Genomic DNA, 57,671 nt, shown 5'->3' with positions numbered 1-57,671 from the left:
GTTTTTCATCAGCGCCAGCATTGGCACCAGCCTCTATCCCAAGGATGGCTGTGACGTTGCCACGCTGATCAAGAACGCCGACGCGGCGATGTACCGCTCCAAGGCCAAGGGCCGCAACCGCGTCGAAAGCTACACCCGCGACCTCACCGCCCAGGCCAGCGAACGCGTGGCGCTGGAGCACGAACTGCGCCGCGCCATCGAACGCAACGAATTGCACCTGTGCTACCAACCGAAAATCAGCCTCGACGACTACAGCCTGGTCGGCGCCGAAGCCCTGATCCGCTGGCGCCACCCGACCTTTGGCGACGTGCCGCGGGAACACTTCATCCCGCTGGCTGAAGAAAACGGCATGATCCTGCAAATCGGCGACTGGGTCCTGGAAACCGCCTGCCGCCAGATGGCCGAATGGCACCGCCTGTACGAAAGCCCCGGCCCACTGTCGGTCAACCTTGCCGGCGCCCAATTGCGCCAGCCCAACCTGCTGGGGCGTATCGAGCAGTTACTCAAGGACAACGGCCTCAACCCCGGATTCCTGCAACTGGAAATCACCGAAAACTTCATCATGAGCCAGGCCGAAGAAGCGCTGGCGGTATTGCATCAACTCAAACATCTGGGCGTGCAACTGGCCATCGATGACTTCGGCACCGGCTACTCGTCCCTGAGTTACCTCAAGCGTCTGCCGCTGGACATCCTCAAGATCGACCAGTCCTTTGTCCGCGGTCTGCCGGACGATCCCCACGATGCGGCGATCGTACGCGCCATCATCGCCCTCGGACGCAGCATGCAATTCACCGTGATTGCCGAAGGCGTCGAGACCCAGGCGCAACAGCAATTCCTCGCCGCCGAGGGCTGCGAACAGATCCAGGGCTACATCGTCAGCCTGCCCTTGCCCCCCGAAGAATTCGCCGCGACGTTTCTTCGTACAACCGTAATGGCTTTTTCGGATAGCACAGCCGCGAAACCGTCGCTATAATCCGCGACCTACTGAGGGCCTATAGCTCAGTTGGTTAGAGCAGAGGACTCATAATCCTTTGGTCCACGGTTCAAGTCCGTGTGGGCCCACCAAACAAGAAAGCCGCGCAATGCGCGGCTTTTGCGTTTCTGGCTGATCGGTTTTTGCAGAGACGTTTTTATCACCTCAATTGGCAAAGTTCTCGATCTTCACCTGTCCGTCGGGAAAGGTTGCGATGATTTCCAGCTCGCCGCCCATGGCGCGGATGTAATTGCGCAACGTGCTGATATACATGTCGGTTCGTCGCTCCATCCTGGAAATTGCCGCCTGATTGACATGTAGCGCCTTGGCCAAGGTCTCCTGGCTCAGCTCCTGGGCCTTACGCAACTCGTGCAGAGGCATTTCTTTAAGATGCTGTTGGAACTGCCGCTCTGCGTCAGCGCGAGATTCCGGCGTCATTCGAGCTTGGAGCTCAGCAAATTTCTTAGCCATCGTTGCGGCCCTCATTACGCAGTGTTTCCAAATGTTCGTCATACAAGTTATCCGCCAGCGGGACATGCTCGTCGTACCAGCGGTCTTGACCGGTTTTGTCCCCGCCGATCAAAAGTAGAGCGCATCGACGAGGATCAAACGCATACAACACACGATAAGGCCTCCCCGCATGCTGGACCCGCAGTTCTCGCAGGTTGCCATGTCGCGAGCCTTTGATGTCGCTGCTATGGGGAAAACGCAGGCCTGGCCCAAAGAGCTCCAGCAAATCGACGCTGGCCGAGTCCGAGGCCTGCTCCTTTGCATCCAGCCCTTCCCACCAGTCTCCAAATTGGTCGGTGTACTCAACATCCCAGCCCATACAATATGCCACCCAAGGAATATGACCTCAAGGGAATAATTCTATGGGTTTGAGCGGCCGTCCGACCATCCCCTGTTTCTTGTTGAATTGTTAATGACAGTTTCCAGCCACGCCTGAACATTGAGCCCTGGACACACTTGCTTGATCGAAATATCGGATGACGCCTTAGGACCTTGTAGGCAAACTCCGAATCTTGCTTTTGGGCACTTTGCCGCCTTGTTGCGCTTTTCTTTGACGGGATAGTCTCCGGACGTCGCTGAGCATTCAGCGATCGGGCTTGGAAACCCGTCGAGCGAATCGCAACAACGTGCCCAACATGACCGCAGACGTTTTACGACTGCAATCCTGTGTCATGGCGGCTGTGCGTGGGACGTCTTTGGACGTGCCGGTTTCCTAGGCTCCCGGTTTTCCAACCTGCGCACAGCTGCCACCCATTCGCTTGGAAACGAACGTGGCAGCTCCTCAAGCTTAGGAGATTGAACATGTCCAAAACCAATGCGCCCTCACCATCAGAACTAAAAACCATTGGCTTCACCCCCTTCCTGTTTCTCTCGAATCAGCCACTGTTCCACGTCTGTCGAGACGTCCCCATCGCCGACGCCCTGGCCCAAGCCTCCGACCTGCTGTTCCTCGCAAAGTCCCTCACCGTGGACGCTGCCTACACCCAAGACTCCGACCGCCACGCCTGGGCCGCGCACTACCTAACGACGATGAGCAAAGCGGTGATTGATGATGTGGTGAAGGTGCTGACGCGCAGACCTGCTCAAACGAGAGCGCAAGCAGATCAATAAAACAAACAGAGCCTGAAAATTCCCAAAAAGGGACCGAGCGTTCCCTTTTTGGGACTGATAGGACCGGGCTCTTCAGTCCAAACACATCACGAAGGTATGGCTTACACGGCCCGCAGTCGCTCCAGCATCGGCCCGGTGAACACCACCTCATACGTATCCGCCGCCCGCCCCCATTGCTCCACAAGAACCATCCCGTCCACCAGCGCCCCAGCCAATTCGGCAATTGTCTCGGCCTGGTCCTCGATGATTTTTTGCGTCCGGACCCACACCCGATCATTCATCGCTTTAAGCTGCGCCGTTATGCGCTCGCTCGACGCCGGATCGGTATCGGGGTAGACGATGTTGCGCAGCAGATGCTGAAGCTCCCTGATTTTTGCGTAGTCCTGCTCCGCCCCCTGCTCGCCTTTGAGGATGGCGGTGGCTTTGGGTTTATCGACGCGTTTTGCGGCTGAAGGTTTTGAAGGGAGTGTCTGCGCCATGGCGCCCGCCAGGAGCACCATCATCCGGGCTTCCAGATGTTCCTTCATGGCATCTATCGACGAAATGGGCCGCACCAGCGTGATGGAGGCCCCGCCCTGGTGGCGCAAATCCCTGGTCACTGTCAGGGTCACGCCGCCCGTTTCAAAGCCCAGGGCGCGGGCCACCACGTAGTGCCCCATTTCGTGATGGGCGATCTGCAATGCACGGTCGCGTACAGCGGCAGGCAGGTTCGTCGTCATGTCCATTGCCTCGGATCCTTCGTACTCGCATTCGACTACGAGTGACGGTCGCTGTCCATCCTGTTGCCCCGCACAATGATGTAGGAGCGAGCCTGCTCGCGATGGACTTGAACGCGCCGCGGCCATTCAGACAGCACGCGTTATCGTTAACGTCCATCGCGAGCAAGCTCGCTCCTACAAGGGTCCGCAGTGTCTTAATCAGGCAAAGCGTAGGCAATCACATAATCCCCACGATCCGTCGACTGACGCGCACCGCCTACCGTCAGCAGGATGTACTGCCTGCCGGTTTTCGGTGAGACGTAGGTCATCGGCCCGGACTGGCTGCCCACCGGCAAGCGCGACTTCCAGATTTCGTTACCGTTGCCGGTGTCGAAGGCGCGCAGGTAGAAGTCCTGGGTGCCGGCGAAGAACAGCAGGCCCGACTGGGTGGCGAGCGATGCGCCGAGGGTCGGCATGCCGATCGGGATCGGCAGGTGCATGCGGATGCCCAGCGGGCCGGTGTCCTGTACGGTGCCGACCGGGACTTGCCACATCAGTTTGTGGGTCTTGAGGTCGATAGCGGACATGGTGCCGAACGGTGGCTTCTGGCACGGAATGCCAACTGCCGAGAGGAAGCGCTCGCGCATGGCGCCGAACGGCGTGCCTTCCTGCGGCACCACGCCCATTTCGATGCCGCTGGCCCCGGCTTTGATCTTGTCACGCGGGATCATGTAGTTGGCCAGGCCCAGGCGCATGTCGTTGACGAACATGTAGTTCGTGTTCGGATCAACCGAGACGCTGCCCCAGTTCATGCCGCCCAGCGAGCCCGGGAATTGCAGGGCGCGGTCCATGCCCGGCGGGGTGTAGACGCCTTCGTGGCGCATGCCTTTAAACTGGATGCGGCACATCAACTGGTCAAACGGCGTGGCGCCCCACATGTCGGACTCGGTCAGGGTCTTGTTGCCGATTGACGGCATGTCGACCGAGAACGGTTGGGTTGGCGAATAGCGCTCGCCGGGAACCTTGCCTTGCGGTACCGGGCGCTCTTCGACGCGGGCAATCGGTACGCCGGTTTCGCGGTTGAGCAGGAAGATCTCGCCCTGTTTGGTGACTTGCGCCAGAGCTGGCTGGATTCCGCCCTTGTCGTCCGGCACGTCGTACAGCAGCGGTTGCGCCGGCAGATCAAAGTCCCACAGGTCGTGGTGAGTGGTCTGGAAGTGCCAGCGCACCTGGCCGGTCTTCACATCGATGGCGACGATGGACGAACTCCACTTGTCGTCGAACTCGGTGCGTTGACCGCCGAAGAAGTCTGGCGTTGCGTTACCCGTCGGCAGGTAGACCAGACCGAGTTTGGCGTCGTAGGACATGGCCGACCACACGTTTGGCGTGCCACGGGTGTAAGTCTCACCGGCCGGCGGACGTTTGCTGGTGTTCGGATTACCCGGATCCCACGCCCACACCAGTTCGCCGCTACGCACGTCGTAGGCACGCACCACGCCCGGCGGTTCGCCGGTGGAGTAGTTGTCGGCCACGCGGCCGCCGACGATCACCACGTCCCCTGCGACCAGCGGGGTCGAGGTTTGCTGGTAGTAACCGGGCTTCACTTCGCCCATGTCGGTGGTCAGGTCGACGGTGCCCTTGTTGCCGAACTCTTCGCAGGGCTTGCCGGTGTCGGCATTGATGGCGATAAGACGGGCATCGCCGGTCGGCAGAAACAGACGTTTCGTACAGGCGGTTGGCTGATTGTCCGAAGACGCCGGGGTTTCGGAGTAGCCCAGGCCGCGGCATCGCTGCCAGTTGGGCGCGGTGCCTTGCGGGTCGAACTTCCAGCGCTGGGCGCCGGTGTCGGCATCCAGGGCGAAGACTTTGCCGTAGGCGGTGCAGGTGTAGACCGTGTCACCGATTTGCAGCGGTGTGTTCTGGTCTTCGGCGCCGGCACCGGTGCTTTGCGGGATATCGCCGGTGCGGAAGGTCCAGGCGACCTGCAACTTGTCGATGTTGCCCTTGTTGATCTGGTCCAGCGCGGCGAAGCGGTTGCCGGCGGTGGTGTTGCCCCAGTGCGCCCAGTCTTTCTGCTCGGTGCCCGGCGCGACCGGCGTCACCGCAGGTTCAACGGAGGCCTTGACCACATGGGTCGGCACGAACATGTAGGACATCGTCGCTACAACGCCCACACCCAGAATGCCGGCCAGACCGTAGGCGCCACGCCCGCCGGTCGCGCCCGAAGCGCGAACCAGGGTCGGATAGATCAACGCCACCACCAGACCGATCACGGCGAAGGTCAGCACCCGTGAGACCAGCGGCCAGTATTCGAGACCGGCATCCCATACCGCCCAGATCGCAGTAAGAACCAGCGCCACACCATACAGCCAGGCGCCCAGCGGCTTGCGACGGGCAATCAACAGGCCGGACACCAGCATCGCCAGGCCCATCAGCAGGAAATACCCACTGCCGCCCAGCGCAATCAGATAGCCGCCACCACCCGCCAGGCCGAGCCCGATCAGTGCAATCAACACACCCAGCCCCGCCAGCAACCATTTGCTGCCGGCGGCAACCCCAGAATTGTTCATGTCGGACATTTTCCCCATTTGTGACAAGGACGGAATAATGTACTAACTGGTTACTTATGGCAATTTGTCGCAGGCGCAAATGGCATGAACGGTACTGAGGCTTGATCAGGAATCCGTCGCGAGCGTCGTACAGAATCTGCCTGTAACATGCTTGCGCACTGATCCATACCGCTGGAGATAACCCTTTGCCTGACACTCGCCCGCCCGTTCTCGACGAAATCGACCGCCAGTTAATTGCAGCCCTGCAGATCAACGCCCGTGAGAGCGTGGCCATGCTCGCCCGGCAACTGGGCATCGCCCGCACCACTGTCACCTCGCGCCTGGCGCGGCTGGAAAAGGCCAAAGTGATCACTGGCTACGGCGTGCGCCTCGGGCAGCGGGTGGTGGATGGCGGGTTGCAGGCGTATGTCGGGATCACGGTGCAACCGCGTTCCGGCAAGGAGGTGTTGCGCCGCCTGAGCGCGATGGCGCAGGTACAGCAGTTGTGTGCGGTGAGTGGCGAATTTGATTATGTGGCGTGGTTGCGCACCGATTCGCCGGAGCAGCTGGATCAGTTGCTGGATCAGATTGGCAGTGTGGATGGGGTGGAGAAGACCACGACGTCGATCATCTTGAGCAGCAAGATTGATCGGGGGCAGCCGGTTTGACTTTTCAGGCCTGGGTTCATCGGTGACTGAACTGGCGCTATCGCGAGCAAGCTCGCTCCCACAGTGGACAGTGTGTACATCGATATCGTCATATCGACCAATAAAATGGCAAAACGACGACACTTTGCGTCTTATTAACGTGTTCTGTGCTCTCTAGAATGGCTGGCATCTTTTCCTATACTCAGATGCGCATTGCGCGTCGGGTCGCCAGCAAGGTCAGCCATGAACAAGAACAATCGCCATCCTGCAGACGGTAAAAAACCAATCACCATTTTCGGCCCGGACTTTCCCTTCGCCTTCGACGACTGGATCGAACACCCGGCCGGGCTGGGCAGCATTCCCGAGCACAATCACGGTGCCGAAGTGGCGATTGTCGGCGGCGGGATTGCCGGTCTGGTGGCCGCGTATGAGCTGATGAAGCTGGGGCTGAAACCGGTCGTCTACGAAGCCTCGAAAATGGGTGGCCGTCTGCGCTCCCAGGCATTCAACGGCGCCGAAGGCATCGTGGCCGAACTGGGTGGCATGCGCTTTCCGGTGTCGTCCACCGCGTTCTATCACTACGTCGACAAGCTCGGCCTGGAAACCAAACCGTTCCCCAACCCGCTGACGCCTGCGTCGGGCAGCACGGTCATCGACCTCGAAGGCCAGACCCATTACGCACAGAAGTTGTCGGACCTTCCTGCGCTGTTCCAGGAAGTGGCTGACGCGTGGGCCGACGCCCTGGAAGCCGGTTCGCAGTTCTCGGATATCCAGCAAGCCATTCGCGACCGCGACGTGCCTCGCCTGAAGGAACTGTGGAACACCCTGGTGCCGCTGTGGGACGACCGCACCTTCTATGACTTCGTCGCCACTTCCAAAGCCTTTGCCAAGCTGTCGTTCCATCACCGCGAAGTGTTCGGCCAGGTCGGTTTCGGCACCGGCGGCTGGGACTCTGACTTCCCGAATTCGATGCTGGAAATCTTCCGCGTGGTGATGACCAATTGCGACGATCATCAGCACCTGGTGGTCGGCGGTGTGGAACAGGTGCCACAAGGCATCTGGCGCCATGTTCCGGAGCGTTGTGCACACTGGCCGGCCGGCACCAGCCTCAGCTCCCTGCACAGCGGCGCACCGCGCACCGGTGTGAAGAAAATTGCCCACGCACCGGACGGTCGTTTCGCCGTCACCGACAACTGGGGCGACACCCGCGAATACGCCGCTGTGTTGACCACGTGCCAGAGCTGGCTGCTGACCACCCAGATCGAATGCGACGAAACCCTGTTCTCGCAAAAGATGTGGATGGCCCTGGACCGTACCCGCTACATGCAATCGTCGAAAACCTTCGTGATGGTCGACCGCCCGTTCTGGAAGGACAAGGATCCGGAAACCGGCCGCGACCTGATGAGCATGACCCTCACCGATCGCCTGACCCGTGGCACCTACCTGTTCGACAACGGCGACGACAAGCCAGGGGTGATTTGCCTGTCGTACTCGTGGATGAGCGACGCGCTGAAAATGCTCCCGCACCCGGTGGAAAAACGCGTGAAACTGGCGCTGGATGCACTGAAGAAGATCTACCCGAAAGTCGACATCGCCGCGCGGATCATCGGCGACCCGATCACAGTGTCCTGGGAAGCCGACCCGCATTTCCTCGGCGCGTTCAAAGGCGCCCTGCCCGGTCACTACCGCTACAACCAGCGCATGTACGCGCACTTCATGCAGGACGACATGCCGGCAGAACAGCGCGGGATCTTCATCGCTGGCGACGACGTTTCGTGGACGCCAGCCTGGGTTGAAGGCGCGGTTCAGACCTCGCTCAACGCAGTGTGGGGCATCATGAAACACTTCGGCGGTGCAACTCACGCCGAGAATCCGGGTCCAGGAGATGTGTTCAACGAGATCGGACCGATCGCCCTGCCCGAGTAAAAGGAATCCGAAATGCGCGTAGCCCTTTACCAATGTCCACCGTTGCCGCTGGATGTCGCCGGCAACCTGCAACGCCTGCAACAACTGGCGCTGGAGGCAAAAGGCGCGGACCTGCTGGTACTGCCGGAGATGTTCCTGACCGGCTACAACATCGGCGTCGATGCCGTCAGCGTGTTGGCGGAGGTGTACAACGGTGAGTCGGCGCAGCAGATCGCGCGCATTGCCAAGGCAACCGGGATTGCCATCTTGTATGGCTATCCCGAGCGCACCGAGGACGGGCAGATCTACAACGCCGTGCAGTTGATCGACGCCAATGGCGAGCGCGTGTGCAACTACCGCAAGACGCACTTGTTCGGCGACCTCGATCACTCGATGTTCAGTGCAGGTTCCGATGAGTTTCCCATCGTTGAGCTCAACGGCTGGAAACTCGGTTTCCTGATCTGCTACGACCTGGAGTTTCCGGAAAATGCCCGACGCCTGGCCCTGGGCGGCGCCGAGCTGATTCTGGTGCCGACCGCGAACATGATTCCGTTCGATTTCGTCGCCGATGTCACCGTGCGTTCCCGCGCCTTCGAAAACCAATGCTATGTGGCTTACGCCAACTACTGTGGCCATGAAGGCGACATCCACTATTGCGGCCAGAGCAGCATTGCTGCGCCGGATGGCAGCCGTATCGCTCAGGCGGGACTGGATGAGTCGCTGATTGTCGGTGAACTGGATCGACAGTTGATGGTCGATTCCCGTGCCGCCAATCGCTACCTGATCGATCGTCGTCCCGAGCTTTACGGCGAGCTGAACAAGTCCTAATCCGCTAGCATTGGCACTTCACTGTTCTGGAAGTGCCCATGCCCGCGCTGAATCACCCTCGCCCCCATACTGAAACCCTGGCCAACGGCTTGCGGGTGACGCTGCGTCATGCCCCGAATTTGAAGCGTTGCGCAGCAGCGTTGCGGGTCGCCGCGGGCAGCCATGATGTGCCGCTGGCGTGGCCCGGACTGGCGCATTTTCTTGAGCATCTGCTGTTTCTGGGGACTGAGCGTTTTCCTGCCGGGCAAGGCTTGATGGCCTACGTCCAGAGTCATGGCGGCCAGATAAACGCGCGAACCAGCGAGCGCACCACGGACTACTTTTTCGAACTGCCACCCCAGGCATTTGCCGGTGGGCTGGAGCGTTTGTCAGACATGCTCGCCCATCCGCGTATGAATCCGGACGATCAGCAGCGGGAACGGGAAGTGCTGCAGGCGGAATTTGTCGCCTGGTCGCAAGATGCGGCAGCGCAGCAACAATTTGCGCTGTTCGACGGACTGTCAGAAGCACATCCGCTTCGCGGTTTTCATGCCGGCAATCGCGCCACCCTGGCTGTAGGGCAGCCCGAGTTTCAGCAGGCATTGCAGGATTTTTATCAGCGGTTTTACCAGACCGAGCAGATGACGTTGAGCCTGGCCGGACCGCAAAGTCTCGAAGAGCTAAGGATCTTGGCTGAAGCCTTTGGTAACGTCATCGCCAAGGGAGAAAGCATTGAGCAACACGCTCCCGTGCCACTGATGTCGAGCTCAGAAAGAAGTTATCAACAGGCTGAAGAACGGCGACTGGATTGGCTGTGCGCCCTCGAATCGCTGCCAGCGTCTTGCGCCGAGGCGCTGGCATTTTTGTGCCACTGGCTGAATTCGGCAAAACCCGGTGGCTTGTCGGCGGACCTGCGCGAGCGCGGGCTGGCCGATCACCTGAAAGCCCAGCCGCTGTACCAGTTCGCCGGGCAAGCCTTGCTGCATATCGAATTCACTCTGCCGGCCAATGGGTGGCCGACAGAGATTCACGAACGCCTTGTGGACTGGCTGAGCTTTTTTGCCCGGCAGGACTGGACACAGTTGTGCGAAGAATACGCAACCCTGCACCAGCGCCAGCAACAGGTCAGCAGCGCCTTGCAATTGGCCCGGCTGGACAGCGAACAACGCGAAGTCGGGTTATCTGGCCAAGGCGTTACAGCCCTCAAGCAAATCCTCCAACAAATCGGCGCTGTGGATAACTTCAGCGGCCCATGGCAGTTGCCCGCACCCAACCCGTTCCTGCGTACCGAAGCACCCGCGTCCAACGCCGGATTGATTCGTGGCCAGACCAGCGCCCACCGCGGCCTGCGTACCTTTGCCCAGGATCGCTCGCGCAGTCGTCGTGAACGTTCGCCGATGCAGTTCAGCCAGGCCTTGCCGGGCAACAGCGCGGAGGGTGCGATTTATCTGCGCTGGCGTCTGGACTCGAGTCCCGCCAGCGCCCTTCAATCACGCCTGGAAAATAACCTGCAACCGCTGTGCGAAGACGCGCGTCAGGCCGGTGTGGATGTTTCCTTCAGTGCCTCGGGCAACGAATGGCTGCTGAAAATGACCGGACTGCAGGAGCCGCTGCCCACCGTCCTGGAGCATGCGCTGCAAGAACTGACAAAACCTGACGCTGCAATCTCACAAGCCGTGCCGCCGAGCACTGCACTGATGCCCATTCGACAGCTGCTCAAGGTATTGCCCGATCACTGCCTTGCGCACACCGCGAACACGGACGACGCGCTGCAACTCTGGTCGAGCGCACGCTGGGATGGCCTGGCAATTGGCCTGTCCGCCCAGACTCAAGCGGCCATGGGCCTGGCCTTGAGCCGTATACCCGGCACGCCGGATAATCAATTGACCCCACCGCCATCCATCCCGTCACAACACCTGTGGAGCGCCATCGATAGCGATTCCAGCGAGCACGCACTGCTGCTGTTTTGCCCTGCCGTGACCGGAGAATTGGCCGACGAAGCCGCGTGGCGTCTACTTGCGCACTTCTGTCAGACGCCGTTCTACCAGCGCCTGCGCGTGGAGTTGCAACTGGGCTATGCGGTGTTCAGCGCCCTACGCCAGATTCACGGGACAACCGGATTACTGTTCGGTGTGCAATCACCGAACGTAGCGCCGGCAGATCTGCTGCAGCACATCGAGCAGTTCCTCAGCGATGTGCCAATGCTGATCAATGCCCTCGACGACAAATCGTTCATCGCCCAGCGCCAGGCCTTGGCCGAGCAATTTTCCCAGGCTGCATTGCCCACTGCCCAGGCCGCGGAATTGCTTTGGCAGGGCAAGCTGGGCTGCCGCTCGTCGGATTTTCTGACGCAATTACCCGAGGCAATCCTGCTGATCGGGCGATCCGAACTGCTGGTTGCAGCACAACGATTGAATAAGGCCGAGGGCGGTTGGCATTGCCTGGCGAACAGCCCTGCACCGGGCACTCCATGGCAAGCGGCAAAATGATCATTACCGGGGCGGTAAGGAGCTTTTTCAAAGTTTCACGGGCAATCTCTTTGAGATTTTGAGTAACATAGCAACCTAACTATCTGGAACATCTCTGACTTGAGGTGGACTATACCTATAGCTAGCGCTGTCCCACCCCCACTAGAAGGAGTTCAATTCATGGCCTGGACCAAACCTGCCTACACCGACCTGCGTATCGGCTTTGAAGTCACCATGTACTTCGCAAGCCGCTAATCTCTGCCTTGGCAGATGTGCAGCACAACGCCTCGGTTATCCGAGGCGTTTTATTTTCAGCGTTGAAATGATGGAGCGTCCATGTTTGTCCAGATTCTAGGTTCCGCCGCCGGCGGCGGCTTCCCCCAGTGGAACTGCAACTGCGTGAACTGCGCAGGCTTTCGCGACGGCAGCCTGCGGGCCAAGGCGCGGACGCAGTCGTCCATCGCGATTTCCGATGACGGCGTGAACTGGGTGCTGTGCAACACCTCCCCGGACATCCGCGCCCAACTCCAGGGCTTCGCTCCGATGCAGCCGGGCCGCGCCCTGCGTGATACCGGGATCGGCGCGATCATCCTGATGGACAGCCAGATCGACCACACCACCGGCCTGCTCATGCTGCGCGAGGGTTGCCCGCATCAGGTCTGGTGTACAGATATGGTCCACGAAGACCTGAGCACCGGTTTTCCGCTGTTCACCATGCTCAACCACTGGAATGGCGGGCTGACCTGGAATCGCATCGAACTCGAACAGAGCTTCAGCGTACCGGCCTGCCCGAACCTGCGCTTCACCCCGCTACCTTTGCGCAGTGCCGCGCCGCCCTACTCGCCGCACCGCTTCGACCCGCATCCGGGCGACAACATCGGCCTGATCGTCGAGGACCGGGGCACGGGCGGCAAACTGTTCTACGCACCGGGCCTGGGCAAGGTGGATGCAGCGCTGCTGGAGATCATGGCCGGCAGCGATTGCCTGCTGGTCGACGGTACGCTGTGGGATGACGATGAAATGCAGCGTCGTGGCGTAGGCACCCGCACCGGTCGGGAGATGGGCCACCTGGCGCAAAACGGCCCCGGCGGCATGCTCGAAGTGCTGGAGCAACTGCCCACGCAGCGCAAGGTGCTTATCCACATCAACAACACCAACCCGATTCTCGATGAAGATTCGCCCGAGCGCGCGGAGCTGGATCGGCGCCAGGTTGAAGTGGCGTATGACGGCATGAGTATTGTGCTGTAAGCAATCGAGACCGCTGCGCGGTCTATCGCGAGCAAGCTCGCTCCCACAGTTGGCCACATTCCCCTGTGGGAGCGAGCCTGCTCGCGATGAGGCCGGCACAAGCACTACACCTCAACGGTTGTTCCCCCGGAGAACCCCGATGACCGACACCCCGATGTCCCTCGCCGAATTCGAAGCGGCCCTGCGCGCCAAGGGCGCCTACTACCACATCCATCACCCCTACCATGTGGCGATGTACGACGGCCGGGCTACCCGCGAGCAGATCCAGGGCTGGGTCGCCAACCGTTTCTACTATCAGGTGAACATTCCCCTGAAAGACGCGGCCATTCTGGCTAACTGCCCTGACCGCGAGATCCGCCGCGAGTGGATTCAGCGCCTGCTCGACCACGACGGCGCGCCCGGTGAAGACGGCGGCATCGAAGCCTGGCTGCGTTTGGGCCAAGCCGTCGGCCTCGACCCGGACCAGTTGCGCTCCCAGGAGCTGGTACTGCCCGGCGTGCGCTTCGCCGTGGACGCCTACGTCAACTTCGCCCGCCGCGCCAGCTGGCAGGAGGCCGCCAGCAGCTCGCTGACCGAACTGTTCGCCCCGCAAATCCACCAATCGCGCCTGGACAGTTGGCCGCAGCATTACCCATGGATCGACCCGGCCGGATACGAGTATTTCCGCACACGCCTGGGTCAGGCACGGCGTGATGTCGAGCACGGCCTGGCGATCACGTTGCAGCACTACACCACCCGTGAAGGCCAGGAGCGCATGCTGGAAATTCTCCAGTTCAAACTGGACATTCTTTGGAGCATGCTCGATGCCATGAGCATGGCCTACGAACTGAAACGCCCGCCGTATCACAGCGTGACCGGAGAACGGGTCTGGCACAAAGGAATCACCTTATGAGTTTCGATCGCAGCAAGACCCCGACCTGGCGTCCCGGCTACCGCTTCCAGTACGAACCGGCGCAGAAAGGCCACGTGCTGCTGTACCCGGAAGGCATGATCAAGCTCAACGAAAGTGCCGCACTGATCGGTGGCTTGATTGACGGTGAACGGGATGTCGCGGCGATCATCGCCGAACTCGACCAACAGTTCCCCGGCGTACCCGAGCTCGGTGACGACATCGAGCAATTCATGGAGGTAGCCCGTGCGCAGCACTGGATCGAACTTGCCTGATTCATCAAGGCAAGTGCCGCCCAAACCTGAAGTCGGCCTGCCGCTGTGGCTGCTTGCCGAGCTGACCTATCGCTGCCCGCTGCAATGCCCGTACTGCTCCAATCCGCTGGATTTCGCCGAGCAGGGCAAAGAGCTGAGCACTGAACAGTGGATCAAGGTGTTCCGTGAAGCGCGGGAAATGGGCGCGGCGCAACTGGGCTTTTCCGGCGGTGAACCGCTGGTGCGCCAGGACCTCGCCGAGCTGATTACCGAAGCCCGCAAACTGGGTTTCTACACCAACCTGATCACCTCCGGCATCGGCCTGACCGAGCAGAAAATCAGCGATTTCAAGAAGGCCGGCCTCGATCACATCCAGATCAGTTTCCAGGCCAGCGACGAGCAGGTGAACAACCTGCTGGCCGGCTCGAAAAAGGCCTTTGCACAGAAACTGGAAATGGCCCGGGCGGTGAAGGCCCATGGTTATCCGATGGTGCTGAATTTTGTGACCCATCGGCACAACATCGACCAGATCGACCGCATCATCGAGCTGTGCATCGCACTGGAAGCGGACTTCGTCGAGCTCGCCACTTGCCAGTTCTACGGTTGGGCGCAACTCAATCGCGTCGGGCTATTGCCGACCCGGGAGCAACTGGTGCGCGCCGAACGCATCACCAATGAATACCGCGCCAAACTGCAAGCCCAAGGGCATCCGTGCAAGCTGATTTTCGTCACTCCGGACTATTACGAGGAACGCCCGAAAGCCTGCATGAACGGGTGGGGCAGTATTTTTCTGACAGTCACGCCGGACGGAACCGCCCTGCCCTGTCACGGCGCCCGACAGCTGCCGGTGCAGTTTCCCAACGTACGCGACCACAGCATGCATCACATCTGGTACGACTCGTTCGGCTTCAATCGCTTTCGCGGTTACGACTGGATGCCCGAGCCGTGCCGCTCCTGTGACGAGAAAGAAAAAGACTTCGGCGGCTGCCGCTGCCAGGCGTTCATGCTCACCGGTGATGCCAGCAATGCCGACCCGGTGTGCAGCAAGTCGCCACAACACGGCGTGATCCTCAAGGCTCGCGAAGAAGCCGAACACGCGACCCAGACCATCGACCAACTGGCCTTTCGCAATGAACGAAACTCACGCCTCATCGCCAAAAGCTGAACCTTTCAGCGCTGCCAAAGCCGTGGCTGCCGGTATCGACTTTGCCGAACTACAGGTCGGTCCAAACGGCCTGTTCTGGAACGAGTACCGACCCGAAGACGCGGCGTGCCGGATCTGGCATTGGCGTGAGGGCACAGCGAAATGCCTGACGCCGCCGGGGTTCAGCGTGCGCAGTCGGGTGTACGAATATGGCGGTGGAGCCTTTTGTCTGACGGACGACGGCATCGTTTTCGTCAACGAGACCGACCAGCAGTTGTATCGGCAAACACTGCAAGACGAAGCGCCCGAAAAGCTGACGTCCGGTGCGTGCCGTTTTGGCGACCTGCAGTTCGCCAACGGGCAGGTGCTGGCGGTCGAGGAGCATCGCGATCAACACCGACTGGTGGCGATTGATCTGCTGGGTGGCGCACGCCACCTGCTGGCCGAAGGTGCTGATTTTTACGCAGCACCAACGCTGAGCCCTGATGCCCGGCGCCTGGCCTGGATCGAATGGAGTCGACCGGATCAGCCATGGACAGCAACCCGCTTGATGGTTGCCGAACGCCTCGCCCATGGCGGGTTTGCCGAGGCTCGTTGTGTGGCGGGCGACGGTGCTCAAGAGTCTGTGCAACAGCCACGGTTTGATGCCGACGGTCGCTTGTACTGCCTGACGGATCGCGCCGGTTACTGGCAGCCATGGGTGGAATCCGGGAAAGGCCTGAGCCCATTGCCAAGTGCCAACGCCGACCACGGCCCCGCGCCCTGGCAACTCGGCGGCAGTACCTGGTTGCCGCTGGGCGACCACAGTTATCTGGCCAGTTGGACCGAGGGCGGGTTTGGCCGATTGGGCATAGGCGGCAATTCCCACGCCGACTTCACCGGCGACTACAGCCGCTTCCGCCATCTCGCCGTGGATGGGCAGTTCATTTATTGCATTGCAGCGTCACCCGTCAGTTCAACCGCCGTCATCGCCATCGACCGTCAGAGCCGGCAAGTGAAGTTACTGGCTGGCGGCATCGCACCGCTTGCTCCCGAACGGATCAGCCGCCCGCAGACCTTGCGCTACCCCAGTGGCTCAGGCGAAGCACACGGCTTCTTCTACCCGGCAATGACCGGCGAGGCGAAACCGCCACTGGTGGTGTTCATCCATGGCGGCCCGACGTCGGCGTGCTACCCGATGCTCGATCCGCGCATCCAGTTCTGGACACAGCGGGGCTTCGCCGTGGCCGACCTCAACTATCGCGGCAGCAGCGGTTATGGCCGGGCCTATCGTCAGGCGCTTCATTTGAGCTGGGGGGATGTGGATGTCGAAGACGCTTGCGCCGTAGTCAGTTACCTCAACGAACGGGGCCTGATCGACGGCGACAAGGCCTTCATTCGCGGCGGCAGCGCCGGCGGCTATACAACGCTTTGCGCCTTGGCGTTTCACAACGTGTTCTGTGCCGGAGCCAGTCTGTATGGGGTCAGTGACCCGGTAGCGCTGGGGCGCGCGACCCACAAATTCGAAAGCGACTATCTGGACTGGTTGATCGGCGATCCTCTGCTGGACGCCGAACGCTATGCCGCCCGCACTCCGCTGCTGCATGCCGGCAACATCCGCGTGCCGATGATCTTCTTTCAGGGAGAACTGGATGCCGTGGTCGTCCCGCAACAGACCCGCGACATGGTCACGGCGCTGCGGGATAACGGTATTCCGGTCGAAGCGCATTACTACGCGGACGAACGCCATGGCTTTCGCAAGGCCGGCAATCAGGCCCATGCGCTGGAGCAGGAGTGGTTGTTTTATCGGCGGGTGATGGAATTGGCGAACTGACATAGGCGCCACATACATGAATTGGGGCGCGCCCTTTCGCGAGCAGGCTCGCTCCCACAGAGTCGACGGTTTACGCGAAACCCTGTGGGAGCGGGCTTGCTCGCGAAGGCGGCCGACCTGCCGCCGCGAAATTCAGCGCTTGGCGATGATGTACACCGCATGCACGATCCCCGGAATGTAACCGCACAACGTCAGCAGAATATTCAGCCAGAACGCTCCGCCGAATCCTACTTGCAAAAACACACCCAGCGGCGGCAACAGGATGGCGATGATGATGCGAATAAAGTCCATGGGGCAGCTCCTGATTGGGGTGGACTCGTTCGAGCCCTACAGCTAATCGACCGGTGCCGTCTGTCAGGGTTCAGTCCCTCTATTCCCAAGCTCCGCCCTTTCGTTGAATTTCGCAGACAAAAAAACGCCCCACGCTAAAAGTGTCGGGCGTGAGGCGTGCGTATTACCGCGAGACGGTTCGGGAATGTGTGCAGGGCGCGTCGGATCAGACGGCAATCCCTTTGCGGCACTGCAATTGCGCGGTGCGTACTCGGGAGAAGGCGCGCGCCAGGCGCAGGAGCATTTCATCGATGTTGGCGTTGCTGACGTTCAGCGCAGGGGTAAAGCGCAGGCAGTCGGGTTGCGGGGCGTTGAGCAACAGGCCTTCGTAGAGCGCGGCCTTGACGACTGCGTCAGCGGAATCGTCCGACAGCATCAGCCCCCACAGCAGCCCTTGTCCGCGCAACTCGCCGTGACCGTAACGATGGGCCAAACGCCCCAAGCCCTCACGCAGGTGCTGACCGGCTTCTGCGACGTGCTTGAGGAAAGCCTTGTCCTGCACCGTATCGAGCACCGAAAGTCCCGCCGCGGTCATCAGTGCATTGCCATGATGGGTACCGGTCATCTCGCCGGGTTCGAAACAGCAGGCCTTGCCCCGTGCCAGCAGCGCGGCCAATGGAACGCCGCCGCCCAAACCTTTGCCAAGCACGACGATATCCGCCGTGACCCCGCAGGACTGTTCCGCGAGCAAGGTGCCACAACGGCCGATGCCGGTTTGCACTTCGTCGAAGATCAGCAAAATGCCGAGTTCACGGCACAGGCGTTCGACGCCCTTGAGGTAATGCGCGGTGGCCGGGATCACACCGGCTTCGCTCTGGATCGGTTCGAGCATGATCGCGACGGTCCGTTCATCCACGGCCGCATGCAATGCCGGAAGGTCATTGAACGGGACATGGCTGAAGCCCGGCAGTTGCGGCTCGAATCGGTTGGCTAATGTCGAACTGTCCGACGCCGACATCGTCGCCAGGCTACGGCCATGGTTACCGTTATTGGCCACAATGATTCGCGACGCACCGCCGCGATGCTGTTGCCCCCATTTGCGCGCCAGTTTTATTGCCGCCTCACAGGCTTCGCTGCCGGTATTGAGCAGGTAGGCCTGATCACTGCCGGTGCTGGAACAAAGACGTTCGGCAAGACTGAGCATGCCGCGGTTATGCAGGCCAAAACCCGGATTGATCAGCGCTTGAGCCTGGGCAGTAATGGCGTTGACCAGTACCGAGGGGCTATGACCAAGGCTGTTGGCCCCGCCGCCCTGGGAAAAATCCAGGTACGCGCGGTCATCGCTGTCCCACAACCATGAACCCTGGCCGCGCACAAACACCTGTTTCGGCCGCTCGATACCGGGCATCAAGTACTCGCTGGTAAGACTGTTGCCTGTGGAAGGCAGGGAGGCGTCCATGGCCAGATCATCAAGACTGGGAGGACTACGGCGCAAACTGAACAGATTCATCCGAAAAAACCTCTGATGAGGTTTTTTGCCTTACCTATGTCAACACCATCCAAGCAAAGGATATTCATCGCGCTCTGTGGCCCTGTAAGCCCTGTGAATGCGGTTAGACTAGGCTCAGGCGAGGCATTCAGCCATTTCGATTTCCCAGCATTTTCGATAAGTAATACTTATGGATTTCAAGCAACTGCGTTATTTCGTCGCGGTCTATGAAGAAGGCCATGTGGGCCGGGCCGCCGAGCGCCTGTCGATCTCCCAGCCGGCGCTGTCCCAGCAAATCCGCCACCTCGAGCAAAACCTCGATGTGAGCCTGTTCGAACGCAACAGCAAACGCCTGTTGCCGACCCTCGCGGCCCATACGCTGTACAACCACGCCCTGCCTTTGCTCGATGGCCTGCAACGGGCACGGGAGGCGCTCGGCAACTTCAAGGGTCAGGCGCTGCGCACCCTGGCCATCGGCGTATTGCAGACCGTGCATACCAGCCTCGTTCCACAGATGCTCGAGCGCGTGCGCAAGGCGCAGCCGCATCTTGTCGTGCAGATCTACGAACTGACCGGACTGGAAATCGAGCGGCGACTGCTCAACGGTTCTCTGGATATCGGCATCAGCTACCTGCCGCCCCGCCAGCCGGGTTTGCATGGCGTGATGCTGTACGAAGATGAACTGACCCTGGTCATCCCGGCAGAGCACCCGCTGCGTGAATTCAAGAAAGTGTCCATGAGCCAGGCCGCCGAGCTGCCGATGTTGCTGCTGGGCGAGGAATTTCAGATCCGGCAGATCTGGCAAACCCAACTGGCGAGCCTCGGGCGCCGCCCACAGGTGCAAGCCGAACTGAACAATATGGCCGGCATCCTCGACAGCCTGCCGCACACACACCTGGCGACGGTGCTGCCCGGACGCTCGCAAAAGACCCATGGCAACCACGAACTGCTGTGGAAACCCCTGAGCGAACCACGAGTACCACTGAAAGTCGGGTTGGTGTGTCGGGATGTGCAACGGCAGCAGGCCTCGCTGGCCTTGCTGCGGACATTGCTGGAAGAAGTGATAAATGGCCCGGCTGAACGTTTGAACAACCCGCAGGCCCTGGACGGGCGGAGCTAGAAACTTTTCTTCGGGCAAAAGAAAACCCCGCCGAAGCGGGGCTTTGCAGACTGTTTCCCTGACATCCATTTCACTCCGCCATCCTGGCAGAATCCTACGTGTCCCTGTTGTTGCTTTGCGCTTCCTGCGCTACGTCCATGAGAAGTAGATTAGCTGTGGATCCAATTTGTATCTATGGGAGAACAGCAACACGTTATGTAAGAGAATGCTTACAAACCATTACGTCATCAGAATTGTCCTGCATCCAGCAGGAACAACGATTCGCTACCGGCCTTGACCGACGCGCTCAACGAGTGAATCCGCGGCAACAGACGGGCGAAATAGAACCGTGCGGTGCCCAGTTTGCTGGCGTAGAAATCGTCTTGCGCTTCCTTGCCCAAAGCGGCCTTGGCCATCAGGGCCCACATGTAGGCATACGCCACGTAACCGAACACCTGCAGATACTCGACCGATGCCGCGCCGATTTCGTGCGGATTGCTCTTCGCCCGGTCCAGCAACCACGCGGTCAGTTCATCGAGGGTGGTGACGGCATCGTTGAGCGGCTTGGTGAACTCCGCCAGGTCAGCGCTGGCCGTTGCGGTGAAGTGACGAATCTCGTCGGCGAACAGGTTGTAGAACGCCCCACCGCTGCCGACGATCTTGCGCCCGACCAGGTCCAGCGCCTGAATGCCGTTGGTGCCTTCGTAGATCTGGGTGATGCGCACGTCACGCACCAATTGCTCCTGGCCCCACTCGCGGATGTAACCGTGGCCGCCGAACACCTGCTGGCCGTGAACGGTGGTTTCCAGACCGAGATCGGTCAGGAACGCCTTCGCCACCGGGGTCAGCAAGGCCACCAGGTCTTCAGCACGCTTGCGGGTGGCGGCATCTTCGCTGAACTTGGCGGTGTCCAGTTGCATGGCTACGTAAGTGGAGAACGCACGGCCACCCTCGTTCGAGGCTTTCATGGTCAGCAGCATGCGACGCACGTCCGGGTGGACGATGATCGGGTCAGCCACTTTGTCCTTGTTCTGCGCGCCAGTCGGCGAACGGCTTTGCAGACGGTCACGGGCGTATTCCACGGCGTTCTGGTACGAGCGCTCGCCCGTGGCCAGGCCCTGGATACCGACGCCCAGGCGCTCGTAGTTCATCATGGTGAACATCGCCGCCAGGCCTTTGTTCGGCTCGCCGACCAGGTAACCCACGGCCTCATCGAAGTTCATCACGCAGGTCGCGGACGCCTGGATGCCCATCTTGTGTTCGATCGACCCGCAGTTCGCCGGGTTGCGCGCACCCAGGCTGCCATCGGCATTGACCATGAACTTCGGCACCAGGAACAGCGAAATGCCTTTCGGCCCCGCCGGTGCATCCGGCAACTTGGCCAGCACCAGGTGGATGATGTTTTCGGTGAGGTCGTGTTCGCCACCAGTGATGAAGATCTTGGTGCCGCTGACCTTGTAGGAACCGTCGGCCTGAGGCTCGGCCTTGGTGCGAATGATCCCCAGGTCAGTACCGGCGTGTGGCTCGGTCAGGCACATGGAACCGGCCCAGATGCCGGCGTACATGTTCGGCAGGTACGCGGCTTTCAGCTCTTCGCTGGCGTGGGCGTTGATCGACAGGCAGGCACCGGCGGTCAGCATCGGATACAGACCGAACGACAGGCTGGCGGAGTTGACCATTTCTTCGACCTGGGCCGAAACGGCTTTGGGCATGCCCATGCCGCCGTAGGTCGGATCGCCACCGACACCGACCCAGCCGCCTTCCGCGTAGGTCTGATAGGCCTGCGGGAAACCCGCCGGCGTGGTGACGGCACCGTCGGCCCAATGGCAACCTTCCTCGTCCGCGGCACGGCTCAGCGGAGCAATGCTTTTGCTGGTGACTTTGCCGGCTTCCTCCAGGATGGCCTCGACCGTTTGCGCATCGACGGTCTCGGCCAGCGCAGGCAGCTCGGCCCAGAGTTTGGCGACCTCGAAAACTTCATTGAGGACGAAGCGCATATCGCGCAGGGGCGCTTTGTAGTCAGCCATGGCAAACCTCGCAAGATCTATACAGATGATTCACAGGAAGAGTTGTTTTCGTTGGGTCGGAGTGTACCTCAACAACTTTTGTGACACATAGGGTCAGCTCATGACCGTTTTGTAATTTTTAGTCATTGCGATATAGAGAGGCGAAACATAAGAACTGTAGGAGCGAGCCCGCTCGCGAAAAACCCCAAGGCGCCACTGGACATCTGGTTTTACGCGTTATCGTTCACGACCATCGCGAGCAAGCTCGCTCCTACAGGGTAGGTGTCAGAGCGCAAACATCTCGGCCGGCAGTTGCATCAGACATTCGCTCCCCGCTTCGACGGCCGCCCGATGAGCGGTAGTGCGTGGCAGCAGACGCTTGAAGTAAAACTCGCTGGTCGCCAGTTTGCCCCGGCAGAAGCCAACATCACTGCTGCCAGCATCGAGCTGCGCCTGAGCCACCAGCGCCATGCGCAACCACAGGTAGCCAAGGATGATGTAACCGCTGTACATCAGATAGTCCACCGACGCGGCGCCGACCTCGTCCGGGTTTTTCATCGCCGCCATGCCGACCCTGGTGGTCAACTCACCCCATTGCTGGTTCAGTTGATCAAGCTGCGCCACATACCCGGCCAGTTGTGGATGTCCGGCGTTCGCCGCGCAGAACTTGTGGACGATTTTGGTGAACCCGCGCAACAGCTTGCCCTGGCTGCCGAGTACCTTGCGCCCGAGCAAGTCCAGCGCCTGAATGCCGTTGGTGCCCTCATAGATCGGTGCGATCCGGCAGTCGCGTACCAGTTGCTCCATACCCCACTCACGAATGAACCCGTGGCCGCCAAACACCTGCATGCCAAGGTTGGTCACTTCCAGGCCGGTGTCGGTCATGAAGGCTTTGCAGATCGGCGTGAGGAAGGCCAGCAGGTCTTCGGCATCCTGGCGCGCCGTTTCGTCCGGGCTCAGGTGTGCAATGTCGAGCAACTGTGCGGTGAAGTAGGTCAGCGCGCGGTTGCCTTCGTTGAAGGCTTTCATGGTCAATAACATCCGCCGCACATCAGGGTGCACGATGATGGGGTCGGCGGCTTTTTCCGGGGCTTTCGGTCCAGTCAGCGAGCGCATCTGCAAACGGTCGTTGGCGTACTTGATCGCGCCCTGGAAGCTCGCTTCGCCCAGACACAGACCCTGCATGCCCGTGCCCAACCGCGCGTGGTTCATCATGGTGAACATGCAGTTGAGGCCCTTGTTCGGCTCGCCGATCAAAAAGCCCTTGGCCTCGTCGAAGTTCAGCACGCAGGTGGCCGAGGCCTTGATGCCCATCTTGTGTTCGATCGAGCCGCAGGACACGCCGTTGCGCTCGCCCGCTTCGCCCATCGCGTCGGGCAGAAACTTGGGCACGATAAACAGCGAAATACCCTTGGTCCCGGCCGGTGCGTCCGGCAATTTGGCGAGCACCAGGTGAATGATGTTGGCGCTCATGTCGTGCTCGCCCGCAGAGATGAAGATCTTGCTGCCGGAGATCGCATAGCTGCCATCGGCCGCTGGCACGGCACGGGTCTTGATGATGCCCAGGTCGGTGCCGCAATGGGCTTCGGTCAGGCACATGGTGCCGGTCCACTGGCCCGCGGTGAGCTTCTTCAAATAGGTCTGCTTCTGCTCCTCGGTGCCATGGGCGTGGATCGCCGACATCGCACCGTGGGTCAGGCCGGGGTACATGCCCCACGAGGTGTTGCTGGAACCCACCATCTCGCTGATGACCAGGCCCAGAGAGATCGGCAGCCCTTGACCGCCGTAACCCGGGTCCGCCGCCAGGCCATGCCAGCCGCCCTCGACATACTGGTCGAAGGCCTGCTTGAAGCCCGCGGGCGTGGTGACTACGCCGTTGTCGAAATGGCAGCCTTCTTCATCGCCGCTGCGGTTGAGCGGCGACAGCACGTTTTCGCAGAACTTCGCGCCTTCTTCGAGGATCGCATTGACCATGTCCGGGCTGGCATCGGTGGCCCCCAGCGTGGCGTAGCTACTGTGAAAGTCGAAGACGTGGTCGATCAGAAAGCGCATGTCGCGCAAGGGAGCTTTGTACTCGGGCATGGTCATTCTCCGTCGGCAGTTTTTTCCAACCTACTGCCGCCGACACTACGCCACAATCAATGTCCAGTCGCTGAATGCGCGATCATCACTCAACCGTAGCGGCGTCCATGCGCACGGCGCCACGGCGGTTCTGCCCGAACGCCATCACGCAGTTGCGCCCCGCGCCCTTGGCGCTGTAGAGCGCCTGGTCAGCTGACTTGAGCACCTCCTCGGGGGTGCGTTGATCGATCCGCTCGGCGACGCCGATACTGACCGTGACCGATACACTCGACGCACCGGAACCGGTACGCCGCTGGCGCCCCTGATTATCGTCCTGCGGGCGGTTTTCCTGATTACGCAGCTGAATGTTGTAAGTGGCGATGGACTCGCGGATGACTTCCAGGTGCGGCATGCACTCTTCGAGGGTCTTGCCTGCAAACACCAGAGCAAACTCCTCACCGCCATAGCGATACGCCTTACCGCCACCGCCGATTTTCGACAGTTTGCTGGCCACCAGCCGCAGTACCTGGTCGCCGACATCGTGGCCGTGGGTATCGTTGAATTTCTTGAAGTGGTCGACGTCGCTCATGGCCAACACGTAGTTGCGACCCAGCCGTTGCATGCGTTCATTCAGCGCACGGCGGCCCGGCAGCCCGGTCAGTTCGTCGCGGAAGGCCATTTGATAGGCTTCGTGGGCAACGGCGGCGGCGATCATCAGCATCACCTGGCTGCACATGATGTTCAGCGTGAACGGCAGGATGAAGGTCTTCGGCAGCATCCAGAACAACCCGAGCAAGCCTACCAGTTGCGCGGCATGCAACGGTCGCGGGTTGCGCCAGTATTGCCAGGCCAGCAGCACAAACACGGCAATGAATACCGGATAGGACAACTGGATCAGACTCATCCAGGCACCATGCAGCGCGGGCCAGCGAATCTCCGACAACCAGATCAGCAGCGCATGTGGATAACTTTGCTCAAGCCCCAGCGCCACGCTGCCGACCGCCAGCAATACGGCGAAACGCGCCACCATGTCCTGGAACAGATGGGTGCGTTCCTGCCACGCCGCGAACACCCCATACAGCAATGGCAGCAGCAGGCAACACAGGTGAAAGACCACGGCGGCATCGTCACGCACCTTGCCGTTGTCGCGGTAATAGTCGGTCTGGGTGTCGAGCAGGAAGTAGGCGATGTACACCGTGACCATCAGAAACAGTTCACGCTGGCGTCGGTACACAGCGCAATAGGCGCCACCGAGCAACAACACCAGGGTGGGCAGCACGTTGAACAGCGAGGTGAAAAAGACGTTCAGATCCTTGATGTACGCAGCCGCAAGCCCCGCCAGCAACAGCAGCAATGACGGCAGGAAATGACTGAAACGTACAGCGGATGAGCGCGGCAAGGGTAAAGCTCCGACCCGTCAGATCAATAGATGGCAATGTGCCCACTACTGTAACGGCAGAAAGCCCGAGTTTCTGAGTGAATTACTGAGGTATTTTTCAAAGGGCGTTACAAACATTAACTCCACGGGCAACCCTTAAAGCAAAAAAGGCTCTTCACGCATTCCCGGGAAACTGTAGGAGCAGCCGGTCGACGCTCGATTGCTGGCGATGGACTCAAGTGCGCCGCGTTAATCCAGTTTATACGCGTGATCGTTAACGACCATCGCCAGCAAGCTGGCTCCTACAAGGGGTCGTGCCCCGCTCAAACCAGTGGAAGCCCCCCAAAAAAAACCGCTGGTCCCGAAGGAGCAGCGGCTTTTTCAAGTGCTTCGTTGAGGCTTAGTAGCCCAGGTCGAAGTTCTCTTCTTTCATGTCCATCAGGTTGTTGGCGCCCGACAGCATGGTTGCGACGTGAGTGCGGGTACGCGGCAGGATGCGCTGGAAGTAGAAGCGCGCAGTCTGCAGCTTGGCGGTATAGAACGCCTCTTCGGAAGTGCCGGCAGCCAGTTTCTCGGCAGCCAGACGCGCCATGTCAGCCCAGAAGTAGGCCAGGCAGGCGTAACCGGAGTACATCAGGTAGTCCACGGAGGCCGCGCCGACCTCTTCGCGATCTTTCATGGCGGCCATACCGACCTTCATGGTCAGCTCGCCCCATTCCTTGTTCAGTGCAGCCAGCGGAGCGACGAACTCTTGAACCGCTTCGTTGCCTTCGTTGGTCTGGCAGAACTTGTGGACGATCTTGGTGAAGCCTTTCAGAGCCTCGCCCTGGGTCATCAGCACTTTACGGCCCAGCAGGTCGAGTGCCTGGATGCCGGTGGTGCCTTCGTACAGCATCGAGATGCGGCTGTCGCGAACGTTCTGCTCCATGCCCCACTCGGCGATGAAGCCGTGGCCGCCGTAGATCTGCACGCCGTGGTTGGCCGATTCGAAACCGACTTCGGTCATGAAGGCCTTGGCGATTGGCGTCATGAAGGCCAGCAGTGCGTCGGCTTTCTTCTTCTCTTCTTCGTCCACGCCGTACTTGACGATATCGACTTGCTTGGCGGTGAAGTAAACCATCGCGCGGTTGCCTTCGGCGAACGCCTTCATGGTCAACAGCATGCGACGCACGTCAGGGTGCACGATGATCGGGTCAGCGGCTTTTTCCGGCGCTTTCGGGCCAGTCAGCGAGCGCATTTGCAGACGGTCGCGAGCGTATTTCAGGCCGCCCTGGAAACCGACTTCAGCGTGGGCCAGGCCTTGCAGCGCGGTACCCAGACGAGCGGTGTTCATGAAGGTGAACATGCAGTTCAGGCCTTTGTTCGCCGGGCCGATCAGGAAACCGGTGGCGCCGTCGAAGTTCATCACGCAGGTGGCGTTGCCGTGGATGCCCATCTTGTGTTCCAGGGAACCGCAAGACACGGCGTTACGCGTGCCAACCGAGCCATCGGCGTTCGGCAGGAACTTCGGCACGATGAACAGGGAGATGCCTTTGGTGCCAGCCGGTGCATCCGGCAGGCGGGCCAGTACGATGTGGACGATGTTGTCGGCCATGTCGTGTTCACCGGCCGAGATGAAGATCTTGGTGCCGGAAACCTTGTAGGAACCGTCGGCCTGAGGCTCGGCCTTGGTGCGCAGCATGCCCAGGTCGGTGCCGCAGTGCGGTTCGGTCAGGCACATGGTGCCGGTCCATTCGCCGGAAACCAGCTTGGTCAGGTAAGCCTCTTGCTGCTCAGGGGTGCCGTGCTCGGAGATGGTGTTCATCGCACCGTGCGACAGGCCCGGGTACATGCCCCACGACCAGTTGGACTCGCCGACCATTTCACTGATGGCCAGGCCCAGGGATTCCGGCAGGCCTTGGCCGCCGTGCTCGACGTCGTGAGCCAGGCTCGGCCAGCCGCCTTCAACGAATTGCTTGTAGGCTTCCTTGAAGCCAGTCGGCGTCTTAACGCCGGACTCGCTCCAGGTGCAACCTTCGAGGTCGCCCACACGGTTCAGCGGAGCCAGTACCTGCTCACAAAACTTGGCGCCTTCCTCAAGAATGGCGTCAACCATGTCCGGAGTTGCGTCGGCACAAGCCGGAAGGCTCTGATAGTGCGCTTCGTAGCCGAGCAGTTCGTCACGAACGAAGCGAATATCACGCAAGGGGGCCTTGTAGTCAGGCATAGCGATAAACCTCTGCTGATGTAACCGGGAATGAACGACCGCATTGATTTGTTGTTGCGATCAAACAGTTGTTTGAAACATACGTTTACGCCCAAATCTTGTCAAGCGTCGATCTTTTGCCGTTCGTCCTTTACCCCCTGATCCACCGATTTTTCTGACCATCGAGCATGGATGAAACAGGATCCCTGTGGATCCCGCAGCTCTCGAAGATACCTGAAAGACCTGCAAAGTCAGACAGAACTGGTATTTGTGACAGTTGTTCGCGGAGTTGATCTGACTTTCCATAAGGAGCCAGGCACCACTTATGCCAAACGCTCCGATCAACCCAGACTCAAGGAAATAATTATGGACGCCAATGAGGCTAATAACGCGCTGAATAGGGATCCAGATATGGATCCAGCATTCGGTCCCGAAGGAGGTTATTTCTTCCCGAAACCTGGTACACGCAGTGACATAGGCGCCGTTGTTTTAGGGAGTGATGAATCCCTCTACCTGGCTAGTTTGCTTGAGGACGGCACCTATGAGTTCAATCACACCAGTGCGCTAGGCTTCACAATTGACGGTTTTAAACCCACGATCTCTGCCTTTGCTGAAAACGGCGAATCCCGTCCGACTCGGCTATTGCTGCAGACTGATGGGAAAATCGTCATGATCGGCACCTTCACCACTAATGGAACAATCTCACGCAAAGTCAGCCGACCAGCAATCGCACGGTTCAATGCCGACGGCACTCTCGATCCGGTTTTCAAACGTCAAGTTTTGTTAAATGGACCCGAAAATGCGATAGCCCCACTGCTTCAGCGAAAGATGGCTGATGGCTGCTTGCAGGCCGATGAAAAAATCCTGATTGCGGGTTCCTATCAATTACCGGATCCGAACTCGGCCAACTATTTCAGCAAGTTGACGAGATTGAACAGCGACGGAACCGAGGACTCATCCTTCGGGGAGGGTGGCAGCATCGATGTGGTGTTTCCCAATGCACAAGTCGATGCCCCGAATGTTCAAGTTCAGAGTGACGGAAAGATTATCGTCGGCGGCATCACCGATACTCATAAGCTTTTATTGGCACGCTATACGGCCGATGGGAAGCTTGATCCAAACTTTGGCGACGCGGGTTATTTCCTGTACAACCATTTCGATCGCCACACTACCCTGCTCAATAGCTTCATTGTCTATCAAGATAAAATTCTGTGTGCAGGTCGAGTAGTCGGCACGAAGGGCGGGGCTCTGCTTTTGAGGGTGACTGCGAACGGCCATATCGATCCAGAGTTCAACGGTGGCGAGCCGGTATTGACCCAGGAGCCATTCACAGCCTTTGAATGGATCAAACTTGCAACCCAGACAGACGGCAGCATTGTGGTTGTTAGTGCACGGGATTGCGTTATCAGACGCTTTCTGAAAGAAGGCCAACCAGATAACAGCTTCGTCTGGGCAACAAAGCCTTTGCGCTGTTCGGATATCGCCATCCAGCATTTATCGAAACGGCTGATAGTGACGGCGAAGAATAATGGCGGTTCGGCCTTGGTGCTGGGATTGTTAAGCAGTTCCAAGGTTCATAAATGAAAAAAGCGCTCAAAGAGACTTGATCGCTTTTTACAACAAGAACATCCACAACTGGAAAGCTACGTGAGGCTCACGCGTAGGTATCGATCAATGTTCCGAGCACTTCATCGGCGGCCTTGGCGACTTTCACGCCCAGCTCCGCCTGAATCTTGCCTTGGGCCATTTCGACCACGTTGCTGGCCAGGTCCGATTGCCGGCTGCGATCAACCGATCGCAGACGGTCGACCTGCGCCTCGGAGGACTGGCTGGTGAGCGAACGCTCGAGAGTGGTGTTGGCGATCTGCTCGGCGGCTTGATCGACTCGGTTCTGCCCTGACTGAAGGGTGCTCAGACCGGCATAAAAAGCGGTGTTTCCTGAGATTTCCATGGGAGAACTCGTCCTTTCAAAGGATCAACAGCGGCCATTGAAGCAGAGTGGCTGGCAAAACACCCGTCAAAAACACTAATGGCACAGTGCCTTGCCATAGGCAAAGCCCGCATTGCCAAACCTCAGTCCAACAGGTCCAGTTGCAAGTGCTCGGCCACGGCTTCTGCCGTCACGGCCTTGAGTTTGGGCACACGCCCCAGGCACGGCGCGGGGAGGCGCTCGGCCAGGGTGGCGAGGTTTTCTTCCAGCCGAGAGGTCTTCGGGTCGATGATGTTGGCCACCCATCCCGCCAGTTGCAAGCCGTCCCGGGCGATCGCTTCAGCGGTCAACAAAGCATGGCTGATACACCCCAGGCGCACGCCGACCACCAGGATCACCGGCAGCTTCAATGCAATGGCCAGGTCCGACAGATTGTCCTGATCCGCCAAGGGTACGCGCCAGCCGCCAGCGCCTTCGATCAGGGTGAAGTCCGCTTGCAGACCCAAAATCTGCCGCATCGGCGCCAGCAACGACTGCACCGTCAACGCCACGCCCGCCTCCCGTGCCGCCAGATGGGGAGCAATGGCCGGTTCGAAGGCCATCGGATTGACCTGTGCGTAGGTCAGCGGCAGCGAACACTCCGCCAACAAGGCCAGCGCATCGGCGTTGCGCAAGCCTTTGGGCGTTACATCGCAACCGGAAGCGACCGGTTTGCCTGCCGCTGTGCTCAAACCCGCCGAACGCGCCGCATGCAGCAGCCCCGCAGCGACCGTGGTTTTACCGACATCCGTATCCGTGCCGGTGATGAAATAGGCTGCGCTCATAAGGGTTTCTCCAAAATGGCGTACACCACTTGATAAGTCGCCGGCAGGCCTCGGGCCTGACGAAACTGCTCATAAGCCTCAATCAAACCCAGAATCCGCGCCCGGCCGGTCAAGCCACCCGGTCGACCGGGATTGAGATTGTGCGCACCCAGCGCCTTGAGCTCATGGGTCAGGCTGCGCACATCCGGGTAATGCAGCACATGCGCAAGGTTTTGCAGACTGACCACCCTCAAGCAACTGGTCGCACACAACTGCTGATAAACACCGAACTCCCGGAAGCGGTTGACGTGCACCATGCCATCGACCTGTCGCCAGCTGTCGCGCAGTTCAAACAACGTCCCTGTACAAAGACTAGCAAACGCAAAAATGCCACCCGGTTTCAGCACTCGACAAGCTTCACTGAGCACCGAGTCGAAATCCGCACACCACTGCACCGCCAGGCTGGAGAAGATCAGGTCGCAGGTCGAATCCTGCAGTGGCAAGCGCTCGGCATCGCCGGCGACGAAATGCGTGGCACCGCCCAATGGCCGGGCGTGATTGAGCATGCCCTCGGCGATATCCAGCGCCACACCGCGACTGCTCGGAAATTGCTCACCCAAAGCACGACTGAAATGCCCGGTGCCGCAGCCCAGATCCAGCCAACGCTGCGGTACAAAATCCCGCGGCAAGCGCCTGAGTAATTGGCTGCCGACATCACGCTGCAACTCGGCCACGCTGTCGTAGCTTTGCGCCGCGCGGGAGAAAGATGCAGCGACCTGGCGTTTGTCGGGCAAGCCGCCGGGCAGGTTGGGAAGGGATAAATCAGTCATCGCCGGACTCATGCAAAAAGGCCTGGATCGCCCCCGCCACACCGTGGGGATCTTCCAGAAGAAACGCGTGGCCGGCCTGCTCAATCAGACCGATTTCTATGTCCGGCAGCAACGCCAGTAAATCGCCCGCCGCCTCCGCCGGCACCAGCCCGTCAAGGCCGGCGAACAGATGCAGCTGCGGACCACGGAACGATTGCAGTGCCTGTCGCGTATCCACTTGCGCAAGCACTTGCAGACCGCTCAGCAGCACTGGCGCGGCAGTGTTCGGTGCACCAGCGAGCAACAACCGCGACAATCCGCGCGGGTCTTCGGCGCCTTGGGCACAGAGCAGTGAAAAGCGTTTCAAGGTCGCGCGCGGATCGGCTGCACATCCCGCCAGAAACGCATCGAAGGTTTCCCCTGGCATGGCGGCTGACCAGTGTTCATGAGCGACAAAAGACGCGTTGCTGGCCAGTGTGAACACGCCGCAGCAGCGATCGCCACGCCGGGCCGCCAGTTCGCAGGCGAGCATGCCACCCAAAGACCAGCCGCCCAGCCAGGCGTCTTGCGGCAACGTCGCATCAAGCTCATCGAGCCACTCTTGAAGATCGCTCGACTCCAGGTCGGGCAACGGCTCGATCTCGACGCGCAAGTGCTCGTCCAGGCCACGCAAAGCCGCAGCCAAAGGCTCCAGCGGTGAAACGCCAAGGCCCCAGCCGGGCAGCAGAATCAAACGATCACGCATGGCTTGGCTCCGGCTGCAGTTGTTGAAAACAATCGGCCAGTGCGTTTAACAATAGCTGCACCTGAGCCTCGCTGTGAGCAGCCGTCAGCGTGACCCGCAATCGGGCGCTGCCAGCAGGCACGGTCGGCGGGCGAATCGCGGTCACCATCAACCCGCGCTCGCGCAGCATTTGCGAAAGACGCACCGCGCGCCCGGCATCGCCAACCATGATCGGCTGGATCGGTGTGAAGCTGTCCATGAGTTCCAGGCCAATCTGCTCGGCACCCTGACGGAACTGGCGGATCAGCGTCTGCAAATGCTCGCGACGCCAGTGTTCACTGCGCAGCAGTTCCAGGCTTTTCAGCGTGGCGCAGGCCAGCGCCGGTGGCTGGCTGGTGGTGTAGATGTAAGGCCGGGCGAACTGGATCAGACTTTCGATCAGCTCTTCGCTGCCGGCCACAAAGGCGCCCGCCGTACCGAAGGCTTTGCCGAGGGTGCCGACCAGCACCGGAACCTCTTCCTGGCTCAAACCGAAATGCTCGACGATGCCGCCACCATTGGCGCCTAGCGGTCCAAAACCATGGGCATCGTCGACCATCAACCAGGCGCCTTTGGCCTTGGCCTCTCGGGCCAGTGCTGGCAAATCGGCGATATCGCCATCCATGCTGAACACGCCGTCGGTGACCACCAGGGTATTGCCGGTGGCTTTTTCCAGGCGCTTGGCCAGGCTCACCGGGTCGTTGTGCAAGTAGCGATTGAACCGCGCGCCGGACAGCAGCCCCGCGTCGAGCAGCGACGCATGATTGAGCCGGTCTTCGAGCACCGTATCACCCTGCCCCACCAGCGCCGTGACCGCACCGAGGTTGGCCATGTAACCGGTGGTGAACAGCAGCGCGCGCGGGCGACCGGTCAGGTCGGCCAAGGCTTCTTCCAGGGCATGGTGCGGGGCGCTATGGCCGATGACCAGATGTGAGGCGCCGCCGCCCACCCCCCACTTCGAAGCGCCGGCACGCCAGGCCTCGATCACTTGTGGATGATTGGCCAGCCCCAGGTAGTCGTTGTTACAGAACGCCAGCAACGGCTGGCCATCAACCACCACTTGCGGCCCCTGGGGGCTTTCGAGCAGCGGACGCTGGCGGTAGAGATTTTCGGCACGACGGGCAGCAAGGCGTGCGGCGAGATCGAAAGACATGCAGGCCTCGAAGTTCAGATCACAGAAATCAAAATGAATGCGATCCCTGTGGGAGCGAGCTTGCTCGCGATGGCGGCTTCACATTCAACATTGATGTCGACGGACCTGACGCTATCGCGAGCAAGCTCGCTCCCACAGGGGTTTTGCATTCATTCAGTGGACGCAGTGGTTGCTCAAACCGCCGCGTTATAGAACTGCTCGCTGCTCTTGTGCTCCACCAGCGCCTGCTCGATCGCCGCCTGATGCACTTCATCGGCGTGCTCTTCGCGGGCTTCCGGCAGGATCCCCAGGCGCCCGAACAGTTGCATGTCCTTGTCGGCCTGCGGGTTGGCGGTGGTCAGCAGTTTCTCGCCGTAGAAAATCGAGTTGGCACCGGCGAAGAACGCCAGAGCCTGCATCTGCTCGTTCATGGCTTCGCGGCCGGCGGACAGGCGCACGTGGGATTGCGGCATCAGGATGCGCGCGACCGCGAGCATGCGGATGAAATCGAAGGGATCGACGTCGTCGGCATTTTCCAGCGGCGTACCGGCGACCTTCACCAGCATGTTGATCGGCACCGACTCCGGATGCTCCGGCAGGTTGGCCAGCTGGATCAGCAGGTTGGCGCGGTCGTCCAGCGACTCGCCCATGCCGAGGATGCCGCCGGAGCAGATCTTCATCCCCGACTCACGCACGTAGGCCAGGGTTTGCAGGCGCTCGCTGTAGGTGCGGGTGGTGATGATGCTGCCGTAGAACTCAGGCGACGTGTCGAGGTTGTGGTTGTAGTAGTCGAGGCCGGCCTTGGCCAGCGCCTCGGTCTGGTCCTGATCCAGGCGGCCTAGGGTCATGCAGGTTTCCAGGCCCAGGGCTTTCACGCCTTCAACCATCTTCAGAACATAGGGCATGTCCTTGGCCGACGGGTGCTTCCACGCCGCGCCCATGCAGAAACGGGTCGAACCGATGGCCTTGGCGCGAGCGGCCTCTTCGAGGACCTTCTGCACTTCCATCAGTTTTTCTTTTTCCAGACCGGTGTTGTAGTGACCGGACTGCGGACAATATTTGCAATCTTCCGGGCAGGCGCCGGTTTTGATCGACAACAGGGTCGACACCTGAACACGGTTGGCGTCGAAATGCGCACGGTGCACCGTCTGCGCCTGGAACAGCAGGTCATTGAATGGCTGAACGAAGAGTGCTTTGACTTCGGCCAAAGTCCAGTCATGACGCAGGGTTGCAGTGGTGCTGGCGCTCATGGGCGTTTCCTTTGAATTATGCTTTGGCATGCGGCTGGATCATGGAATGTCACAGCCGCCTCACAGATGTTTCGGCATATTTAAGGAAGAGCGATGCGCTGTCAACCACAGTACAAAGGACAGGTTTACATCTGGTCAAAAAACGAGCAGCCGTGTCTGCTGTGCGATGAACCCGCCGACGACATCGCCCCTGTCTGTTCGGCCTGCGAAACCGAGTTGCCCTGGCTGGGCGATCACTGCCGAACCTGCGCCCTGCCGCTCCCGGCCGCGGGCCTGACCTGCGGCCATTGCCTGAAGCAGCCACCGGCTTTCGAACACGTGATTGCCCCCTGGACCTACAGCTTTCCGGTTGACAGCCTGATCACCCGCTTCAAACACAACGCAAAGTGGCCGTTTGGCCGCTTACTCGCCGAACTTCTCGCTCAATACCTGCAACATCGCTTCGAAGACGATCTGCAGCGACCCGATGCGCTGATTCCGGTACCGCTGGCCACCCGACGCCTGCGCCAGCGCGGGTTCAACCAGGCGGCGATGCTGGCCCACTGGTTGAGTGACGCACTGGACATTCCGTGCGACGAACGGTTGCTGCTGCGAACCCAGGACACCGATGCCCAACAGGCCTTGAATGCCCAAGCGCGCCGCAAGAACTTGCGCAACGCTTTCAGCCTGATACCCGGTGCCGCCGTCAAAGGCCGGCACCTGGCCCTGATCGACGACGTCCTCACCACCGGTGCCACGGCCCAGGCCCTGGCCTGGCTGTTGATCGACGCGGGTGCCGTGCGGGTCGACGTCTATTGCCTGGCCCGCACGCCCAAACCCGGCGAGACGCCCTGACTTGACTCGCGCATGCCAAGCCGCCAACGTCCTCTGCATCGCCACCACCCAAAGCGACTTGCCATGTCATTGCCCACCCTGTTGTCCCAGCACATTGTCCGCCGTCCGCAGCGCATCGCCCTGCTGCAGCACATCGCCGAACAAGGCTCGATCACCCGTGCGGCAAAAAGCGCGGGCCTGAGCTACAAGGCTGCCTGGGATGCCATCGATGAGCTGAACAACCTGGCGCAGAAGCCGTTGGTGGAGCGGGTTGTCGGCGGCAAGGGCGGTGGCGGTGCCCGCCTCTCCATAGAGGGCGAGCGGGTGCTGCGGCTGTACCAGAAGTTGCAAGCCTTGCAGGCCCAGGTGCTGGAAGCCGCTGAAGATGCCAGCGACCTCGACCTGCTCGGGCGCTTGATGCTGCGCACCAGCGCGCGCAATCAGTTACACGGCAAGGTAATGGCTATCGAGCCCCAGGGACGCAACGACCTGATTCGTCTCGAAGTCGCCGAAGGCTTGATCGTCAATGCGCAAATCACTCACGACAGCACCGAGCGCCTGGAACTGCAAATCGGCACCGAAGTCGTGGCCTTGATCAAGGCCGGCTGGCTCGATGTGCTGGAGGTCGACTCAGCCGAAACGCCGGGAAACAATTGCCTGAAAGGCACCATCGATAAGATTCTCGACGCCGACGATGGCCCCAGCGAAGTGCGCATCACCCTGCCTAACGGCCTGACCCTGTGCGCGCTGGACGAACCAACGCATCTGCAGGCATTGGGTCTGACCTGCGGCAAACCCGTGCGCGTGGAGTTTTCGCCCTCCAGGGTTCTGCTGGGTACGCCGCTTTAAGCAAACTGCAACAAAAGGTTCATTACTCACCATTAAGGTGTCTGCAAAACCGCAGGGAGCCTGAAATGAGCCTATTAGAAGAAAACCAGTCCACCGACCTCGAAACCATGGTCGGCCTCAGTCGTCGCAGCTTCATCAGCGCAGGTGCCCTGTGCGGCGCAGCGATGTTCCTCGGCGGCAACCTGCTGAGCCGCAGCGTGATGGCCGCCAGCGTAAGCGCCGGTAACAGCCAGTTGCTGGGCTTTGACAGCATTGCCGCCGCCACCAGCGACTCCATCACCCTGCCACCGGGCTACAAGTCCTCGGTGCTGATCAGTTGGGGCCAGCCCCTGCACAAGGACGGCCCGGCGTTCGACCCGAGCGGCAACGGCAGCGCCGAGCATCAGGAGGCCCAGTTCGGCGACAACAACGATGGCATGAGTCTGTTCGAGTTTCCGGGCGAAAAAGACCGGGCGCTGATGGCGATCAACAACGAATACACCAACTACCGCTACCTCTACGCCCACGGCGGCATGCCGCGATCGGCGGAGGACGTGCGCAAAGCGCTGGCCTGCGAAGGTGTGTCGGTGATTGAAGTGCAGCGCAAGAACGGCCAATGGCAATTCGTCCAGGGCTCGCGCTACAACCGCCGGATTCACGGCAATGCGCCGATCAGCCTGAGCGGTCCGGCCGCCGGTCACGCACTGCTGAAGACCAGCGCCGATCCCCACGGCAAGAACGTCCTCGGCACCTTCCAGAACTGTGCCAACGGCAAGACGCCGTGGGGCACCTATCTGACCTGCGAAGAGAACTTCACCGACTGCTTCGGCAGCAGCAACGCCGAGCAGAAGTTCGACCCGGCGCAAAAACGCTACGGCGCGGTGGTGACCAGCAAAGAGATCAACTGGCACCAACACGACGAGCGCTTCGACCTGGCCAAGAACCCCAACGAGCTCAACCGTCACGGCTGGGTGGTGGAAATCGATCCGTTCGATCCACAGTCGACGCCGGTCAAACGCACTGCCCTGGGCCGCTTCAAACACGAAAACGCCGCCCTGGCCGAAACCGGCGATGGCCATGCCGTGGTGTACATGGGCGACGATGAGCGCGGCGAGTTCATCTACAAATTTGTCAGCCGCGACAAGATCGACCACAAGAACCCCAAGGCCAACCGCGACATTCTCGATCACGGCACCCTCTATGTGGCGCGTTTCGATGCAGGGGACGGCAACGCCGATCACCCGAAGGGCCGGGGTGAATGGATCGAACTGACCCATGGCAAAAACGGTATCGACGCCAGCAGCGGCTTTGCCGATCAGGCTGAAGTGCTGATCCACGCGCGTCTCGCCGCCAGTGTGGTGAAAGCCACGCGCATGGACCGCCCGGAATGGATCGTGGTCAGCCCCAAGGATGGCCAGGTCTACTGCACGTTGACCAACAACGCCAAGCGCGGCGAAGACGGGCAACCGGTGGGCGGACCGAACCCGCGGGAGAAGAACGTCTACGGCCAGATCCTGCGCTGGCGCACCGAGCGCGACGATCACGCCTCACACACCTTTGCCTGGGACCTGTTTGTGGTGGCCGGCAACCCGGCCGCACATGCCGGGACGCCAAAGGCCGGCTCGTCGAACATCACGCCGCAGAACATGTTCAACAGCCCGGACGGTTTGGGCTTCGACAATGCCGGCCGCTTGTGGATCCTGACCGACGGCGATGTGAGCAACACCGGTGACTTTGCCGGCATGGGCAATAACCAGATGCTCTGCGCTGATCCGGCGACCGGCGAGATTCGCCGCTTCATGGTCGGACCGGTGGGCTGCGAGGTGACCGGGATCAGCTTCTCGCCGGACCAGAAAACCCTGTTTGTCGGGATCCAGCACCCGGGTGAAAACGGTGGCTCGACCTTCCCCGAGCATCTGCCCAATGGCAAGCCGCGGTCTTCGGTGATGGCCATCTCGCGTGAAGATGGCGGGATCGTCGGCGCCTGATCCGGCCTCTTCGCGGGCAAGCCCGCTCCCACATTGGATTGTCGGTGCGCATGCGATCGGCGGCACACCGAAGATCTCCTGTGGGAGCGGGCTTGCCCGCGAAGGCGTCAGCCCGGACACCACACTTCTCAAGCCCAACCACTAAAACCGCGCCGTCTGCGCTACCATGCCTGGCCGGACGCAGCAGCCTGCTGCGCGCAGGAGTCAGCATGGCCCACCCGTTTGAAACCCTTACGCCAGACCTCGTGCTCGATGCCGTCGAAAGCATCGGCTTTCTCAGCGACGCGCGCATCCTGGCGCTCAACAGCTACGAGAACCGCGTCTATCAGGTCGGTATCGAAGACGCCGAGCCGCTGATCGCCAAATTCTACCGGCCGCAACGCTGGAGCAACGAAGCGATTCTGGAAGAACACCAGTTCACCGCCGAACTCGCCGACTGCGAGGTGCCGGTTGTGGCGCCGTTGATTCACAACGGTGAAACCCTGCACGAACACAGCGGTTTCCGTTTTACCCTGTTCCCCCGCCGCGGCGGTCGCGCACCGGAGCCGGGCAACCTCGATCAACTGTATCGCCTGGGCCAGTTGCTCGGACGCCTGCACGCGGTCGGCTCGACCCGGCCGTTCGAGCACCGTGAAGCGCTGGCGGTGAAAAACTTCGGTCATGACTCGCTGGCCACGCTGCTCGACGGCAACTTCATCCCCCGCAGCCTGCTGCCGGCCTACGAATCGGTGGCCCGTGATCTGCTCAAGCGTGTGGAGGATGCCTACAGCAACACGCCGCACCAGAACATCCGCATGCACGGTGACTGCCACCCTGGCAACATGATGTGCCGCGACGAGATGTTCCATATCGTCGACCTCGACGACTGCCGCATGGGTCCGGCGGTACAGGACATCTGGATGATGCTCGCCGGTGATCGCCAGGATTGCCTGAGCCAGTTGTCGGAACTGATGGATGGCTACAACGAATTCCACGACTTCGACCCGCGTGAATTGGCGCTGATCGAACCCTTGCGCGCCCTGCGTCTGTTGCACTACAGCGCCTGGCTCGCCCGTCGCTGGGACGATCCGGCATTCCCCCGCAGCTTTCCGTGGTTCGGCACCGAGCGTTACTGGGGTGATCAGGTGCTGGCTCTGCGCGAACAACTGGCGGCGCTCCAGGAAGAGCCACTAAAACTCTTCTGACCCACCCTGCCCCCCTGTAGGAGCGAGCCTGCTCGCGAAGAACGCAAGGGCAACGCGTTTATCCAGACAGCACGCGTTATCGTTGACGTCCATCGCGAGCAGGCTCGCTCCTACAGGTACTGTGTTCACAAAAGACCTACCTATTCAGTCAGGACATTCGCAGACAAATCTCCTTACAATCCCTTCTTTGTTAGCTGCCTAAGCAAGGATTCTGCATGCAAGCCGCCAACCCGCGTCGCGGGTACATTCTGGGTCTGAGTGCCTACATCATCTGGGGACTTTTCCCCCTCTACTTCAAAGCCATCGCCAGCGTGCCCGCCGTGGAAATCATCATCCACCGGGTGTTGTGGTCGGCGCTGTTCGGCGCCTTGCTGCTGATGGTGTGGAAGCATCCCGGCTGGTGGCGCGAGCTGCGGGAGAACCCGCGACGCCTGGCGATCCTGGCCCTGAGCGGTGCGCTGATCGCGGCCAACTGGCTGACCTACGTCTGGTCGGTGAACAACGGCCGCATGCTGGAGGCCAGCCTCGGTTACTACATCAACCCTTTGGTGAACGTGTTGCTGGGCATGCTGATCCTTGGCGAACGCCTGCGGCGCATGCAGCGGATTGCCGTCGGTCTGGCGGCTGTGGGTGTGGCGCAACAGGTCTGGCAGGTCGGCAGCCTGCCGTGGGTGTCGCTGGTGCTGGCACTGACCTTCGGTTTCTACGGGTTGATTCGCAAGCAGGCACCGGTCAAGGCACTGCCGGGGCTGGTGGTGGAAACCTGGATGTTGGTGCCGATCGCCATTGCCTGGTTGCTGTTCAATCCGACCGCCCACAGCGCTCAGGCCGAGTTCTGGACCACGTCAGAAGCCTGGTGGCTGGTGGCGGCCGGGCCGGTCACGCTGGTGCCGCTGGTCTGCTTCAACGCGGCTGCACGGCATTTGCCCTACACGACACTGGGCTTTCTCCAGTACCTGGCGCCGACATTGGTGCTGCTGCAAGCGGTCCTGCTGTTTGGCGAGCACCTGTCGTCCAGCACCCTGGTAGCGTTCATGTTCATCTGGGCCGGTCTGGCGGTTTACAGCGTGGATGCGTGGCTCAGTTTGCGTCGCCGCAGCTGATCAAAAAACATACAAACCTCTACAGGCCACGGGTTCCATGGCCTGCATCATTCCTTCCCAAGGTTATCCACAGCGTGATCCCCGCCGATTGTGCGCAAGTGGCTGAAAGTGCTGGTTTTTTGATCAGATCCTGAAGAGCCCCGGTCGGCGTGCCCTGGCGGGGTGTCTCTACAGGTTATCCACAGGCCGGTGCACGTTTTACTTGGATAACCTGATCAGGGCTCACTGCGCAGCACCAATTCAACCATCAGATCGTCGGCCAGGGTTTCCAGACGCGATTGCAGTACGTCCAGCGACAGTGTCAGCGGAACGGCAAGAATCGCTTCGGCATGGAACAACGGCTCGCTGCTCATCGGCGCCGGGCGCACTTCGGTAACCAGCCGTTCCAGACTCACCCCCTGCTCGCTCAACAAGCGTGTGATGTCACGCACGATCCCCGGGCGATCATTGCCCACCAATTCCATCGCGATCGGCTTCCAGGTGCAGGATTGTTCGATGCTGCTTTCGGCGATCAATACGCGAATGCCCTGGGTGGACAAGCCTTGCAGGGCATCGACCAATTCGTCATAGGCCTCGGCCGGCACCCCCACCCGCAGAATGCCGGCGAATTGTCCGGCCATGCGCGACATGCGGCTTTCCAGCCAGTTGCCGCCGTGCTCGGCAATGCATTGGGCAATGCGCTCGACTTGCCCGGGCTTGTCCGGTGCGAAAACGGTGAGTACGAGGTGGTCCATGGCGCAGCCCTCTGGTCATGATTTTTGTTGCAGAGAACCAAGTATAGGCAAGGGTTGAACCTGCGCTGACAGGTCAGGCACCTTCGCGAGCAGGCTCGCTCCCACAAGGTTGTGCAGGCTTTTGTGGGAGCGAGCCTGCTCGCGAATGAAGGCGCCGCCGATCGAAACGAAAAAACAAATCGTGTACAACTTTTGATATTTAACTGGAACAATCCACTGGTTTTTTGAGAACATCCTGCTTCGCGCCGTGACCGCAATGCGTCATGGGGTCGCAGAACGACGTGATTAGTCTAATTTTCACAACCGCAATTCATCATGTAGTATGCCGCAGCGCGCACTACATAACGTTGGATCGATGTCTGCCGCCGGCCCGTTCGCAACCCTGAAAGCCCTGTCAGCAAGGCCTCAAGCCGTTGATTGGTCCCAACCCAGCCGCCCGTCATGGGCATGTACTGGCAGAGGGGTTTGTGGTTTAAATGGCCAAGGCTTCATTGTTAATTTGAAGAGCTGAAAAGCGAAATAGCTGAGCAGAGTGAGGCAAGCAATGACTGAACACGTTCAAGTCGGTGGCCTGCAGGTCGCCAAAGTCCTGTTCGACTTCGTGAACAACGAAGCCATTCCCGGTACCGGCCTCACCGCCGATAAGTTCTGGGCCGGTGCCGACAAGGTCATCCATGACCTGGCGCCGAAGAACAAAGCCCTACTCGCCAAACGCGATGATTTCCAGGCTCGTATTGATTCCTGGCACCAGGAACGCGCCGGTCAGGCGCACGACGCCGTGGCCTATAAAGCCTTCCTGCAAGACATCGGTTATCTGCTGCCAGAAGCGGCCGATTTCCAGGCAACGACGCAAAACGTCGATGACGAAATCGCCCGCATGGCCGGCCCGCAGCTCGTGGTGCCGGTGATGAACGCCCGCTTTGCGCTCAACGCCTCGAACGCCCGCTGGGGTTCGCTGTACGACGCGCTCTACGGCACCGACGCCATCAGCGAAGCCAACGGTGCGGAAAAAGGCAAAGGCTACAACAAGGTGCGCGGTGACAAGGTCATCGCCTTCGCCCGTGCCTTCCTCGACGAAGCGGCGCCATTGGCGGCCGGCTCCCACGTCGATTCCACTGGCTACAAGATCGTCGATGGCAAACTGGTGGTCGCCCTCAAAGGCGGCAGCAACACCGGCCTGCGCAACGACGCCCAGTTGATCGGCTTCCAGGGCGATGCCGCGGCACCGACCGCGATCCTGCTGAAAAACAACGGCCTGCATTTCGAAATCCAGGTCGACGCCAGCACCCCGGTCGGCCAGACCGACGCGGCCGGCGTCAAAGACATCCTGATGGAAGCCGCACTGACCACCATCATGGACTGCGAAGACTCGGTTGCCGCCGTCGACGCCGATGACAAAGTGGTGATCTACCGCAACTGGCTCGGCCTGATGAAGGGCGATCTGTCGGAAAGCGTCGCCAAGGGCGGTCAGACCTTTACCCGCACCATGAACGCCGACCGCACCTACACCGCGGTCGATGGCAGTGAACTGAGCCTGCACGGTCGTTCGTTGCTGTTCGTACGTAACGTTGGTCACCTGATGACCATCGACGCGATCCTCGACAAAGATGGCAATGAAGTGCCGGAAGGCATTCTCGATGGCCTGGTGACCTGCCTGTCGGCGATCCACAACCTCAACGGCAACAGCTCGCGCAAGAACAGCCGCACCGGCTCGGTCTATATCGTGAAGCCGAAGATGCACGGCCCTGAAGAAGCCGCGTTCACCAACGAGCTGTTCGGTCGCATCGAAGACGTGCTGGGCCTGCCACGCAACACCTTGAAAGTCGGGATCATGGACGAGGAGCGTCGAACCACGATCAACCTCAAGGCCTGCATCAAGGCGGCGAGCGAGCGTGTGGTGTTCATCAACACCGGTTTCCTCGACCGCACGGGCGATGAAATCCACACCTCCATGGAAGCCGGCCCGATGGTGCGCAAGGCGGACATGAAGGCGGAAAAATGGATCGGCGCCTACGAGAACTCCAACGTCGATATCGGTCTGAGCACCGGCCTGCAAGGTCGCGCGCAGATCGGTAAAGGCATGTGGGCCATGCCGGACCTGATGGCAGCGATGCTCGAACAGAAAATCGCTCACCCGCTGGCCGGTGCCAACACTGCCTGGGTACCTTCGCCGACCGCCGCTGCACTGCACGCGCTGCACTACCACAAGGTTGACGTGTTCGCCCGGCAGGCTGAACTGGCCAAACGTGCCCATGCATCGGTAGACGACATCCTGACCATCCCGCTGGCGGTGAACCCGCAGTGGACCGCCGAACAGATCAAGAACGAACTGGACAACAACAGCCAGGGCATTCTCGGTTACGTGGTGCGCTGGATCGACCAGGGCGTCGGTTGTTCGAAAGTGCCGGACATCAATGACGTCGGCCTGATGGAAGACCGTGCCACGCTGCGTATTTCCAGCCAGCACATCGCCAACTGGCTGCGCCATGGCGTCGTCACCGAAGAGCAGGTCATGGAAAGCCTCAAGCGCATGGCGCCAGTGGTTGACCGGCAGAACGCCGGCGACGCGCTGTACCGTCCGCTGGCCCCGAACTTCGACAGCAACATCGCCTTCCAGGCGGCGGTCGAACTGGTGGTCGAAGGCACCAAACAGCCGAACGGCTACACCGAACCGGTCCTGCACCGTCGTCGTCGCGAGTTCAAGGCGAAGAACGGGTTGTAATCCCGTTCACTCCACAGCAATCCCCCGGTTGAAAAACCGGGGGATTTTTGTTTCTGCTTCCTGCAAATGCAGAATTATCCCCTGAAACGCAACGCGTTTGCAGCGATGTGGCGGCCTATTCTCGATGCATTCATGAACAAGGCAATTCCAAGAACCGTGATGATGAGAGCAAACAGTTTTTCACCACCAATGGGTTCGTCGAGTACATACCACGAGGTCAAAATACCCGATATCGGAACAATCACTGACAACGGTGCAACCTGGCTCGCCGGATACTTCTCAATCATTCGGTTCCACACCCAATATCCGAATACCGTCGCCACATAGGCCTGGAACAGGACAGACACCAGCACCGGAGCAGTTATGTCCGTTAACAACGTTTGGAAGGGGGCAGCCCCCTTGACCCAGTAAGTCATCAGATATAAAGGCGGTGTCGCATACAGACTCGACCAAACGACAAAGGAAAATATATCAACCACCTTGCTTTTTTTGACCAGCACATTGCACAAACTCCAGAAGAATGCACCGAGGAGTATCAGGAAAAGGCCAAAGCTTTCGGCATAACCGTCCGTTACATGAATAATAAACATCAGCCCCAGCAACGCCATGAGAATACCAGCCACGTGTATTCCCGTCATTTTTTCCCCAAACAGCAATACTCCCCAGATGACCGTAAAAAATGCACTGAATTGCAAGAGCAAAGATGTCACGCCGGCACTGACCCCAAGAAACATGCCATAGTTCATCAGCCAGCACATTCCGATACCAAACAACAAACCGTAGACTATAGTTACAAAAGTACTGACACCCTTCGGTTTCGGGATGAAGAACACCAATGGCAATGCGCAGAAAGTAAATCGCAACGCTGTCAATATGAACGGATCGATACCGTCAAGACTGATATCAATTACCGTATAATTACTGCCCCACATGACTGTCACACCGATAATAAGTACAAGATCGCGAAACTCCATTTTTTTTATCATATCGTCCTCATTGCGGTACACATCCACACAATCCAGGAGGAGCAATGCCCTGACCCTTGTCAGTACTTTATCCGCAGGAACTAGCCGAAGTCTGAATACACAACAACCATCGGCATACTCATACCGCTAAAATCGGAGAGCAAAACTGACAACCCGGAGAGTGCTACAACAGATTTTATTAAACCAGGCACGACATCAAACAAATGTCTGCATTGATTTCAGGAAGTGAACGATAGCTGAATTATGGATAGAAAAAACAAGCTATTTGTGAGTAGCTTTTTCGCGGATCAATTAGACAAACTTAATTACAAGTTAACCCCACAAAAACAAATCGAACCTGTAATTAACAATTACAGGAGATCAGTTATTTAATGCCCAGTTCGCTTTTTACCTGTACTAGAAAGTGACTGGCATCGATCGGTTTGAGCAGAAAGTCCACCACACTCAAATGCATCGCAGCGATGACATCCTTCACGTCGGCGTCACCCGACACTATGATGATCGGCAATGCCGCCCGTACCGACTTGCGTATCTGACGGATCAGATCCAACCCATCTACATGGCCCATCCGCAGGTCGGTGATCAGTAATCCGATCGAGGGCTTTTTGATTTCTGCCTCAGCCACCAGCATCTTGAGTGCCGCTTCGCCACTGGCCGCTGTTATGCAGGGAATGCCCTCCAACGCGAGGATCTCAGACAGCAGCTCCCGGGTGTCCTTATCGTCATCGACGACCAGCACCCGTTGCAGCGGCAGGTCAGGCTCCAGCATGACGGCACTCAGCGCTTCGCGCTCGGCGTCGCTCAAAATATCGTGGTCGGACATGGCGTTCTCTACATGTTCAATTCAATTCCCTAGCACAGTTATGAGACATCGCTAAGCTGACCACCAATGTGCACTCCGACAGATAATTTTCCAATAGGGGGGCCGAGAGGTTTTTCGCACACTTGCGTAGGATTTTTCCGACATTTCAGGACGCTAACAGCCTACCTAGACTTACGTCCAATGGGCACCCCGGCTACAGGGGTCGACCATGTATGGGTCATCCGACTACAACAATTCAAAAAAGACTGCGGTAATGGTTATGAGTAAAGCGGACGCCTTCACACAGGCAGGGAAAACCGCGGTGTTGCAGAACATCCAGGGCACGTTGCAATTCCTTCAGCGCTTCCCGCCTTTCAACCAGATGGAGCACGCGCACCTGGCGTATCTGGTCGAGCAATGTCAGCTGCGTTTCTACGCCCCCGGCGAGAGCATCATCAAACCCGCCGACGGCCCGGTCGAGCACTTCTATATCGTCAAGCAAGGCCGGGTCGTGGGCGAGCGTCCGGATACGGCAAAAGGTGGCATCGAAACAGTCTTCGAGATCGCCACCGGTGAATGTTTTCCCCTCGCGGCGTTGCTGGGTGAACGGGCCACCCGTACCGAGCACCTCGCCGGCGAAGACACCTTTTGCCTGCAGCTGAACAAGCCGGCATTCATCCGCCTGTTTTCGCTATCGGACACCTTCCGCAACTTCGCCCTGCGCTGCGTCAGCAGCCTGCTGGATCAGGTCAACCAGCAAGTGCAGCAAAAAGCCGTGGAAACCCTCGGCACCCAATATTCGCTCAATACCCGACTGGGTGAATTGGCCATGCGCCACCCGGTGTCATGCGCCCCGCAGACACCTTTGCGTGAAGCCGTGACGTTGATGCACGAACAACAGGTCGGCAGCATCGTGGTGGTCGATGAACTCAAGGCTCCATTGGGGATTTTCACCCTGCGCGACCTGCGTCAGACCGTGGCCAACGGCAGCAGTGATTTCAACGAAGCCATCGAAGGGCACATGACCCGGGCGCCGTTTTTCCTGTCGCCGGACCACAGTGCATTCGACGCGGCGATTGCCATGACCGAGCGTCACATCGCCCATGTCTGCCTGGTCAAGGACCAACGCTTGTGCGGCGTGGTTTCCGAGCGCGATCTGTTTTCCCTGCAACGGGTCGACCTGGTGCACCTGGCGCGCACCATCCGCAACGCACCGAAGGTGGAAAACCTGGTGGCGCTGCGGGGCGAAATCGGCCAACTGGTCGAGCGCATGCTGGCCCATGGCGCGTCTTCGACGCAGATCACCCACATCATCACCCTGCTCAACGATCACACCGTGTGCCGGGTGATCGAACTGACCCTCGCCGAAAGAGGTGATCCCGGCGTGCCATTCAGTTGGCTGTGCTTCGGCAGTGAAGGCCGTCGCGAGCAGACCCTGCACACCGATCAGGACAACGGCATTCTGTTCGAAGCCAGGGATGCAGCCCATGCCGCCGAGATACGCGGCAAGTTGTTGCCCATCGCCCAGCAGATCAACCAGAGCCTGGCGCTGTGCGGCTTCACCTTGTGCAAGGGCAATATCATGGCCGGCAACCCCGAGCTGTGCCTGTCCCGGGCCGAATGGGCGCGGCGCTTTGCGGCGTTCATCCGCGAGGCCACCCCGGAGAACCTGCTGGGTTCGAGCATCTATTTCGATTTGCGCGTGGTCTGGGGCAGCGAGCAAGGCTGCGAGCAGTTGCGTCGGGGCATTCTCGATCAGGTCGGTGACAACCGTTTGTTCCAGCGCATGATGGCCGAGAATGCGCTGCGCAATCGCCCGCCCGTAGGGCGTTTGCGCGAGTTCGTGCTGACGCGCAAAAATGGCGAGAAGGCCACCCTGGACCTGAAGATCCAGGGCTTGGCTCCGTTTGTCGATGGCGCCCGACTGCTGGCCCTTGCCCATGGCATCGAGGCCAATAACACGCTGGAGCGTTTTCGCCAATTGGTCGCCAAAGAGGTCATCGAACCCCTGGACGGCGCCGCGTACGAAGAGGCCTATCACTTCATTCAGCAAACCCGCATGCAGCAACATCAATTACAGACCCGGGAGAATTTTCCCTACTCGAACCGGGTCGATCCCGACAGCCTCAATCACCTGGACCGGCGCATCCTGCGTGAGTCCCTGCGTCAGGCCCAACGCCTGCAGAGCAGCCTGACCTTGCGGTATCAGTTGTGAGCCTGTTTTCATGGCTGCGTCCGCCGAGCCCCACCCTGCCCGCCGACCTGCAACATCGCCTGGAACGCTTGCCAGCCGCTGCCGCCTTGGGCGAATGCAGCCTGCGTGAGCAGCGCTGGGTGGTGCTCGATCTGGAAACCACCGGGCTGAACCTGAACAAGGACCATGTGTTGTCGATTGGCGCGGTAGCGATCGAGGACGGGGCCATCGATTTTCGCCAGCTGTTCGAACGCACCTTGCAATATCCGCAAGTAAAACTCGGCCCCAGCGTGCTGATCCACGGCATTGGCCCCAGCGCCATTGCGGCGGGCAGCGATCCCGCAGAAGCGCTGGTGGACCTGATGGAATACCTCGGTGACAGCCCGGTACTGGCCTTCCACGCGCCGTTTGACCAGCACATGCTCGGCCGTGCGTTGAAAGATCACCTGGGCTTCAAGTTGCAGCATCCGTTTCTGGATGTGGCGGACATTGCACCGCTGCTATGCCCCCAAGCGCACTTTCGCGAGGCCGGGCTGGACGACTGGATCGACTGGTTCAAGCTCGAAGTCTTCGAACGTCACCACGCCAGCGCCGACGCCCTGGCCACCGCTGAACTGGCGCTGATCCTGTTCAGCCGCGCGCGGCAGCAGCAGATTCATAGCCCGCTGAATTTGCAACAGCGCTTGAGTCAGTGGAAGCGTCGGAAACAAGCACCGTCCTTCTAGTCTTCGGCGCCTGCTCTGGCCTCATCGCGGGCAAGCCCGCTCCCACAGGAGTACCGAAACCCCTGTGGGAGCGGGCTTGCCCGCGATGAACGATGACGCGGTCTCCCGACCAACGCCGATTGCGGACCTCCCGCGCCTCTGCCACAATCGCGAACAATTCTCGTTAGTTAACACTTCCCAAGCGGTGATGCTGCGTGTCGTCAGTCCCAAGCCCTCAAAGTGAGCTCGTCGGTGCGTTATATCGCGACCATCGCGGTTGGCTATTGGCCTGGCTTCGACGCAATGTCGCCTGCCCACAGCGGGCCGAAGACCTGAGCCAGGACACTTTCGTGCGCTTGCTGGGGCGCGAGGAACTGAAGGAACCCCGCGAACCGCGGGCATTCCTGGTGGCCATCGCCAAGGGCCTGCTGTTCGATTACTTCCGTCGCGCCGCGCTGGAGCAGGCTTACCTCACCGAGCTGATGCTGATTCCCGAAGCCGAACAACCGTCGGCGGAAGAACAGCAGATGATCCTCGAAGACCTGAAAAACATCGACCGTTTGCTCGGCAAGCTTTCCACCAAGGCCCGGGCGGCGTTCCTCTACAACCGTCTCGACGGTCTTGGCCACGCAGAAATCGCCGAGCGCCTGGGGGTATCGGTGCCGCGGGTGCGCCAGTACCTGGCCCAGGGCATTCGCCAATGCTACATCGCGCTGTACGGTGAGCCGACATGAACCCGCTCGGTTCCAAACCGGTATCGGCCAACGTGCTGGACGCAGCGATTGCCTGGCAGTTGTCCATGGACGGCGCCAACCCGGTAGAGCGCGAAGAGTTCGCCAAGTGGCACGCTGCCCACGAAGAGCACGCCCGTGCCTGGCGCCAGTTGGGCATGCTCGACCAACGCTTCAGCGCAGCCAGTGGCCCGGCTCGCACTGCCCTGCTGCAATCGCGCGAAGGCATCCGCCGACGGGTGCGCAAGCTCGGCAATGGCGTGGCGAGCGTGGTGGCCGTGATCGGCCTGGCGCTATTTGCCGGGCCACGTTACCTGCCGATCGATTACTGGCTGGCCGACCAGCGCACCGCTGTTGGCGAGCAGCGCACCCTGCGCCTGGCGGATGGCACGCTGGTCAATCTCAACACCCACAGCGCCCTGGATGTGCGCTTCGATGAGAAGCAGCGGCGCATCGTGCTTCAGGAAGGCGAAATCCTGGTTGAAACCGGCCATGGCGATCCCCGGCCGTTCATCGTCGAAACCCGTGAAGGCAGCATGCGCGCGCTGGGTACGCGGTTTCTGGTCAAGCGTGAAGAAGAAGGCACACGCCTGAGTGTGTTGCAGTCGGCGGTGGCGGTTCACCCCGAGTCCAGTCCGGATGAACAGATTCTGCGCGAAGGCCAGCAGGTGTTGATCCGCAATAACGGCCTGGGTCCGGTTCTGGCCGTCAATTTCGGCGCGGATGCCTGGACCCGCGGCATGCTGGTGGTGGACAACACGCGGCTGGAAGATCTGGTGCATGAAATCGGCCGTTATCGATCCGGTTACACAGGCGTCGCGCCGGAAGTCGCCGACCTGCGCATCACTGGCAGCTTCCCGCTGCGTGATACCGACCTGGCGCTCAATGCCCTGCTGCCGACCCTGCCGGTGCAGATCGAACAGCACACGCAATGGTGGGTGACAGTGAAAGCGAAGGCCGACGCCAAGCCCTGAGCAAGGCATCCATTGTAGGAGCTGGCTTGCCAGCGATGGTCGTTAACGATAACGCGCGCTCACTGGATAAACGCGGTGCTTTTGAGTGCATCGCTGGCAAGCCAGCTCCTACAAAAGCCAAATATTGAATCTAAATTATTTTCATCCAGCCCTATCACTTTCTAATTCTCGTTCGGCACACAGGCAATTGAGAAATATTTCCATTCAGGAGCCGCTGTATGTCCCGTTCGCTGAACACCCTGTTGCGCCCCAGTTTGCTGGCGGTCGCCGTTGCCCTTTGCACCCCTTTGGGCAGCAGCCAACTGGTCGCCGCTGAGCAGGCGTCAAGCGTTCGCGCCTACAACCTTCCAGCCGCACCACTGGCCAGCACCCTGAACCAGATCGCCAGCCAGGCGGGCCTGGCCTTGTCGTTGAACCCATCCCTGGCGACAGGCAAAACCTCGGCACCAGTCAACGGCCAGTTCGACGCCGCTGGCGCCCTGCGCGAGGCCCTGCGCGGCACCGGGCTGCAACTGGAGCAAAGCAGTGCCGGCACCTACAGCCTGGTGGCCGTGCCCGAGGGTGTGATGGCTCTGCCGGCAACCAGTGTGATTGGCGTGGAAGACGCTGAAAGCGCCTGGGGTCCGGTGCAAGGCTACGTGGCCAAACGGACCGCCGCCGGCACCAAGACCGATACCGCGCTGGTCGAGGTACCGCGCTCGATTTCGGTCGTCACTCGCCAGCAGATGGACGACCGCAACGCGCATACCCTTGACGCCGCCGTGCGCTACCTGCCGGGCATCACCGCCAGCAGCTACGGCAGCGACACCCGCGCTGACTGGCTGCGCGTGCGTGGTTTCGAGCCGACTCAATTCCTCGACGGCCTGCCCTTGCCAAAAGGCGTCTACGCCAACCCGAAACAGGAAACCTGGAACCTCGACCGCCTGGCCTTGCTGCGCGGCCCGGCCTCGTCCGTGTACGGCCAGACCCCGCCAGGCGGCCTGCTGGACATGGTCAGCCGTCGCCCGAGCGCCGAAGCCAGCAGCGAAATCCAGCTGCAGTACGGCAGCGACAACCATCGCCAGATCAACTTCGCCAGCACCGGCAAGATCGACGACGAAGGCCGCTTTCTCTATGGCGTGAGCGGCGTGGTGCGTGACGGCGGCACCCAGATCGACCATATCGATGACAAGCGCTACAACATTGCGCCAAGCCTGACCTGGAACATCGACGAAGACACCCGCTTCACCCTCCTGACGCAGTTCACCCGTGACGATACCGGCGTTACCAGCCAGTTCTATCCGATTCAGGGCACCAAGATCGACATGCCGTTCGGCAAGATCTCGCACCACAAGAACCTGGGTGATCCGGACTACGATTTCTACGACCGCACCTATTACGCACTGGGTTATGCCTTCGAGCATCGCTTGAACGATATATGGCAGTTCCGCCAGAACCTGCGCTACACCAAGTCGGACTTGTCTTTCCAGACGGTCACCGTCAACAGCTACTTTCCCTCCATCGGATTTGTCGTAGACGATGAAGGCAACACCGGGCGCGGCACGACCAATGTCGACGAAGACATCAGCCAGTTCGCCGTGGACAACAACCTCCAGGCCGACTTCGCCACCGGCGACATTATTCACACGCTGTTGATCGGTCTGGACCACCAGCGCAGCAACACCAACTACACCTCGATCTTTGGCAGCGCACCTTCCATCAACGTCAACGATCCGGTCTATGGCTTGCCGATCACCCGTCCACCACGCTCCTCGGCGTTTTATGACTATGACCAGAAGACCTACCAGACCGGTCTGTACGTCCAGGATCAAATGGCCCTCGATCAATGGCGCCTGACCCTCGGCGGTCGTGAAGACTGGGTCCATACCGGCACCAAATTCTTCAACAAGGGTGATGCCACCAACACCCAGCGCGACAAGAACTTCAGCGGCAACGCGGCGATCAGCTATGTGTTCGACTCGGGCTTCGTGCCTTACTTGTCCTACGCCGAATCGTTCCAGCCGGCCAGCAATGCTGTCGCCTCGCCGACCGATTCGTTCAAGCCGACCAAAGGCAAGCAGTGGGAACTGGGTATCAAGTACCAGCCACCGGGCAGCAACACACTGCTGACGGCCGCTGTGTATGACCTGACCCAGAAAAACGTTTCCGTCACCAACAATGTGGGCAACGTGACGGTCACCAGCCAGACCGGCGAAGTGAGAGTCAAAGGCCTGGAGCTGGAAGCCGTTTCCGACGTGACCGAAAACCTCAAGGTCACCGCCGCCTACACCTTGGCCAAGTCCGAAGTGCAAGACGGTGCGTTCAAGGGCAATCGCCTGCAACTGATGCCTAACCAGCAAGCATCGGTATGGGGCGACTACACCTGGCACAACGGCGTGCTCGACGGCTTCGGCATCGGCGCCGGCGCGCGCTACACCGGCAACACTTACGGCGACGAGGCCAACACCTGGCTGGGCAAGGCCGACGCCTACACGGTGTTCGACGCCGCGGTACACTACGACCTCGGCCGCCTGGACAACAGCCTCAAGGGCGCTTCGCTGGCCGTTAACGCCACCAACCTGTTCGACAAGGACTACATCTCGACTTGCGACAGCTTCTACTGCTACTACGGCGACCAGCGCAGTGTCGTCGCCAGTGCAACCTACAAGTGGTAACACTTTGAGCTGATACGCCCAATGACCAGGCCGTCCTTCGTGGACGGCTTTGGTTTTTCTGAAGGCTATGAAATGAAAAGTAAAACAATTCGCCGCTGGTCCGCTGTTCATACCTGGACCAGCCTGATTTGCACGGTGTTCCTGTTGCTGCTGGCACTGACCGGCCTGCCGTTGATCTTCCATCACGAGATCGACCACCTCCTCGGTGATGCAGCCGAGCTGAAGCAGATGCCGGCAGACACCCCGCGGCTTGATTTGCAGCAGCTGGTAGCGGCGGCTGAAAAGCATCGCCCTGGCGAAGTCATGCAGTATTTCGGCTTCGAGGACGACGAACCCAATGCCGCGATTGCGATCATGGCCCCTACCGCCGGCACCGAGCCCAATTCGTCCCACACCTTCATGCTCGACGCCCGTACCGGCGAGGCTCTGGAGATGCCGTCGGCCAACGGTGGTTTCATGATGGTCATGCTGCGCCTGCACGTGGACATGTTTGCCGGCTTACCGGGCAAGCTGCTGTTGGCGTTCATGGGCATTCTGTTCGTGGTGGCGATCGTCTCCGGCACCGTCTTGTACCTGCCATTCATGCGCCGCCTGAAGTTCGCCACCGTGCGCCAGGACAAATCCACCCGCCTGCGCTGGCTCGACCTGCATAACCTGATCGGCGTCGTGACCTTGACCTGGGCCCTGGTGGTCGGCGTGACCGGCGTGATCAGTGCCTGCGCCGACCTGATCATTGCCGCCTGGCGCAACGACAGCCTGAGCGCGATGGTCGCGCCGTACCGTGATGCGCCACCGCTGACGCACCTGGCGCCGGCCACCCGTCTGCTCGACATCGCCAAGGACGTCGCACCGGGCATGCAGCCGGACTTCATCGCCTTCCCCGGCACGCGGTTTTCCAGCGAGCACCATTACGCGGTGTTCATGAAAGGCAGCACGCACCTGACCTCGCACCTGCTGACGCCGGTGCTGATCGACGCCAGCACCCTGCAAGTCACCGCCGTGGCCGAACGCCCCTGGTACATGGATGCCATGGGCATGTCGCAACCGCTGCACTTCGGCGACTACGGCGGCATGCCGATGCAAATCCTCTGGGCGACCCTGGATGTGCTGACCATCATTGTGCTCGGCAGCGGGGTCTACCTGTGGGTGGTGCGGCGCAAGGCTGCCAGGCCTGTGCTGGAAAAAGCGGAGAACGTGGCATGAAGCCCCGGCAGTCGAATTTCCGGAAGGTCTTTGCCATTCCCATCGTCATCGCGGTGCTCAGCGCGGCAGGGCTGTTTGCCGCGTTGCTCGGAGATGGTGTATGGGACTCGCTGAGCTGGGTGGGGCTGGGCATCCCGGCTGTGCTGGCCCTGCGCGGCCTCCTGCAACGCCGCTGACCCCCTGTAGGAGCGAGCTTGCTCGCGATGGACTTGAGAACGCCGCTGGGTGTCAGGTTCCCCGCGTTATCGTTAACGTCCATCGCGAGCAAGCTCGCTCCTACAGGGGGGGTTGCCATCTTGAGCTATCGCCCCAACACGCTATGCTGCCCGACTCTGCCACCGATCGAGACGCTGCCATGTCCGCCCCGAGCATGACCCTCTACCACAACCCGCTCTCACCCTTCGTTCGCAAAGTCATGGTGCTGCTGTACGAAACCGGTCAACAGGACCGCGTGGCGCTGCAGACCAGCGTCCTCACCCCGGTAACCCCGGACACGGCCCTGATCGACGACAACCCCCTGAGCAAAATCCCGGCCCTGCGCCTGGCCGATGGCAATGTCATCCATGACAGCCGGGTCATCCTCGACTACCTCGATCAGCAGCACGTCGGCAACCCGCTGATCCCCCGCGAAGGCTCGGCCCGTTGGCGGCGCCTGACCCTCGCTTCCCTTGCCGACGGCATCATGGACGCGGCCGTGCTGGTGCGCTACGAAGTCGCCCTGCGTGCCCCGGAGAAACACTGGGACGAATGGCTCGACGGCCAGCGCGACAAGATCCGCCGCGCCCTGGCCCTGCTGGAAAAAGACGCGATTGCCGAGCTGACCAGCCACTTCGACGTGGCCGCGATCAGCGTGGCCTGTGCCCTGGGTTACCTGGACCTGCGCCATCCGGATCTGGATTGGCGCGAAGCCAATCCGCAGCTGGCGGCGTGGTACTTCGAGGTGAGCCAGCGGCCTTCGATGATTGCGACGATGCCGAAGGCTTAGAGCATCGCCGGCTGTACTGGCCGCTTCGCGAGCAGGCTCGCTCCCACAGTAGGTCGTCGGTGCGTACAAATTTTGTATTCACTGGAGAACCCTTGTGGGAGCGAGCCTGCTCGCGAAAATACCAACGCGGTTCATCAGGCAACCACTGCAAAATCCGAGTCACTAACACCTCGCTCCAGCGCTGATCCTCGCGCAACCCCACCGACCGGTTCATTGCACCGCTCCAATATCGAAGTCCAACGGTTTCACCGCTTTCTGCCCAACCCCATACCAATCCAGCTTGCGGGTCAGCACCATGAACACGCCCAACAAGCCGAACAGCAGCAACGAGCCCATCAACAGCGCGTAATCCTCGGCGCTCAGCACGCCGTAAAGCAGGCCGTACAACGCCGCCAGTCCTGCGGAGAAACTCAACCCGTTCACGACGCTACGCAGCACATGGCACACATAAAAACCGATCAAGGACACGCAGCCAGCCGCCGACAACAGATAGGCCAGCCCAAAACCGATGTGCTCGGACAGCGAGAGCAACAGTAGATAAAAGAACGCCAGGGCCACCCCCACCAGCGCGTATTGCACCGGGTGCACGGCCAGGCTTTTCAACACTTCGAAGAGGAAGAAGCCGGCGAACGTCAGGACTATGAACAGCAGTGCGTATTTGATCGCCCGGTCGCTTTTCAGGTACTGGTCCACCGGGTCGATAAAGCTCACACCGAAGCTGCGACCGCTGAAGGCTGCGCAGTCACCGCCGGTGACACAGCTGCTCAAGGCCTCCTGCAAATTGGTGGAGAAGAACGACGCCTGCCAGTTGGCGGTGAACCCCTGATCGGTGACGTTACGCTGGGCCGGCAGATAGTTGCCGATGAAACTTGGGTGAGGCCAGTCGGCGCTCAGCGAGACTGTGCTGGTTTTACCCACTGGCAACACTTGCAACACGCCCGTGCCTTGCAGGCGCAGGTTAAAACCAAAAGCCAGCTCCGCGGCCTGTTCGGTATTCAGCGCAGGCAGTGTCACGTGCACGCCCTCACCCAGCCAGCCGACCTGGCTACCGGGAATGAAGTCCAGGCTCTGGCCGTCGAGCTCGAGTTTCAAGGCATTTTCGATACCACGGATGTCGCTGATGCCAACGGCGAGAAACGGCTGGTCGAACCGGTAATCGGCAAAGTCTTCCTTGATTCCGAGCCGCGCCGGCAGCGAAAAAAGCCCACTGATGCGATTGTCGGCATGAAACAGCCGCGCCTGGTAAATCCCCCGGGAGCGCAACTCGGTCTGCACCTGGCCGTCGAGTTCGAAGCGTTCCGGCAGGAAATACAGACGACCGCGCTCTTCGCTGATGTCTTGATAACGCTCGTTGGTTTTTTCACGGGTCTTCCAGGTGCGCACCACTTTGCGATACGGCACCACCAGCAACGGACCGCTCACCTGCTGGCTGAAACTGGAACTGCGGGCAATGTCGTCGAGCACGCCGTCGCGCAGTTGCTGACGGTCGCGGATCACACCGTTGATCATCAGCAGCGGGATCAGCAACAACAGAATCAACAGGGCAATCGCCCCGAGTTTTAGGGTCAGGCTACGGTTCATGGGACTCTCCCTGTTTTGGATGGGGAAAGTCTGGCGTGGCTGTGTGAGGAATGAATGGAGGGAATGTGGAGACTGTGTGGAGACTGAGCCGGCCCTAAGGCAGGTGCACGATCACTTCCACACCGCCGTCGACATTCCTGATACTCAGGGTGCCGCCGTGCAGCTTGACCACTTCCTCGACGAAGTTCAGCCCTAGCCCGGTGCTTTTGCGCCCGCTGTCCGGTCTCGGCAGCGAGTAGAAACGCTCGCTCAGCCTTGGCAACGCATAGTCCGGAATGGCCTCGGCCTGATTGAACAATTTGAATTCGACCTGCTCGTCAATTCGCCGGGCACCGAGGCGCAGCACACCTTTGGCCGGGGTGAAATCCAGCGCATTTTCCAACAGGTTGCCCAGTGCCTGCCGCAGTAAAAACGGCTCTCCACTGAGCATCAGATCCGCTGCAATGCTTTGTTCCACCTGCAACTGACGGCTTTCGATTCGCGCCGCCTGAGCACTCAGCAACTCCCTCACCAAAGTACCCAGCGGCACGTCGACGCGCTCCTCCAGCCCCTGACGCTGCTCGACTTGCGCCAGATTCAGCAAGCGCTCGATCAACTGCTGCATGCGCGCACTTTCGCTGTCGATGTTGCCGACGAAACGCTGTCGCTGGATCGGCGGCATCTCGCCCTGCAACAGTTCCGCCGCGCCACGAATGGCTGCCAGCGGACTCTTCAACTCGTGGGTCAGTGTGTGCACGTAACGTTCGACGTAGGCCTTGCCTTCAAGCTGCGTGCGCATCTGCTCCACCGCCGTGGCCAATTGTTCCAGCTCACCACCGCGATAATGCGGCACTTCAACCCGCCGGCCTGCACTGACGCCTTGAGCGTACGCCGTCAATCTGCGCAGGGCGCGGCTCAACCACCAGGACAACAACGCGCCGAACAGCAAACCGAGGCCGATCAGCCCGGCGCCATACGCCAGCAACCGGCGTTCCGTGCGATCCACATAAGGCTGCAACGAGCTGTTTGGCTTGGCCACTGTGACTACGCCGATGATCTGGCCGTTGTCGCGAATCGGCGCGCCGACGTGCATCACCGAGGACCCGGGATCGTTCGGGTCACTGCGGGTGGAGCGAGCACCGTACTCGCCGCGCAGGGTCAGGTAGACGTCGTTCCAGCGCGAGTAATCCTGCCCCACCGCCACCCCGCTGGAATCCAGCACGACGATGCCCTTGGCGTCGGTGACGTAGATGCGATGGTTGACCTGATTCTTCGGCAAGCCCCAGATTTTCGCCGCCGGCTGGCGCTCACCATAA

General features: G+C 60.3%; 49 protein-coding genes and 1 tRNA gene (2 of these 50 cut by a window edge). 29 read left to right on the top strand and 21 right to left on the bottom strand.

Features of this window, described 5'->3' with window-relative positions; all coding sequences use genetic code 11:
- Together Q8X48_RS17490 and Q8X48_RS17485 are read left to right on the top strand one after the other, a co-directional pair.
- A protein-coding gene (locus tag Q8X48_RS17490; protein ID WP_407799923.1) for an EAL domain-containing protein crosses the window boundary here: on the top strand, nt 1–973 show its end. It extends 2,774 nt beyond the left edge of the window; only the last 973 of its 3,747 coding nucleotides appear in the window; the start codon falls outside the window, past its left edge; the stop codon is at nt 971–973.
- Nucleotides 974–988: 15 nt separating this feature from the next.
- Nucleotides 989–1,065: transfer RNA gene (locus Q8X48_RS17485), tRNA-Ile, on the top strand.
- 73 nt (nt 1,066–1,138) lie between these two features.
- Here the strand turns inward: Q8X48_RS17485 and Q8X48_RS17480 are convergent.
- Both Q8X48_RS17480 and Q8X48_RS17475 read right to left on the bottom strand, forming a co-directional pair.
- Nucleotides 1,139–1,444, bottom strand: a complete 306-nt coding sequence (locus tag Q8X48_RS17480) for a helix-turn-helix domain-containing protein (RefSeq protein WP_095964093.1) — start codon at nt 1,442–1,444, stop codon at nt 1,139–1,141.
- Nucleotides 1,437–1,802, bottom strand: a complete 366-nt coding sequence (locus Q8X48_RS17475; RefSeq protein ID WP_407799924.1) for a type II toxin-antitoxin system RelE/ParE family toxin — start codon at nt 1,800–1,802, stop codon at nt 1,437–1,439. Before Q8X48_RS17475 ends, Q8X48_RS17480 begins: the two co-directional genes overlap by 8 nt.
- 482 nt (nt 1,803–2,284) lie before the next feature.
- Here Q8X48_RS17475 and Q8X48_RS17470 point away from each other — a divergent pair, with 482 nt between their 5' ends.
- Nucleotides 2,285–2,593 (top strand): DUF3077 domain-containing protein, encoded by a 309-nt coding sequence (locus Q8X48_RS17470; protein WP_407799925.1) that lies wholly within the window; start codon nt 2,285–2,287, stop codon nt 2,591–2,593.
- Between the two features lie 101 nt (nt 2,594–2,694).
- Here the strand turns inward: Q8X48_RS17470 and Q8X48_RS17465 are convergent, their stop codons facing one another.
- Nucleotides 2,695–3,312: a peptidase M41 gene (locus Q8X48_RS17465; protein WP_407800088.1), complete on the bottom strand. Its 618-nt coding sequence runs from the start codon at nt 3,310–3,312 to the stop codon at nt 2,695–2,697.
- A 194-nt stretch (nt 3,313–3,506) separates the two neighbouring features.
- A complete protein-coding gene (locus Q8X48_RS17460; RefSeq protein ID WP_407799926.1) occupies nt 3,507–5,861 on the bottom strand; it encodes a glucose/quinate/shikimate family membrane-bound PQQ-dependent dehydrogenase in 2,355 nt (784 codons plus the stop codon).
- 185 nt (nt 5,862–6,046) lie between these two features.
- On the opposite strand from Q8X48_RS17460, the gene Q8X48_RS17455 reads away from it, so the two are divergent.
- The 10 genes from Q8X48_RS17455 to Q8X48_RS17410 all read left to right on the top strand — a co-directional run bounded on the left by Q8X48_RS17455 (nt 6,047) and on the right by Q8X48_RS17410 (nt 17,015).
- A complete protein-coding gene (locus Q8X48_RS17455) occupies nt 6,047–6,508 on the top strand; it encodes an Lrp/AsnC family transcriptional regulator (protein ID WP_007980298.1) in 462 nt (153 codons plus the stop codon).
- 222 nt (nt 6,509–6,730) lie between these two features.
- Nucleotides 6,731–8,413 (top strand): flavin monoamine oxidase family protein, encoded by a 1,683-nt coding sequence (locus tag Q8X48_RS17450; RefSeq protein WP_407799927.1) that lies wholly within the window; start codon nt 6,731–6,733, stop codon nt 8,411–8,413.
- A gap of 12 nt (nt 8,414–8,425) precedes the next feature.
- Nucleotides 8,426–9,220 (top strand): carbon-nitrogen hydrolase family protein, encoded by a 795-nt coding sequence (locus Q8X48_RS17445; RefSeq protein ID WP_217836530.1) that lies wholly within the window; start codon nt 8,426–8,428, stop codon nt 9,218–9,220.
- A gap of 38 nt (nt 9,221–9,258) precedes the next feature.
- On the top strand, nt 9,259–11,688 hold the full coding sequence (gene pqqF, locus Q8X48_RS17440) for a pyrroloquinoline quinone biosynthesis protein PqqF (RefSeq protein ID WP_407799928.1): 2,430 nt from the start codon (nt 9,259–9,261) through the stop codon (nt 11,686–11,688).
- A gap of 159 nt (nt 11,689–11,847) precedes the next feature.
- A complete protein-coding gene (gene pqqA, locus Q8X48_RS17435; protein WP_003444522.1) occupies nt 11,848–11,922 on the top strand; it encodes a pyrroloquinoline quinone precursor peptide PqqA in 75 nt (24 codons plus the stop codon).
- Nucleotides 11,923–12,003: 81 nt separating this feature from the next.
- Nucleotides 12,004–12,915 (top strand): pyrroloquinoline quinone biosynthesis protein PqqB, encoded by a 912-nt coding sequence (gene pqqB / locus Q8X48_RS17430; protein WP_407799929.1) that lies wholly within the window; start codon nt 12,004–12,006, stop codon nt 12,913–12,915.
- A 139-nt stretch (nt 12,916–13,054) separates the two neighbouring features.
- Complete coding sequence (gene pqqC, locus Q8X48_RS17425; protein WP_407799930.1) at nt 13,055–13,807, top strand: pyrroloquinoline-quinone synthase PqqC; 753 nt, start codon at nt 13,055–13,057, stop codon at nt 13,805–13,807.
- Nucleotides 13,804–14,079, top strand: a complete 276-nt coding sequence (gene pqqD / locus Q8X48_RS17420) for a pyrroloquinoline quinone biosynthesis peptide chaperone PqqD (RefSeq protein ID WP_008051583.1) — start codon at nt 13,804–13,806, stop codon at nt 14,077–14,079. The genes pqqC and pqqD overlap by 4 nt, the downstream gene beginning before the upstream one ends.
- Nucleotides 14,051–15,223 carry a pyrroloquinoline quinone biosynthesis protein PqqE gene (gene pqqE / locus Q8X48_RS17415; RefSeq protein WP_407799931.1) on the top strand — a complete coding sequence of 391 codons (1,173 nt, stop codon included), beginning with the start codon at nt 14,051–14,053 and terminating at the stop codon, nt 15,221–15,223. Before pqqD ends, pqqE begins: the two co-directional genes overlap by 29 nt.
- Nucleotides 15,189–17,015 carry a S9 family peptidase gene (locus Q8X48_RS17410; RefSeq protein WP_407799932.1) on the top strand — a complete coding sequence of 609 codons (1,827 nt, stop codon included), beginning with the start codon at nt 15,189–15,191 and terminating at the stop codon, nt 17,013–17,015. Before pqqE ends, Q8X48_RS17410 begins: the two co-directional genes overlap by 35 nt.
- A gap of 132 nt (nt 17,016–17,147) precedes the next feature.
- Here the strand turns inward: Q8X48_RS17410 and Q8X48_RS17405 are convergent, their stop codons facing one another.
- Together Q8X48_RS17405 and Q8X48_RS17400 are read right to left on the bottom strand one after the other, a co-directional pair.
- Complete coding sequence (locus tag Q8X48_RS17405) at nt 17,148–17,306, bottom strand: YqaE/Pmp3 family membrane protein (protein WP_003228885.1); 159 nt, start codon at nt 17,304–17,306, stop codon at nt 17,148–17,150.
- A 205-nt stretch (nt 17,307–17,511) separates the two neighbouring features.
- On the bottom strand, nt 17,512–18,795 hold the full coding sequence (locus Q8X48_RS17400; RefSeq protein ID WP_407799933.1) for an aspartate aminotransferase family protein: 1,284 nt from the start codon (nt 18,793–18,795) through the stop codon (nt 17,512–17,514).
- A gap of 169 nt (nt 18,796–18,964) precedes the next feature.
- On the opposite strand from Q8X48_RS17400, the gene Q8X48_RS17395 reads away from it, so the two are divergent.
- Nucleotides 18,965–19,894: a LysR family transcriptional regulator gene (locus Q8X48_RS17395; RefSeq protein WP_407799934.1), complete on the top strand. Its 930-nt coding sequence runs from the start codon at nt 18,965–18,967 to the stop codon at nt 19,892–19,894.
- Nucleotides 19,895–20,121: 227 nt separating this feature from the next.
- Here the strand turns inward: Q8X48_RS17395 and Q8X48_RS17390 are convergent, their stop codons facing one another.
- The 4 genes from Q8X48_RS17390 to Q8X48_RS17375 form a co-directional block, all read right to left on the bottom strand.
- A complete protein-coding gene (locus tag Q8X48_RS17390; protein ID WP_407799935.1) occupies nt 20,122–21,900 on the bottom strand; it encodes an acyl-CoA dehydrogenase C-terminal domain-containing protein in 1,779 nt (592 codons plus the stop codon).
- Nucleotides 21,901–22,164: 264 nt separating this feature from the next.
- Nucleotides 22,165–23,961: an acyl-CoA dehydrogenase C-terminal domain-containing protein gene (locus Q8X48_RS17385; RefSeq protein WP_407799936.1), complete on the bottom strand. Its 1,797-nt coding sequence runs from the start codon at nt 23,959–23,961 to the stop codon at nt 22,165–22,167.
- An 85-nt stretch (nt 23,962–24,046) separates the two neighbouring features.
- Nucleotides 24,047–25,339, bottom strand: coding sequence for a GGDEF domain-containing protein (locus tag Q8X48_RS17380; protein WP_407799937.1), 1,293 nt, complete (start codon nt 25,337–25,339; stop codon nt 24,047–24,049).
- A gap of 379 nt (nt 25,340–25,718) precedes the next feature.
- The gene (locus Q8X48_RS17375; RefSeq protein WP_407799938.1) at nt 25,719–27,524 is read right to left on the bottom strand and encodes a phenylacyl-CoA dehydrogenase; all 1,806 of its coding nucleotides are present in this window, start codon (nt 27,522–27,524) and stop codon (nt 25,719–25,721) included.
- Between the two features lie 171 nt (nt 27,525–27,695).
- On the opposite strand from Q8X48_RS17375, the gene Q8X48_RS17370 reads away from it, so the two are divergent.
- A complete protein-coding gene (locus tag Q8X48_RS17370; RefSeq protein ID WP_407799939.1) occupies nt 27,696–29,087 on the top strand; it encodes a hypothetical protein in 1,392 nt (463 codons plus the stop codon).
- 70 nt (nt 29,088–29,157) lie between these two features.
- Here the strand turns inward: Q8X48_RS17370 and Q8X48_RS17365 are convergent, their stop codons facing one another.
- From Q8X48_RS17365 to bioB, 6 genes are all read right to left on the bottom strand, one after another.
- Nucleotides 29,158–29,454, bottom strand: coding sequence for a pyrroloquinoline quinone biosynthesis protein PqqE (locus Q8X48_RS17365; RefSeq protein WP_407799940.1), 297 nt, complete (start codon nt 29,452–29,454; stop codon nt 29,158–29,160).
- A gap of 122 nt (nt 29,455–29,576) precedes the next feature.
- Nucleotides 29,577–30,257: a dethiobiotin synthase gene (gene bioD, locus Q8X48_RS17360; RefSeq protein ID WP_217836542.1), complete on the bottom strand. Its 681-nt coding sequence runs from the start codon at nt 30,255–30,257 to the stop codon at nt 29,577–29,579.
- Nucleotides 30,254–31,066 (bottom strand): malonyl-ACP O-methyltransferase BioC, encoded by an 813-nt coding sequence (gene bioC, locus Q8X48_RS17355; protein ID WP_407799941.1) that lies wholly within the window; start codon nt 31,064–31,066, stop codon nt 30,254–30,256. Before bioC ends, bioD begins: the two co-directional genes overlap by 4 nt.
- Nucleotides 31,059–31,790 (bottom strand): alpha/beta fold hydrolase, encoded by a 732-nt coding sequence (locus Q8X48_RS17350; RefSeq protein ID WP_102674208.1) that lies wholly within the window; start codon nt 31,788–31,790, stop codon nt 31,059–31,061. Before Q8X48_RS17350 ends, bioC begins: the two co-directional genes overlap by 8 nt.
- Entirely contained in the window at nt 31,783–32,961 is a 1,179-nt protein-coding gene (bioF, locus tag Q8X48_RS17345; RefSeq protein ID WP_015097099.1) for an 8-amino-7-oxononanoate synthase, read from the bottom strand. The genes Q8X48_RS17350 and bioF overlap by 8 nt, the downstream gene beginning before the upstream one ends.
- A 173-nt stretch (nt 32,962–33,134) precedes the next feature.
- Entirely contained in the window at nt 33,135–34,190 is a 1,056-nt protein-coding gene (gene bioB / locus Q8X48_RS17340; RefSeq protein ID WP_102674206.1) for a biotin synthase BioB, read from the bottom strand.
- A 93-nt stretch (nt 34,191–34,283) separates the two neighbouring features.
- Here bioB and Q8X48_RS17335 point away from each other — a divergent pair, with 93 nt between their 5' ends.
- The 5 genes from Q8X48_RS17335 to rarD all read left to right on the top strand — a co-directional run bounded on the left by Q8X48_RS17335 (nt 34,284) and on the right by rarD (nt 40,106).
- Nucleotides 34,284–35,024: a ComF family protein gene (locus Q8X48_RS17335; RefSeq protein WP_407799942.1), complete on the top strand. Its 741-nt coding sequence runs from the start codon at nt 34,284–34,286 to the stop codon at nt 35,022–35,024.
- A 63-nt stretch (nt 35,025–35,087) separates the two neighbouring features.
- A complete protein-coding gene (locus Q8X48_RS17330; RefSeq protein ID WP_407799943.1) occupies nt 35,088–35,852 on the top strand; it encodes a TOBE domain-containing protein in 765 nt (254 codons plus the stop codon).
- Between the two features lie 65 nt (nt 35,853–35,917).
- Entirely contained in the window at nt 35,918–37,819 is a 1,902-nt protein-coding gene (locus Q8X48_RS17325) for a PhoX family protein (protein ID WP_407799944.1), read from the top strand.
- A gap of 209 nt (nt 37,820–38,028) precedes the next feature.
- Nucleotides 38,029–39,003 (top strand): serine/threonine protein kinase, encoded by a 975-nt coding sequence (locus tag Q8X48_RS17320; RefSeq protein WP_007980356.1) that lies wholly within the window; start codon nt 38,029–38,031, stop codon nt 39,001–39,003.
- Between the two features lie 215 nt (nt 39,004–39,218).
- Nucleotides 39,219–40,106 carry an EamA family transporter RarD gene (gene rarD, locus Q8X48_RS17315; protein ID WP_407799945.1) on the top strand — a complete coding sequence of 296 codons (888 nt, stop codon included), beginning with the start codon at nt 39,219–39,221 and terminating at the stop codon, nt 40,104–40,106.
- Between the two features lie 215 nt (nt 40,107–40,321).
- Here the strand turns inward: rarD and Q8X48_RS17310 are convergent, their stop codons facing one another.
- Nucleotides 40,322–40,840, bottom strand: coding sequence for a glycine cleavage system protein R (locus Q8X48_RS17310; RefSeq protein WP_095964119.1), 519 nt, complete (start codon nt 40,838–40,840; stop codon nt 40,322–40,324).
- Nucleotides 40,841–41,384: 544 nt separating this feature from the next.
- Between Q8X48_RS17310 and Q8X48_RS17305 the strand changes: the two genes are divergently transcribed.
- Entirely contained in the window at nt 41,385–43,562 is a 2,178-nt protein-coding gene (locus Q8X48_RS17305) for a malate synthase G (protein ID WP_407799946.1), read from the top strand.
- Between the two features lie 74 nt (nt 43,563–43,636).
- Here the strand turns inward: Q8X48_RS17305 and Q8X48_RS17300 are convergent, their stop codons facing one another.
- Together Q8X48_RS17300 and Q8X48_RS17295 are read right to left on the bottom strand one after the other, a co-directional pair.
- On the bottom strand, nt 43,637–44,569 hold the full coding sequence (locus tag Q8X48_RS17300) for an EamA family transporter (protein WP_407799947.1): 933 nt from the start codon (nt 44,567–44,569) through the stop codon (nt 43,637–43,639).
- 343 nt (nt 44,570–44,912) lie between these two features.
- Nucleotides 44,913–45,371, bottom strand: coding sequence for a response regulator (locus Q8X48_RS17295; RefSeq protein WP_407799948.1), 459 nt, complete (start codon nt 45,369–45,371; stop codon nt 44,913–44,915).
- A 253-nt stretch (nt 45,372–45,624) separates the two neighbouring features.
- Here Q8X48_RS17295 and Q8X48_RS17290 point away from each other — a divergent pair, with 253 nt between their 5' ends.
- The 8 genes from Q8X48_RS17290 to Q8X48_RS17255 all read left to right on the top strand — a co-directional run bounded on the left by Q8X48_RS17290 (nt 45,625) and on the right by Q8X48_RS17255 (nt 54,795).
- Nucleotides 45,625–47,565: a putative nucleotidyltransferase substrate binding domain-containing protein gene (locus tag Q8X48_RS17290; RefSeq protein WP_407799949.1), complete on the top strand. Its 1,941-nt coding sequence runs from the start codon at nt 45,625–45,627 to the stop codon at nt 47,563–47,565.
- Nucleotides 47,562–48,269, top strand: a complete 708-nt coding sequence (locus Q8X48_RS17285; protein WP_407799950.1) for a 3'-5' exonuclease — start codon at nt 47,562–47,564, stop codon at nt 48,267–48,269. The genes Q8X48_RS17290 and Q8X48_RS17285 overlap by 4 nt, the downstream gene beginning before the upstream one ends.
- Nucleotides 48,270–48,463: 194 nt before the next feature.
- On the top strand, nt 48,464–48,982 hold the full coding sequence (locus Q8X48_RS17280; protein ID WP_102700728.1) for an RNA polymerase sigma factor: 519 nt from the start codon (nt 48,464–48,466) through the stop codon (nt 48,980–48,982).
- Nucleotides 48,979–49,953: a FecR domain-containing protein gene (locus tag Q8X48_RS17275; protein ID WP_407799951.1), complete on the top strand. Its 975-nt coding sequence runs from the start codon at nt 48,979–48,981 to the stop codon at nt 49,951–49,953. The genes Q8X48_RS17280 and Q8X48_RS17275 overlap by 4 nt, the downstream gene beginning before the upstream one ends.
- A 218-nt stretch (nt 49,954–50,171) precedes the next feature.
- Nucleotides 50,172–52,607 (top strand): TonB-dependent siderophore receptor, encoded by a 2,436-nt coding sequence (locus Q8X48_RS17270; RefSeq protein WP_407799952.1) that lies wholly within the window; start codon nt 50,172–50,174, stop codon nt 52,605–52,607.
- 72 nt (nt 52,608–52,679) lie between these two features.
- A complete protein-coding gene (locus Q8X48_RS17265) occupies nt 52,680–53,810 on the top strand; it encodes a PepSY-associated TM helix domain-containing protein (RefSeq protein ID WP_407799953.1) in 1,131 nt (376 codons plus the stop codon).
- A complete protein-coding gene (locus Q8X48_RS17260) occupies nt 53,807–53,986 on the top strand; it encodes a hypothetical protein (RefSeq protein WP_407799954.1) in 180 nt (59 codons plus the stop codon). Before Q8X48_RS17265 ends, Q8X48_RS17260 begins: the two co-directional genes overlap by 4 nt.
- A gap of 179 nt (nt 53,987–54,165) precedes the next feature.
- A complete protein-coding gene (locus Q8X48_RS17255; RefSeq protein WP_407799955.1) occupies nt 54,166–54,795 on the top strand; it encodes a glutathione S-transferase family protein in 630 nt (209 codons plus the stop codon).
- 210 nt (nt 54,796–55,005) lie between these two features.
- On the opposite strand, the gene creD is transcribed toward Q8X48_RS17255, so the two are convergent.
- Both creD and creC read right to left on the bottom strand, forming a co-directional pair.
- A complete protein-coding gene (creD, locus tag Q8X48_RS17250) occupies nt 55,006–56,376 on the bottom strand; it encodes a cell envelope integrity protein CreD (protein WP_407799956.1) in 1,371 nt (456 codons plus the stop codon).
- Nucleotides 56,377–56,470: 94 nt separating this feature from the next.
- A protein-coding gene (creC, locus tag Q8X48_RS17245; RefSeq protein ID WP_407799957.1) for a two-component system sensor histidine kinase CreC crosses the window boundary here: on the bottom strand, nt 56,471–57,671 show its 3' portion. It continues 218 nt past the right edge of the window; the window shows 1,201 of its 1,419 coding nt (coding positions 219–1,419); the start codon falls outside the window, past its right edge; its stop codon occupies nt 56,471–56,473.

Source organism: Pseudomonas sp. QLc11A, from assembly GCF_052112305.1.
GTDB lineage: Bacteria > Pseudomonadota > Gammaproteobacteria > Pseudomonadales > Pseudomonadaceae > Aquipseudomonas > Aquipseudomonas laurylsulfatiphila.
Note: the sequence above shows the minus strand (reverse complement) of the source record. Positions and strands in the feature narration are given on the sequence as shown.

What these genes read in the sequence shown, in the direction of transcription:
- Q8X48_RS17480 (WP_095964093.1), bottom strand. Translation starts at nt 1,444, where the DNA reads ATGGCTAAGAAATTTGCTGAGCTCCAAGCTCGAATGACGCCGGAATCT.
- Q8X48_RS17475 (WP_407799924.1), bottom strand. Translation starts at nt 1,802, where the DNA reads ATGGGCTGGGATGTTGAGTACACCGACCAATTTGGAGACTGGTGGGAA.
- Q8X48_RS17470 (WP_407799925.1), top strand. Translation starts at nt 2,285, where the DNA reads ATGTCCAAAACCAATGCGCCCTCACCATCAGAACTAAAAACCATTGGC.
- Q8X48_RS17465 (WP_407800088.1), bottom strand. Translation starts at nt 3,312, where the DNA reads ATGACGACGAACCTGCCTGCCGCTGTACGCGACCGTGCATTGCAGATC.
- Q8X48_RS17460 (WP_407799926.1), bottom strand. Translation starts at nt 5,861, where the DNA reads ATGAACAATTCTGGGGTTGCCGCCGGCAGCAAATGGTTGCTGGCGGGG.
- Q8X48_RS17450 (WP_407799927.1), top strand. Translation starts at nt 6,731, where the DNA reads ATGAACAAGAACAATCGCCATCCTGCAGACGGTAAAAAACCAATCACC.
- Q8X48_RS17445 (WP_217836530.1), top strand. Translation starts at nt 8,426, where the DNA reads ATGCGCGTAGCCCTTTACCAATGTCCACCGTTGCCGCTGGATGTCGCC.
- pqqF (WP_407799928.1), top strand. Translation starts at nt 9,259, where the DNA reads ATGCCCGCGCTGAATCACCCTCGCCCCCATACTGAAACCCTGGCCAAC.
- pqqB (WP_407799929.1), top strand. Translation starts at nt 12,004, where the DNA reads ATGTTTGTCCAGATTCTAGGTTCCGCCGCCGGCGGCGGCTTCCCCCAG.
- pqqC (WP_407799930.1), top strand. Translation starts at nt 13,055, where the DNA reads ATGACCGACACCCCGATGTCCCTCGCCGAATTCGAAGCGGCCCTGCGC.
- pqqD (WP_008051583.1), top strand. Translation starts at nt 13,804, where the DNA reads ATGAGTTTCGATCGCAGCAAGACCCCGACCTGGCGTCCCGGCTACCGC.
- Q8X48_RS17410 (WP_407799932.1), top strand. Translation starts at nt 15,189, where the DNA reads ATGAACGAAACTCACGCCTCATCGCCAAAAGCTGAACCTTTCAGCGCT.
- Q8X48_RS17405 (WP_003228885.1), bottom strand. Translation starts at nt 17,306, where the DNA reads ATGGACTTTATTCGCATCATCATCGCCATCCTGTTGCCGCCGCTGGGT.
- Q8X48_RS17400 (WP_407799933.1), bottom strand. Translation starts at nt 18,795, where the DNA reads ATGAATCTGTTCAGTTTGCGCCGTAGTCCTCCCAGTCTTGATGATCTG.
- Q8X48_RS17395 (WP_407799934.1), top strand. Translation starts at nt 18,965, where the DNA reads ATGGATTTCAAGCAACTGCGTTATTTCGTCGCGGTCTATGAAGAAGGC.
- Q8X48_RS17390 (WP_407799935.1), bottom strand. Translation starts at nt 21,900, where the DNA reads ATGGCTGACTACAAAGCGCCCCTGCGCGATATGCGCTTCGTCCTCAAT.
- Q8X48_RS17385 (WP_407799936.1), bottom strand. Translation starts at nt 23,961, where the DNA reads ATGCCCGAGTACAAAGCTCCCTTGCGCGACATGCGCTTTCTGATCGAC.
- Q8X48_RS17375 (WP_407799938.1), bottom strand. Translation starts at nt 27,524, where the DNA reads ATGCCTGACTACAAGGCCCCCTTGCGTGATATTCGCTTCGTTCGTGAC.
- Q8X48_RS17370 (WP_407799939.1), top strand. Translation starts at nt 27,696, where the DNA reads ATGAAACAGGATCCCTGTGGATCCCGCAGCTCTCGAAGATACCTGAAA.
- Q8X48_RS17365 (WP_407799940.1), bottom strand. Translation starts at nt 29,454, where the DNA reads ATGGAAATCTCAGGAAACACCGCTTTTTATGCCGGTCTGAGCACCCTT.
- bioD (WP_217836542.1), bottom strand. Translation starts at nt 30,257, where the DNA reads ATGAGCGCAGCCTATTTCATCACCGGCACGGATACGGATGTCGGTAAA.
- bioC (WP_407799941.1), bottom strand. Translation starts at nt 31,066, where the DNA reads ATGACTGATTTATCCCTTCCCAACCTGCCCGGCGGCTTGCCCGACAAA.
- Q8X48_RS17350 (WP_102674208.1), bottom strand. Translation starts at nt 31,790, where the DNA reads ATGCGTGATCGTTTGATTCTGCTGCCCGGCTGGGGCCTTGGCGTTTCA.
- bioF (WP_015097099.1), bottom strand. Translation starts at nt 32,961, where the DNA reads ATGTCTTTCGATCTCGCCGCACGCCTTGCTGCCCGTCGTGCCGAAAAT.
- bioB (WP_102674206.1), bottom strand. Translation starts at nt 34,190, where the DNA reads ATGAGCGCCAGCACCACTGCAACCCTGCGTCATGACTGGACTTTGGCC.
- Q8X48_RS17335 (WP_407799942.1), top strand. Translation starts at nt 34,284, where the DNA reads ATGCGCTGTCAACCACAGTACAAAGGACAGGTTTACATCTGGTCAAAA.
- Q8X48_RS17330 (WP_407799943.1), top strand. Translation starts at nt 35,088, where the DNA reads ATGTCATTGCCCACCCTGTTGTCCCAGCACATTGTCCGCCGTCCGCAG.
- Q8X48_RS17325 (WP_407799944.1), top strand. Translation starts at nt 35,918, where the DNA reads ATGAGCCTATTAGAAGAAAACCAGTCCACCGACCTCGAAACCATGGTC.
- Q8X48_RS17320 (WP_007980356.1), top strand. Translation starts at nt 38,029, where the DNA reads ATGGCCCACCCGTTTGAAACCCTTACGCCAGACCTCGTGCTCGATGCC.
- rarD (WP_407799945.1), top strand. Translation starts at nt 39,219, where the DNA reads ATGCAAGCCGCCAACCCGCGTCGCGGGTACATTCTGGGTCTGAGTGCC.
- Q8X48_RS17310 (WP_095964119.1), bottom strand. Translation starts at nt 40,840, where the DNA reads ATGGACCACCTCGTACTCACCGTTTTCGCACCGGACAAGCCCGGGCAA.
- Q8X48_RS17305 (WP_407799946.1), top strand. Translation starts at nt 41,385, where the DNA reads ATGACTGAACACGTTCAAGTCGGTGGCCTGCAGGTCGCCAAAGTCCTG.
- Q8X48_RS17295 (WP_407799948.1), bottom strand. Translation starts at nt 45,371, where the DNA reads ATGTCCGACCACGATATTTTGAGCGACGCCGAGCGCGAAGCGCTGAGT.
- Q8X48_RS17290 (WP_407799949.1), top strand. Translation starts at nt 45,625, where the DNA reads ATGGTTATGAGTAAAGCGGACGCCTTCACACAGGCAGGGAAAACCGCG.
- Q8X48_RS17275 (WP_407799951.1), top strand. Translation starts at nt 48,979, where the DNA reads ATGAACCCGCTCGGTTCCAAACCGGTATCGGCCAACGTGCTGGACGCA.
- Q8X48_RS17270 (WP_407799952.1), top strand. Translation starts at nt 50,172, where the DNA reads ATGTCCCGTTCGCTGAACACCCTGTTGCGCCCCAGTTTGCTGGCGGTC.
- Q8X48_RS17265 (WP_407799953.1), top strand. Translation starts at nt 52,680, where the DNA reads ATGAAAAGTAAAACAATTCGCCGCTGGTCCGCTGTTCATACCTGGACC.
- Q8X48_RS17260 (WP_407799954.1), top strand. Translation starts at nt 53,807, where the DNA reads ATGAAGCCCCGGCAGTCGAATTTCCGGAAGGTCTTTGCCATTCCCATC.
- Q8X48_RS17255 (WP_407799955.1), top strand. Translation starts at nt 54,166, where the DNA reads ATGTCCGCCCCGAGCATGACCCTCTACCACAACCCGCTCTCACCCTTC.
- creD (WP_407799956.1), bottom strand. Translation starts at nt 56,376, where the DNA reads ATGAACCGTAGCCTGACCCTAAAACTCGGGGCGATTGCCCTGTTGATT.